Here is a 57,671-nt window from a genome sequence, read left to right on the forward strand (position 1 = left end):
GGTATGCGTCAGTAGGAGATAAAATTGTTGTTTCTGTTAAAGAAGCTACACCTAATGGTAATATCAAAAAGGGTGCTGTTTCTACCGCAGTAGTAGTAAGAACTAAAAAAGAGGTGCGTCGACCAGATGGATCTTATATACGATTTGACGATAATGCTTGTGTGTTATTGAATCCTAACTCGGAAATGAGAGGTACTCGTGTATTTGGGCCGGTTGCGAGAGAATTGCGTGATAAGCAATTTATGAAAATAGTTTCATTAGCTCCAGAAGTATTATAATTTACAATCATGGTAAAGGTAAAAATTAAAACAGGAGATAAAGTACGTGTACTTGCTGGAGAACATAAAGGTTCTGAAGGTGTTATTACTCGTATTTTTAAAGACAAAAATAAAGCCATCGTGGAAGGTGTGAATATGGTCTCAAAGCATGAGAAGCCAAGCGCTACCAATCCACAGGGTGGGATTAAAGAAATTGAAGCTCCAATGCAGATTTCTAATTTGTCATTGATTGACAATAATGGTAAGACAACTCGTGTTGGTTATCGTATGGAAGGTGATAAGAAGGTTCGATTTGCTAAAACAACAAACGATTTAATTTAGTCATGGCATATATTCCTAGACTCAAGACAGAATATAAGGAGCGTGTTGCTGCTTCTTTAAAAGAGGAATTCGGTTACAATAATGTAATGGAGATTCCTAAGTTGCAAAAGATAGTATTAAGCCGTGGTGTTGGTGCTGCAGTTGCCGATAAAAAATTGATTGATTATGCTCTTGATGAGTTGACAACAATTACTGGTCAAAAAGCTGTTGCTACGCTTTCTAAGAAAGATGTTGCTTCCTTTAAGTTACGTAAAGGTATGCCTATAGGTGTTAAGGTGACGTTGAGGGGTGAGCGTATGTACGAATTTCTAGATCGTTTAGTTACGGTTGCATTACCGCGTGTTAGAGATTTTCAAGGTATCAAAGCTAGTGGTTTTGATGGTAGAGGAAATTATAATTTAGGAATTACTGAGCAAATCATCTTTCCAGAAATAAATATAGATAAGGTTAATAAAATCTCTGGTATGGATATTACATTCGTTACTAGTGCGCAAACTGATAAAGAGGCAAAGTCTCTTCTTGGTGAGCTTGGTTTACCTTTCAAAAAGGATTAATACAATGGCAAAAGAATCAATGAAAGCGCGTGAGCGCAAACGTGAGGCACTAATTGCAAAGTACGCTGACAAGCGCAAAGCTTTAAAGGAGGCTGGAGATTATGAAGCTCTTCAGAAGTTACCTAAAAATGCTTCTCCTGTAAGACAACACAATAGATGTAAGCTTACTGGTAGGCCAAAAGGTTATATGAGACAGTTCGGTATTTCCCGTGTTCTTTTTAGAGAGATGGCAAATCAAGGTTTAATCCCAGGAGTTAAAAAAGCTAGTTGGTAATTAGCTTAAATATAGCATTATGAATACAGATCCAATCGCAGATTATTTAACTAGAATCAGAAACGCAGTACGTGCTAATCACCGTGTTGTTGATGTTCCTGCTTCTAAGTTAAAAAAGGAAATTACTAAGATTTTATTTGATCAAGGTTATATTCTAAGTTATAAGTTTGAAGAGCATTCAGCTCAGGATAACATTAAGATAGCTTTGAAATATGATAGAGAAACTAAGGAGTCAGTTATAAAGGATATCCAAAGGTTAAGTAAGCCTGGTTTACGTAAATATGCTGGTGCAGGTGAGTTACCTAGAATTCTTAATGGCTTAGGTGTTGCCATTGTTTCAACTAGTAAAGGTGTAATGACAGATAAACAAGCCCGTACAGAGAATGTAGGTGGTGAGGTTCTTTGTTACGTATATTAAAAAATTAGATATGTCTAGAATAGGAAATAATCCCGTAGCAATTCCAGCTGGTGTTACCGTAAAGGTTGACAACGGAGTTATAAATGTAGAAGGTAAGTTAGGTAAGCTTACTCAGGTTTACTCGGATGTTGCCATTAAGGTAGAAGGAGATGAAGTTTTAGTAACTCGTCCTTCTGATTCCAAAGATCATAAGGCTAAGCATGGATTATATAGGTCTTTAGTTTTTAATATGATTGCTGGTGTTTCTGAAGGTTGGTCTAAAGAGCTTGAACTCGTCGGTGTTGGTTATAGAGCATCTAATCAAGGACAGGTCTTGGATCTAGCTTTAGGTTATTCACACAATATTGTGTTGGATATAGCTAAGGAAGTAACGGTAGAAACAATTTCTGAGAAAGGTAAGAACCCGAAGATTAAATTATCTTCTTTTGACAAGCAGTTAGTTGGTCAAGTAGCGGCAAAAATAAGATCTTTCAGAAAACCTGAGCCTTATAAAGGAAAAGGTGTTAAATTTGTGGGGGAACAATTAAGAAGAAAAGCTGGTAAATCAGCATAATAGATAAGTATATTATGGCATTTTCAAAGTCTGAAAGAAGAAATAAAATCCGCAGAAGAATTCGTAAGAATATTTCGGGAACAGCTGAACGTCCTCGTTTATCGGTGTACCGTAGTAATAAAGAGATTTACGCTCAAGTTATCAATGACGTAGATGGAGTAACTATAGCGTCAGCTTCATCAAGAGATTTAAAGTCTAATGGCGAAAAAATTTCTATAGCAAATGAGGTTGGAAAGGCTGTAGCTGAGAAGGCTAAAGCTGCTGGTGTTGAAACGGTATCGTTTGATCGTGGAGGTTATCTTTATCACGGTCGCGTATTGTCTTTGGCTAATGGGGCTAGAGAAGCTGGTCTTAAATTTTAATTACAAACATTACAGTAATGTACCAAAAATATAAAAACGTAGAATTAGTAAAACCTAGTGGGCTTGATCTTAAAGATCGTTTAGTGGGTGTTCAACGTGTTACTAAGGTAACAAAAGGTGGACGTGCTTTTGGATTTTCAGCGATTGTCGTTGTTGGTGATGAAAGTGGAGTAGTAGGTCATGGTTTAGGTAAGTCTAAAGAGGTTTCTGAGGCTATTTCTAAGGCTGTTGAGGATGCTAAGAAAAACTTGGTTAGAATTCCTCTAGTTAAAGGTTCAATACCACATGAGCAAAAGGGTAAATTTGGTGGAGCAAGAGTTTTATTAATTCCTGCTGCAACAGGTACTGGAGTAATTGCCGGTGGTGCTATTCGTGCAGTTCTTGAGGCTGTGGGTGTACATGATGTTCTTTCTAAGAATCAAGGTTCTTCAAATCCTCACAATGTTGTAAAAGCTACCTTCGATGCTCTGTTGCAATTGCGTAATGCTCATACAGTGGCGAAACAAAGAGGTGTTTCTTTAGATAAAGTATTTAACGGTTAATCATACGATAATGGCAAAGTTAAAAATAAAAAAAGTGCGTAGCGCAATTAAAAGACCGTTAAGACAAAAACGTACTCTGGAAGCGTTGGGTTTACGTAAAATGAATCAGGTTGTAGAGCATGATGATACTCCTGTTATTCAGGGAATGATTGCTAAAGTTGAACATTTAGTCTCTGTTGAGAAGGCTTAAAAAGAAAATAAATGAGTTTAAATAATCTTAAACCTGCTGCAGGTTCAGTTAAAAAATCTGCCAAGATCATTGGTCGTGGTCAGGGTTCTGGTAAAGGTGGTACAGCTACACGTGGTCACAAAGGGGCTAAATCTCGTTCTGGTTATTCTAAGAAAATCGGTTTTGAGGGTGGTCAGATGCCTTTACAAAGACGTGTTCCTAAGTTTGGTTTTACAAATATCAATCGTAAAGAGTATGCAGGTGTCAATATAGATGTTTTGCAAGCTTATGTAGATGAAGGACGTTTGAGTGATGTAATTACTATTGAGAATTTAATAGAGGAGCGTCTTGTCGATAAAAATGATTTAGTTAAGATATTAGGTCGTGGTGAATTGAAAGCTACTATTAACATAAGTGCTCATAAGTTTACTGCAACTGCAAAGGCTGCCATTGAAAAAGCTGGTGGTCAAGCACAAACCTTATAATCTTAATCGATGAAATTTATAGAAACATTAAAAAATATTTGGAAAATTGATGAACTGAAAGATCGTATTATTATGACTTTCAGTTTGCTTCTTGTTTACCGTTTTGGTGCACAAGTAGTTCTTCCAGGAATAGATTCAAGTAAACTAGCTAGTTTCTCTGAAAATTTCGAGGGTGGTGGTATTGGTTTCGTCCTTAACGCTTTTACCGGTGGTGCTTTTTCAAATGCGTCAGTGTTTGCTTTAGGTATAATGCCGTATATATCGGCTAGTATTGTTGTGCAGCTTATGGGGATTGCGATTCCTTATTTACAGAAGCTACAAAAAGAAGGTGCTAGTGGTCAAAAGAAGATTAATCAAATTACTAGATGGTTAACTATTGGTATTTGTTTAATTCAGGCTCCAAGTTATCTTTTAAGTCTTGGTACCTTAGGTGTTCCTAGTGATGCCTATTTGATGCCTGATAATATGAATCTTTTTCTTGTTAGTAGTACTATTATTCTTGTTACTGGTTGTGTTTTTGCGATGTGGTTAGGAGAAAAAATTACTGACAAGGGTATTGGAAATGGTATATCGCTGTTGATTATGGTTGGTATTATAGCTACATTACCTCAGGCGTTCGTACAAGAATTTGCTGCTAGAGTCACGGGTACTGGTGGTGTCATGTTAGTTTTGGTTGAGTTATTAGTTTGGTTTGTTGTAATTTTGCTATGTATTATGCTTGTAATGGCTGTTCGTAAGATTCCTGTACAATACGCAAGACGAGCTGCATCAGGCGGTTATGAAAAAAATGAACAAGGATCTAGGCAGTTTATTCCTTTAAAGTTAAATGCATCTGGTGTAATGCCTATTATATTCGCTCAAGCAATTATGTTTGTTCCAGCAGCTTTAGGTCAGCTAGATACTTCTTGGGCTACAACAGTTCAAACTGCTTTCGGTGATATTTTTGGTTTTTGGTATAATTTAGTTTTTGCATTATTAATTATAATATTTACTTATTTTTACACCGCAATAACTGTCCCTACTAATAAGATGGCCGATGATTTAAAAAGAAACGGTGGTTTTATTGCGGGAATTAGACCTGGAACAGAAACTGCGGATTATTTAGATAAAATTATGTCGCAAATTACTTTGCCTGGATCCATTTTCCTTGCTTTAGTAGCGATATTTCCAGCTTTTGTTTCTCTTATGGGAGTAACACAGCAATGGGCATTGTTTTATGGAGGTACATCATTATTAATTATGGTAGGAGTAGCGATAGATACTATGCAACAAATAAATTCATACTTGTTAAATCGTCATTATGATGGCTTAATTAAAACAGGTAAAAATAGAAAAGCAGTAGCGTAATGGCAAAACAGTCGGCAATAGAACAAGACGGTTCCATTATAGAGGCATTGTCTAACGCAATGTTTAGGGTAGAATTAGAAAACGGGCACGTAGTAACGGCACACATATCTGGAAAGATGCGTATGCATTATATTAAGTTGCTTCCAGGAGATAAAGTAAAATTAGAAATGAGTCCTTACGATTTAACGAAAGCAAGGATCACTTATAGGTACTAATATGAAAGTAAGAGCATCGATTAAAAAGAGAAGTGCTGATTGTAAAATTGTACGCCGTAAAGGTCGTCTTTATGTAATCAACAAAAAGAATCCAAAATTTAAACAAAGACAAGGTTAAGCTATGGCTAGAATTGCAGGGGTAGATATACCTAAAAATAAACGTGGAGAAGTCTCATTGACTTACATATACGGTATCGGACGTAATCGTGCAAAACAAGTTCTTATCGATACGGGTGTTGGCTTAGATAAAAAGGTGACAGATTGGAATGATGATGAAATTGGTAAGATTCGTGCAGCCATAGGTGAATTCACTATAGAAGGTGAATTAAGATCTGAGACACAGCTTAATATTAAGCGTCTAATGGATATTGGTTGCTATCGTGGTATTCGCCACAGATCTGGGCTTCCACTTAGAGGTCAAAGAACTAAGAACAACTCACGTACTCGTAAAGGTAAACGTAAGACTGTTGCTAACAAGAAAAAGGCAACTAAATAATAAGTATTGATATGGCAAAGTCTAAAACAGTATCAAAAAAGCGTAAAGTAATTGTTGAATCAGTTGGTGAAGTTCATATTTCATCTTCTTTCAATAACATATTGGTTTCTTTGACAAATAAAAAAGGAGAAGTTATTTCATGGTCATCTGCAGGTAAGATGGGTTTCCGTGGTTCTAAGAAAAACACTCCTTATGCAGCTCAATTGGCTGCTGAAGATGCATCCAAAGTTGCACATGAAGCTGGTCTTCGTAAGGTAAAGGCTTACGTTAAAGGTCCAGGTAATGGTCGTGAAAGTGCTATTCGTAGTATTCACAATTCAGGTATAGAAGTAACTGAAATTATTGACGTTACTCCATTACCACACAATGGTTGTCGTCCACCTAAACGTCGTAGAGTTTAATTAATTATTAATAACGAGTGGTTATGTGGCTGTCGAAGGATATTGACCTGAATTCACAGTACATCATTCAATAAATTTTGTAAAATGGCAAGATATAGAGGTCCTAAGGCAAAAATTGCACGTCGATTCAGAGAACCAATTTTTGGCCCTAGTAAAGCTTTGGAGAAGAAAAATTATCCTCCAGGTATGCACGGTAACGCAAGACGCCGTGGAAAAGAATCAGAGTATGCGGTTCAGCTTAAAGAAAAACAGAAAGCTAAGTATACTTATGGAGTGCTAGAGAAGCAATTCCGTTTAATGTTTGAAAAGGCTGTTCGTAGTACTGGTATTACTGGTGAGGTATTACTTCAGTTATGTGAGTCACGTTTAGATAATGTGGTTTACAGAATGGGTGTTGCAAAAACTCGTCGTGGAGCACGTCAGTTAGTTTCACACAGACATATTACTGTTAATGGAGAGTTAGTTAATATTCCTTCTTATCAATTGAAGCCTGGTGATATTGTCGCTGTTCGTGAAAAATCAAAATCTTTAAGTGCTATTGATCAGTCCTTATCCAGTAATGAACATGTTTACGATTTTATTACATTCAATAAATCAAGCATGTCTGGAACTTTCGTTAGTGTACCTGAAAGAATGCAAATTCCTGAAAACATTAAAGAACAGTTGATTGTTGAATTGTACTCTAAATAATAATTAATCCACAAAGTAATCTTATGGCAATATTAAATTTCCAAAAGCCGGATAAAGTAATCATGATTGATTCTACTGATTTTGAAGGTAAATTCGAATTCAGACCTTTAGAGCCAGGATATGGTCTTACTGTGGGAAATGCTCTTCGTAGAGTATTACTTTCATCACTTGAAGGGTTTGCTATTACTTCTATACGTATAGAAGGTGTGGATCACGAATTCTCAACAATCGAAGGAGTAGTTGAAGATGTTACTGAAATCATTTTAAATTTCAAGCAGATTAGATTCAGACGTCAGATTGATGAAGTTGATAGTGAGGTTGTAAATGTTTCTTTCTCAGGAAAGGATACTTTTACCGCTGGAGATATGCAGAAGTATATTTCAGGTTTTCAGGTTTTGAATCCTGAAATGGTTATCTGTAATACAGAATCATCTGTTAGTCTTAATTTAGAATTAACTATTGAGAAGGGTAGAGGATATGTTCCAGCTGAAGAGAATAAGAATCCTAACGCAGCTATTGGTACAATAGCTATTGATTCTATCTTTACTCCTATAAAGAATGTAAAATATAGTATTGAAAACTATCGTGTAGAACAAAAAACTGATTATGAAAAACTAGTTTTTGAAATATCTACTGATGGTAGTATACACCCAAAGCAGGCTTTAACTGAGGCTGCTAAAACACTTATCCATCACTTCATGTTGTTCTCTGATGAGAGAATCACTCTTGAAGCTGATGAGATTGCACAAACAGAGACTTATGATGAAGAAAGCCTTCACATGAGACAATTGCTTAAGACTAAACTTGTAGATATGGAACTTTCTGTACGTGCATTAAATTGTCTTAAAGCTGCTGAAGTTGAAACACTAGGTGATTTAGTTTCTTACAATAAGAATGATTTGATGAAATTCAGAAACTTCGGTAAGAAATCTTTAACTGAGCTTGAAGAACTTGTGAACGTTAAAGGACTTAACTTCGGTATGGATTTATCAAAATATAAACTTGACCGTGACTAGTTTAGGCTAGTTAAAGAAACAAAATAAGATGAGACACGGAAAGAAATTTAATCATTTAGGTAGAAAGACAGCACACCGTAAGGCAATGCTGGCAAATATGGCTTGTTCATTAATTGAACACAAGCGTATTAATACTACTGTAGCAAAGGCTAAAGCTGTAAAGCAGTTTGTAGAGCCGTTAATTACTAAATCTAAAGAAGATACAACTCATAATCGTCGTTTAGTATTTGCTAAGCTTAGAAGTAAAGAAGCTGTAACTGAGTTATTCAGAGACGTTTCTTCTAAGGTAGCTGATCGTCCAGGTGGATATACTCGTATTATTAAGTTGGGTAATCGTTTAGGAGATAATGCTGATATGGCAATGATTGAGCTTGTAGATTTTAATGAAATTTACAGCCCTAACGAAGGTAAGAAGAAAAATACTAGACGTAGTCGTCGTAGTAAATCTTCTACTGCTGCTCCAGTTGAAACTTCAACAGACAATACTAATGAAGAAGAGTAATATCTTTGATAATATGTAGATAAAAGGATCAATGCTTTCGCATTGGTCCTTTTTTTTTAAATTATTTTTGAAAAACAATTTTTATTATGAGTTATTTGAATAAAAAAGACGCTGTTATACTTTTAGCAGATGGTACAATATTCCATGGTAAAGCAATTGGTGAAGGTGGTACTGCTACTGGAGAGATTTGTTTTAATACTGGAATGTCAGGCTATCAAGAAGTTTTTACTGATCCATCATATACTGGTCAGATTATGGTGACAACTAATGCGCATATCGGTAACTATGGCGTTACTAATGATGATGCTGAATCTAATTCTGTTAAAATAGCAGGTCTAATATGTAAGAATTTTTCTGAAGAGTTTTCAAGGCCTGCTGCCCAATCAGATTTATTTAAATATTTAGAGGAAAAGAAACTTGTAATATTATCAGATGTTGACACTAGAGCTTTGGTTCGTTATATTAGAGATCATGGTGCACAAAATGCCATTATCTCTACTGATGTGGATGATTTAGAAGCTTTAAAATCTAAACTAAATAATGTTCCTTCCATGAAAGGTTTGGAGTTAGCTTCAAAAGTATCTTGTAAAGAGCCTTACTTTTATGGTGATAAAAATTCAACATTTAAGGTTGCAGCACTCGATCTAGGAATAAAAAGTAATATCCTTCGCAATTTAGCATCAAGAGACGTTTATATAAAAGTGTTTCCATACAATTCTTCTTATGAAGAGATGGCTGCATTTAATCCAGATGGTTATTTTATATCTAATGGTCCTGGTGACCCGGAACCTTTAGTTAAGGCTATAGAAACTGCAAAACAAATTATAGAATCTAATAATCCACTGTTTGGAATTTGTCTGGGTCATCAAGTGATTGCACTCGCGATGGGTGTGTCTACTTATAAAATGCATAACGGTCATAGAGGAATCAATCACCCAATTAAAAATTTAATTACAGGAAAAGGCGAGATCACATCTCAAAATCATGGTTTTGCCATTAATAAGTCTCAAGCAATTTCAAATAGCGACATTGAGATAACACATCTGCATTTAAATGACGATACTGTTGCAGGTATACAAATTAAAAACAAACCTTGTTTCTCCGTTCAATATCATCCAGAAGCTGGTCCAGGCCCTAATGATGCAACGTATTTATTTGACCAATTCATTGATTTAATTAAAACAACTAAAAAACATATAGCATGAGCACAATAATAGACGTACACGCAAGACAAATTTTTGATTCAAGAGGAAACCCAACGGTAGAGGTTGATGTAATTACTTCTAACGGTATTATGGGAAGAGCTGCGGTACCTTCAGGTGCTTCTACAGGTGAGCATGAGGCTGTAGAATTAAGAGATGGCGGTAAATCTTATATGGGTAAAGGTGTTGGTAATGCTGTAAATAACGTAAACACAGTAATTTCCCTTGAATTAATGGGTACTTCTGTTTTTGATCAACAGCATATTGATCAATTAATGATTGACCTTGATGGTACGCCTAACAAAGCAAAACTTGGTGCAAATGCCATATTAGGAGTATCTCTAGCATGTGCTAAAGCTGCTGCAGCTGAATTAAATCAGCCTTTATATAAATATATAGGTGGTATGAGTGCATGTACATTGCCTGTACCTATGATGAATATTATCAATGGTGGTTCTCATAGTGATGCACCGATAGCTTTTCAAGAATTTATGGTAATGCCAGTAGAGGCTGAGAGTTTTAGCCATGCTCTGCAAATGGGAACTGAGATATTTCACCACTTGAAAAAAGTTTTACATGAAAGAGGTCTAAGTACAGCGGTAGGTGATGAAGGTGGATTTGCTCCAACTTTAGATGGAACTGAAGATGCTTTAGATACTATTATTAAAGCTATTGATAATGCCGGTTACACTGCAGGTAAAGATGTTATGATTGCATTAGATTGTGCTGCTGCAGAATTTTTTGTCGATGGTAAGTATGATTACACAAAATTTGAAGGAGATAAAGGTGTTATAAGGTCTAGTAAAGAGCAGGCAGAATATCTTGCTTCTCTGGCTACAAAATACCCAATTATTTCTATAGAAGATGGAATGGATGAAAACGATTGGGAAGGCTGGAAAATCCTAACAGATCTTGCAGGCGATAAAGTTCAATTAGTTGGTGACGATTTATTTGTTACTAATGTAGAGCGACTTTCTAGAGGAATTAAAGAAGGTATTGCTAATTCTATTCTTATTAAAGTGAATCAAATAGGAACACTTACTGAAACTATCGCTGCAGTGACAATGGCTCATAAAGCTGGCTACACATCGGTAATGTCTCACCGTAGTGGAGAAACTGAAGATAATACTATTGCTGATTTAGCAGTAGCCTTGTCCACTGGTCAGATTAAAACAGGTAGCGCATCTCGTTCTGATCGCATGGCAAAATACAATCAGTTATTGCGTATAGAGGAAGAACTACAAGAAAGTGCATATTATCCTGCACGTAACGCTTTTTAGTTATCGACTGAATACTAGTACGCTTTCGCGAAAGCAAATATTTTAAAGCCACTTGTTATAAGTGGCTTTTTTTGTATCGATGAAATGCAATAAAAACACTTTAAAATTCATTTTTATCGTCTAAATGTTGTTTTTATCGTTTTAGTGTCGCATACTTGTGCTTCCCAAAAACGATTAAACATGAAAAAAATAGTACTTATTCTTGTATTTCTTTCTGTATCATTGTCTTATAGTCAAGGCGTGATATGGGAAAACTTTTCTAAAGACGGATTACCGTCTTTAACAGATGCTCAAAGACCGATAAAACCTGCTAGTTATGATTTATACCATATCAATCCAGATGTGTTAGTTCAAAAATTGGAAGGCGCTGTAGATCGATTTTCAGGTGGCGCTTCAATCGCGGTAGATTTTCCGATAGGTAATGACCAATTCGAAACATTTAATGTATATGATGCTGGAGCGATGGAATCACAGTTAATGACTGATTTTCCTGATATCCATTCTTACTACGGTTACTCTAGTACATCATTAAATAAAATATATTTTACGATAACGCCTCAAGGATTTAGAGGTGTAATTACAGGAGAAAGTATTCTATATATGGATCCTTTTTCTAAAGTGACGCCTGATGATATCATGGTGTACAACCGTCGTGACTTAGTGCGAACGGATTTAAGTTTTGAATGTCATACTGATGAATTAGTTAATAATGCTAATATGCCAGAAATAAGTGAATTTCAAACTAAAGCATTTAGAGATAGAGCCTTTAGGACGTATGAAATCGCTATTGCAGCAACATCAGAATATACGTCTTATCATGATGATGGTAATGCGGCTAATGGAGATGCTAGGGCAGATGCTCTTGCGGCTATTATAGTAACTCTAGCACGTGTCAACAGTGTTTATGAGCAAGAAATGTCGATTAGATTTACACTAGTTGCAAATAATGATAGGTTGATTTATTTCAATGATCAAAATAATCAAGGTTTTGCAGATCCTTATGATAATTATAGTGGTTCTCAGATGTTAGGGACAAACACTAGTAACATCAATAATAGGATCGGGACTGCTAGTTATGACATAGGTCATGTTTTTTCTACTGGTGGTGGTGGAATTGCTGGCCAAAGTCCTTGTGCAAGTACTAAAGGTAGAGGAGTTACAGGAATTGTAACACCAGAATTTGATCCATTTGATATCGATTATGTATGTCATGAAATAGGCCATCAATTTAGTGCTGAACATACTTTCTATAATGGTTGTTTTGGTGGTTCACCATCATCATCACCATATGAAACAGGTAGTGCTAGCACAATCATGGGGTATGCTGGGATTTGCGCTCCTAATGTTCAAGAGAACAGTGACGCATACTTCCATGCTATTAGTTTGCAGCAAATGCATAATAATATCGCAAGTGACACTTGTGATGATCAAATTAATTTAGGATCAAATAATCCTACAGCACCAAACGCAGTAACGCTCGCAGATAAATTTTTACCTGTTTCAACTCCATTTAAATTAACTGCTGTTTCTTCTCAAGCACCAGATAATGGTGAGATTTACACTTATAATTGGGAACAATTAGATACAGGTGGAGATGCGGCTACAGGTTCTCCGCAGCCGCCATTATCAACAAATACTACTGGTCCTATGTTTAGGTCTAAATTTGGTACTGCAGATCCTACTAGATATTTCCCAAACCTTGAAGAGGTATTAAATGGTGTAGATGATCAATGGGAAACTATCTCTTCTGTAGGTAGGGATATGACGTTTATAGTGACAATTAGAGATAATAATCCTTTTGGTGGTCAGACAAGTCAAAGTACTGTAGCTGTGAAGCCTCGTGATATTCAAGGAATAGGAGCATTTGTGGTAAATACTCCAGTCCTTACCGATATATGGTATGAGGGAGAAAATCAAACTGTTACTTGGGACGTTTCAGGTACTAATAGAGTAGAGCTAGCGACTGAGGTTAATATCCTATTATCACTTGACGGAGGATACACTTATCCATTTACACTTGCTTCAGCTGTTCCTAATGTTGGGTCTAGTACAGTAAATATCCCAGTTGGCGCAAAAACAGAGAATGCTAGAATAATGGTAGAAGCTGTAGATAATTATTTTTATAATGTTAATAATGGAAACTTCCAGATTAAAGAAGGTACATTTGAATTATCAGCTCCATCGGTTGATATCTCTACATGTCAGCCTTCTGACGCAAGTTTTAGTTTTAACTATAATGCAGCACCTGGATTTAATGAAGTAGTGACATTTAGTGCTTTACAATTACCATCTGGACTTACAGCGACTTTTAATCCTTCTTCTGCATCAAGCTCTACAGCGGTAAATGTAGTAGTAACAGGAACAGATCAAGTAGACGCAGATTTATACAACTTTAGAGTAGTTGCGACTGCAAACTCTGCTACCATTGATGAAGAGTTTAACTTAAAAGTATTTGATAATGGTGTAGGCGAGGTTGTAATCCTATCTCCATTAAATGGTGCTGGTAATCAGGTCGCAAATCCTATATTAGAATGGCAAGACTTACCTAGTGCTTCAAGCTATTTAGTAGAGGTTTCATCAACGTCTGATTTCTCTTCAATTATAGAAAGTTCAACAGTTATTAATGAGACATCATTACAGACTACATCACTTAATCCTTCTCAAATATATTATTGGAGGATAACACCTTCAAATGGTTGTGCTACCGGATCAATAGCATCAATAGCTGCATTCCAGACAGCTCAAGATGTCTGTAATGTCTATGATAATGAATACTTTGAAAACAATGATAATATCTGGGAGACAGATGTTAACGCAGTAAGTGCACGTGTAAATGTTCCCGACGATATTGAGATTACTAATTTAAGCTTTTACATGCGTGCAGATCATAATGATACTGGACATATCAAAATGCAGTTAAGCTCACCGTCAGGCCGTTTTTCAGAGGTATATAATAGAGAATGTGCTGCCGGTAGAGATTTTGATTTGATTGTTAGTGATCAAGGAACTGCAGCTTTTGCTTGTAATCCTGGTTATACAGGTGCTTTAACCGGGAATTTAAGACCTGGACAGGCTTTTTCAAGATTTAACGGGCTAAGTGCTCAAGGAGAATGGGTTTTGTTGGCAACAGATAGAACTTCTGGTACAGGTGGTACTTTTAATGAATTCAGTGTTACTGTTTGTGGAAGACTACAATATGTAAATGATATCGATAATAATAGAAACAATCTATTAACTACGGCATATGGAGCAACTTCAATAATCGATCAGACTCTACTTAGAACTCAACAAACAGGTACGACTAACGCAAATATGGTTTACGTTGTTACGCGATTACCTAAACAAGGTGGTCTAGAATTAAGTAGTGTTGCTCTTAATTTAGGAGATACTTTTACACAATCAGATCTTAATAATGATAGAATTGTCTATAATCACGATTCAACTGAAATGATGCTTACAGATAGCTTTGACTTTACTGTGTTAGGTAATGCTAATACATTAATGAATGCTCAAACGTTTAATATAGCTATTGAAGAGCCTACTTTAATTTATGATAATGGATGGACACCTTTTGCTCCTAACGCAGATACCGGTTCTCTAAACGCACAAGTAATAAATGGATTAGCTATTATTGGTACGGATTCTCAAATTAATAATTTTCAAGTTATAGGGAATGCAAATAGTTTATTCCTTAATAATAGCCTCACTGTCTTAGGTGATTTTTCAACTGATGGATATATAGGTGCAACTGATGGGCAGCTTATTTTTTCAGGTTCTGGTGCACAGTCTATATCAGGTGATGGAATTATCGACATAGGTCAAGTAACGATGACAGGTTCAAATACAATATCAATAACTGCAGTAATGAATATACATGATGTATTTACGCCTGCTAGTACTACTATAAATACTAACGGAAACATAGTTTTCCGTAGTGATGTCAATAGAACTGCTCAATTAGATGATGCCAGTAGTGCTACTATTAATGGAGTTGTACAGGTAGAGCGATATATTCCTGCAAAAAGAGCATTTAGGTTAGTAGCTTCTTCAGTGAATTCAACTAATTCAATTTATGAAAACTGGCAAGAAAATGGATCAGCGATAGCTGGATTAGGTACACATATAACAGGATCACTTACTGGTGCAAACGGATTTGATCTAACAGCATCAGGTAATCCATCTATGTTTACTTATGATGCCGTAAATTCTGTTTGGGCATCTCAACCCAACACAGATGTAGATAAGTTACAAGTAGGTACTGCATATCGTTTAATGGTAAGAGGAGATAGGACGGTTGATATTACTCAAAATGCTCCTGCAGCTACCAATACAACACTAAGAGCAAAAGGTAATTTGCATTTAGGTGACTTTAATAGTTCACTAGCTACCAGTAATGGAGATTTTATAATGATAGCAAATCCATACCAAGCAAATGTTGACTTTAAAACTGTTCTTAATGATGTATCAACTTCTGGTGTTAATGTGAATTTTGCATACTATTGGGATCCTAATTTAAACACAAGAGGAGCATACGCTACTATTGACATGAGTACTCTTAACGGTGATCCTATACCTTTTGCTAGTAATGCAAATAAGTATTTACAACCTGGACAGTCTATTTTTATTCAAGCGACTGGTGCAGCAAATATTACTTTTAAAGAATCTCATAAAAAAGTGAGTGAAGATTTAAATAATATTTTCAATCAGCCACAAAACAATTCAAGTGTTCTTATAAGTCTGGTGAATCGCAGTACCCAAACTATTGTTGACCAAACTGTAAGAAGAATAAATAGTGCAAATAATCCTCAAATAGATCAAAGCGATGCTGTAAAGTTTTATAATCAAGATGAAACTCTTGCGATAGTCAACAATGGAAATCTATTGAGTATTGATAAAAATATAATGCCAGTTGTAGGAGATCATATGACCTTACTAACTGATCGATTTAGGGCAACTCAGTACACCATGCAAGTGTTAATCGACGGATTAGTAGGAGTAAAACCAGTACTAATAGATCACTACACCACAAACCGTAAAGATCTTGTAGAAGGTGCTAACTCTATTGATTTTGATGTTTTGCCAGGTGATGCAGCAAGTAATGATATCAACAGATTTGAAATCGTTTTTGAAAATGTTACATTAAGTAGTAATGATATAAATCTACAGGCTGACCTTAGATTATTTCCTAATCCAGTTAGTAGCGGTCAGTTTACTATTCAAAGCGATTTATTAAATGGTAAAGAAGTTCAGGTAAGTTTATATAATACACTTGGGCAATTGATACACGATCAAGAGGCTACATTTAATAACAGCCTTACCATTAAACCTCAATCAATTTTAAGTAGTGGAATGTATTTAGTTAAAGTCTCAACTTTAGATGAGAGCGCTACTCTGCAAATCATTGTAAAATAATGTTTGAATAAGTTTTTGGGAACTATCAGACAGTTGAAACGGCGATCATTATTGGTCGTCGTTTTGTTTTGTGATTGTAATTACGCTTTCGCGAAAGCGTATTGAAATCATCCCACTAACAAATAAATATCTGCCGAATCATAGTTAATTGTCGAAATCGATATAGAAAAGTAAAATATTTTCTTAAATCTGTTAAATATCTAGTCTCGATTAACGACAACTTAACGGTCTATGTATTATTTTTGAAGGAGTTAAATCCAAAATATAATAATGTCAGAAAAAGCTATCTTAGAAATTGATGGGAATAAATATGAATTCCCAATAATCACTGGAACAGAAAATGAAAAAGCCATAGATATTAAGGCTTTAAGAGGTGCAACAGGTGGTATTACCACAATAGATCCGGGATATAAGAATACAGGAAGTTGTGAGAGTGCTATTACTTTTCTTAATGGAGAAGAAGGTATTCTTAGATACCGTGGGTATTCCATTGAAGAACTAGCTGATAAAGCAGATTTCTTAGAAGTAGCATATCTATTGATTTTTGGACAATTGCCTACACAAGAGCAATTAGATAAATTTCATACAGACATAAAGGCAAATTCTCATGTTGATGAGGACGTAAAGAAAATTCTAGATGGTTTTCCTAAGTCTGCTCATCCTATGGGTGTGCTTTCTTCACTTACAAGTGCGTTAATAGCATTTAACCCTACATCTGTGAATGTAGATAGTGAAGAAGATATGTATAATGCGATTGTTAAGATTATGGGTAAATTCCCTGTTCTTGTGGCATGGGCATTAAGAAAACGTACTGGACAACCGCTTGATTATGGCGATGATAGTTTGGGTTATGTAGATAACATTCTTAAAATGATGTTTAAGAAACCTAATTCTGAGTATGTTGTTGATCCTATCGTTTCTCAAGCGTTAGATAAATTATTAATCCTTCATGCAGACCATGAGCAAAACTGTTCTACAAGTACAGTGCGTATCGTTGGTTCTTCACATGCAGGACTTTTTGCAAGTTTAAGTGCTGGAATTAACGCCTTATGGGGTCCACTTCATGGAGGAGCAAATCAGGCAGTCCTTGAGATGCTAGAAGGAATTAAAGAAGATGGTGGTGATACTAAAAAGTACATGGCCAAAGCAAAAGATAAAAATGATCCATTCCGTTTAATGGGATTCGGACACAGAGTATATAAGAATTTTGATCCGCGAGCAAAAATTATAAAAGTTGCTGCAGATGAGGTTCTTAATTCATTAGGTGTAGATGACCCTATATTAGATATCGCAAAAGGTCTAGAAAAAGAAGCTCTAGAGGATCCTTACTTTGTAGATCGTAAGCTGTACCCTAACGTTGACTTCTATTCTGGGATTATCTATCGTGCTATGGGTATTCCTGTAGAAATGTTTACAGTGATGTTTGCATTAGGTCGCTTACCAGGTTGGATTGCGCAATGGAAAGAAATGCGTGAAAATAAAGAGCCTATCGGTCGTCCACGTCAGGTGTATACGGGTGAGAACTCTAGATCATTTAAAGAAGTATCTGAAAGATAATATCTTAAATCATAATATTTATAAACTCTCTAGCGCGTTGTGTTAGGGAGTTTTTTATTGGATAATAAAGTTGATAAACTCATTGTCGATCTTGTAAAAAAGTGGTTGTTATATTATTAAATTCGCAATATGAATAAATTAAATCTTAATGTAATTGATGAGACGTCACGATTGCGTGCCGTTATACTAGGAACAGCTGCAAGCAACGGTCCTGTGCCTGCATTAGAGGATGCTTATGACCCTAAATCACGCGAGCACATCCTAGCAGGAACCTATCCTACAAATGAAGACATGGTGATCGAGATGGAAGCGGTAAATGCCGTTTTTCAAAAGTATGATGTTAAAGTCTATAGACCAACACACATTGAGGATTGTAACCAGATATTTACAAGAGATATAGGCTTTGTAATAAATGATGTTTTTGTTAAGGCAAATATATTACCAGACCGTGAGGAAGAAATAGAAGCAATACAGTATATCATTGATCAAATAAATCCTGATAAGGTTATTAGACCACCAGAAGAAGTACATATTGAAGGTGGTGATGTCATGCTGCATGGTGAATATATCTTTGTAGGGACTTATCGTGGTGAGGACTATGCAGATTATATCATTGCGCGCACCAACGTTGAAGCTATAGACTGGTTGAAAAAAACCTTTCCTAATAAAAAAGTCGTTTCCTTCAATTTGAGAAAAGACAACCTAGACCCTTATAACAACGCATTACATTTGGATTGCTGTTTCCAGCCGGTAGGTAACGGAAAATGCATTATTCATAAGAATGGTTTTTTACAAGAAGAAGAATATCAATATTTAGTCGATTTTTTTGGTAAAGAAAACTGTTTTGAGATTACACAAGAAGAAATGTATTACATGAATTCTAATATTTTTTCTATAGCACCAGATGTCGTTATTTCTGAAAAGAATTTTACACGATTAAACACATGGTTGCGCAGTCATGGAATAACTGTAGAAGAAGTTCCATATGCCGAAATTTCTAAACAAGAAGGCTTGTTAAGATGTTCTACTTTACCACTAATAAGAGATTAATGAAACAAATTACAGATACGGTTTTTATGGTAAGACCGGTACAGTTCCGTTTAAATGAGCAAACAGCTGTAAATAATTATTACCAAGATCAAGAGGCGCACCAAAGTATTAAAAATGATATTGCAAATAACCAGGCTCAAGGAGAGTTTGATGCTTTTACAACTGCGTTAAGAAACAAAGGGATCCATGTGATCATTATTTCAGACGATGAAAAGAATGATACGCCAGATTCAATTTTTCCTAATAATTGGATTTCTACACATCAAAATGGTGATGTAGCCCTTTATCCCATGTTTGCAGAAAACCGACGTCTGGAACGCAGACCAGAAGTTTTAGACACGCTAGAGAAAGAAGGATTTAGTATTACAAACATCATAGACTATACTAGTGCTGAGGATGAAGGCTTTTTTCTAGAAGGAACAGGTAGTTTATTACTGGATCGAGTAAATAAAAAGGCTTATTGTAGTATATCTCCACGTGCAGACGAGGAGTTATTTATAGAGTTTTGTGAAGATTTTGAATATACACCTGTAGTCTTTACAGCTTACCAAACAGTTGCAGATAAACGACTACCCATCTATCATACTAATGTGATGATGGCGCTAGGAGAGAATTATGCGGTCATTTGTTTAGACAGTATAGATGATAAATCTGAGCGTAAGAATGTATTAAAACATCTTAAAGAAGATGGAAAAGAAGTCATAGCGATAACTGAAAATCAAGTAAACGCATTTGCTGGTAATATGATGCAAGTCCATAACGAGGCAGGTGATAGGTTACTAATTATGAGTGATCAAGCTTACCAATCGCTAACTGCAGACCAGATCAAAAAACTAGAAAAATATAATGAGATATTGCATCCATCTATTGAAACTATTGAAACCTTAGGTGGTGGATCCGTGAGATGTATGATGGCTGAGGTATTTTTACCAAAATCGTAATTAAGACTCAATCGGTATAGAAAAAGGGTAGAAGTGAATGCTGCCCTTTTTATTTATCCTTTTGCAATACGCCTGATCATTCCTGCAAAAATAAAGTAGTGAAACGGTAGCATAGAATACCAGTATAATCTTCCCCAAATACCTCGCGGTCTGAATGTTGCAGTTTGATGTATTATATCATCTTCATCTATTTCAAACTCAAGCCAGGCTTCTCCAGGAACGCGCATTTCTGCAAATAGAAGTAATCTTTTCTCTTTCTTATCTGCTACTAGGACTCTCCAAAAGTCTAAAGAATCTCCTGCATAGATGGTATTTGCATTTGTACGACCACGACGTAAACCTACACCACCCATAAGTTTATCTACATAACCTCTTGTTTTCCATAAAAAAGTAGCATAGTAATATCCGTTCTTACCACCTATAGACCATATGCGTTCTAGCGCAGCATCTGGATCATCAGTTTTTAACTGTTGAGCGTCTTTTAAACAACCATAGCTAGGGACTTGTTTGTATTTATTGAGGTTAAGTTTAAATCGACCACTTACCATGGAGTCTTTCCAACTACTAGCTACTTGATTTTGCTCGATTTTAGCAAATGCCATATCTAGTGCTTCCTCATAACTGTAAAGTTGAATGCCTAGTTTTTCTCTCAAATCATTAGGTTGCGCAACTACCTCAATCGCCATGCTGTTAACTAGGTTTTGTGCTAGTTTATAAGAAGTGCTGGTAACAAAATATAACCAGTAAGAACTAAGCTTAGGAGTCATGATGGGAACGGTGATGATGTATAGTTTAATTTTACGCATCTTGGCATAACGAGTCATCATTTCCTTGTATGTCAGGACATCTTTACCACCTATGTCATAACTGTTATTATAGCAGTCTTTACGTCCTAAAACGCCTGTTAAATAGCTCATCACATTACGTATGGCAATAGGGTGCGTTTTAGTGTTGACCCATTTAGGTGTTATCATTAAAGGCAGTTTTTCGCATAAGTCACGCACGATCTCAAAAGACGAACTTCCACTACCTACTATAATTCCTGCTCTTAGTACTGTCACTGCAGCTGTTGCTGTGTAGAGAAGATCTTCAACACGCTTTCGCGAAAGCAAGTGTTTACTAAGTTTATCTTCATTAACTATACCTGATAAATAAATAATTTGCTTACAGCTGGTACTATTAATAAGTTGCACAAAATTCATCGCGCTTTCTGCTTCCATCGTGTCAAAACTTTCTGTACTACTGCTCATTGAATGAATAAGATAGTAAGCAACATCAATATTTTGCGGAAGCTCTTGATGAGGTTTTAAGTTTAAAAAATCAATTTCTATTATTTTAATTTGATCTTTAATCTCTTGTGGAACCGATAGTCGTGCTGCACTGCGCACTGCACAGATTACTTCATGATCTTGTTTGAGTAATTCATATAGTAATCTTATACCTATGTAACCATTTGCACCTGTGAGTAGAACTTTCATTTCTTAAAGATAAGGAGCAATTGTATGGTAATTCTATATGGATTTGTTAAAAGCGTTTGGCACAAAAAAACTTACCATCTTAAAATTGCTGCAACACAATTCTAAAATGGTAAGTGGTAACCTACTCTAATCAATAAAAACTTTATTCTTTTGCAGTAGTGCTAGATTTTTTTTCTGATAGTTTTGACCTGTTGTCGTCGCTATTTCTATCAATCAGCTTATTATAAGGATCGATACCAGCTTCCACAGGTTTAGCATCAACGATGATGTCAAAATTGTTGGAGATCTCAGTCACTTTTAACTTTTTCAAGTAAAGAACTTTTTCTACTCCAGTGTCCTCGTCTACTTCACCAAAAACTCCTACCTCAATATAGTCTGCAAGTGGTAATGACTGTAGTGCTTTGGTTTTACCTTCAGGTGTAAAAGTTAGGCTGTCACCAGAGATATTTTTATAAACAGATTTACCTTTCTCATTAGAACGATATTTGATTACTTGAGCATCTAGTGTTACAAGATATTTACCATCTGGTAACTCTTGATAGGTAGCGCCTTTTACCTTGTTGTTATACAAGGTAATGGTTTCAAACATATCAGTTACTAGATATTGTAATGAGTCTGGCGTTACTGCTTTAATATCATTCACAAACTCTGTTGCAACTGGATAAGGAGCTCCTTTAAATTGATGCTTTTCTGCAAATCTTTTTATGACCGCATTAAATTTCTCATCACCTAGATAGTCACTCATGGCATATAATACAAGTGATCCTTTTTGATAATGGATATACTGCTGATTTTCATTATACATCAATGGATTCTCTTTAATTTGCTCTACAGTTCTACCTAGTAGGTAACCATCCATCGCATCTTTAAGGAATTTGCGCATTTGCTCTTTACCGTTTGCTTTTTCAAGGACTTTAAGAGAGCTATACTCAGATAAACTTTCAGAGAGTAACGTTGCTCCTTTTGCATTTGCACCTATCACTTGATGTGCCCACCACTGGTGTGCGAGCTCGTGAGCAGTTATACTAAATGGGTAATCAACGGCGTCATTATCCTCATCATCAACATCTGCTATAAAACCTATCGCCTCACTAAAAGGAATCGTATTTGGGAATGCTTGTGCAAAACCACCACCAGTTCTTGGGAACTCGATAATACGAGCCTGTCTGTGCTGATATGGTGTATAATTATCGTTATAATAATCTAGTCCTTCTTTTAAACCACTCATCATGCGGTCGACATTATAGTCATGATCTGGATGGTAATATATTTCTAATTTCACACCATCATGCTCGTCTCTCTTAACATCATAACGGCCGCTTAAGAAAGCATAGAAATTGAGGATTTTAGAATCCATTTTATAGTTATAATATTTACGTCCATCTTCTTCCCATTCTTTAATGAGATATCCTGGTGCAATGGCGATTTGATCACTTGAAGTACTAACCGTTGCTTCAAAATCTATCCAGTCACTATTACCACCTATGTAATTATTATCTCTTGCACCTGGAGTATCTGGTGCTGGAAGACGATCTTTAGGTTCTAGATTATACTTTTTACGTACTTGAGTATTGCGTATTTCAAATTGATCACTATATCCAATGGATGGGAAAATACTGTTATTAATAAAAGTACCATTATCCACCACAGGTGAGTTGTTGTCAAAGAAAGTATTCGGCTTATTCTCAGTCTCAAACTTCATGATTAAAGTATCACCTGGTTGTAGCGCCTTTTTAAATTCATACATGCGGTAATTGTAATCCTCAAAATCTTTGACGATATCACTTTCTAGATCTAGAGTAATTTCTGTAGGTCTATCTGGATAATTAACATGTAAGGTGTCAATAGCAACATCAGTTTGGTTAACTAGTGTGTAAGTAGCTCCAGCTTTAAAATCACGAGTGTCTGGAAAGATATCCATAAAGGTATTTACTGCAATTAATCGAGGTTGAGGTGCTTTACCGTACTTACTCAAGTCCTTTTCATAATTTACTTGTAGTTCCTCTTGCTCTTTACCAGAGATTTGTTCATTGTCTAAATTATTAACTTTCCATATATAACCACCTATTGCAAAGAATCCTAGTAAGGAAACGGCCATTACAGCGATGATTGATTTTGACAATCGTGCTTTTGCAAATGCAATACGTTCTTTCATAGAAGTTCCCATACCACGACGGTAGAATAATACCGCAAGAGCAAATAATGCAATACCTAATAGCATCCAATAAACTCTATAAGTAAAGTATTTCCCTAATCCACTTCCATATCCGTTCATGTCACTAGGACTAGGTGAACCAGCACCTTGATTAAATATAAACTGTCCTTGTTCTACACCTATAGCTCCTAATAGTGGAGGAATACCTATGGCAAGAACTAATAATACTATTAAACCAACCCATTTATTTTTAATCAGTGTGTGAATTAATAAAGACATCATAATCCAAGGAATGAAATCCCAGATATTAATTACATAAAGGTCAAAAAGGTATAATGGTAACTCAAACTCAAAGAAACCGTTATAAGCCTGAATGATAATACCACTCAAGATCACGATCAATAAAATGGTTGCTACCATGACTACCATAGCTATAAACTTCGATAATAACATGGTCCAATTTCTGGTAGGTGTAGCATCTACTAATTGATTAATATGAGCTGCTTTTGCGCGATCCATTATTAGTCCAGTATATAAGTATATCAATAGGTAAGCAAACGTACTGAAGATACCACCTGCAAATTGAAGCATTACCCAAGTTTTAGGCAAAATATCAGTTCCGTACTGCTGTCCGGTAATTAACATAGTCAATAATGAGAACGCAAATGCAACTGAAGCTATAATTATAAAAGGCCATCCTTTAACAATGTATGCGATATCAGATTTTGCAATAATCCATGCCGTTTTAAGCTGTCCAAAGAAAGATAAATCTTGAGTAGCTGGTGGCATAACAACTTTAGTTATTGTTCCAAAGTTCTTTTTAGTGACGCGCTGTGCTTTGGTTTTTGCCAGTGATAGACTCGTCGGGTTTTGTGAAAAGTTAAACGCAAATAAAACACCGATAAAAACGAGTAACGATATGCCTAACCAGATTAACCTGTTGTAAAGTAAGGTTCCGGTAATAGGTATTAATTGAGTGCTTTGTTCTTCTGGAGTCCAGTATTTAATCTGACTATAAGTGGCACTATCACCAGTAGGCTCTAGTAATTCTACCCAGTAAGAGTCATCCATAGTAGGGACACTAGATCCTGCAGCAAATTGCAATATGATCATTACCAATACAAACATAAAGCCTATATTGACATTTCTTAAAAATGCAGTAATGGCAAATACAATAGCACCATAAAAGAACACATTAGGAATAATATAAACTAAAAACGGCTGTAGATAGTTCATGATTTTAAAAGGACCAACTAACTCTTCATTGGCACCTGGTAAATAAAAACCTAAGGTGATTCCTATTAAACTAGCAATGATGATTAATAAGGTCATCGTCATACCAGCACTAAACTTTGCTAGTAAATAATTCCATTTAGTTAATGGGTAAGAATAAAGCACATTGTGCATGTTGTTCTTAAAGTCACGCTGTATTGTTCCTCCTATAATTGAAGGGATTAATAGATATGTAAGTATAGCAAAAAAGCCTAAAAGACTATAGATACCTACCGCTCCATTTAATTTAATGGCACTTGTTACAGTCACATTATCGCTATCAAAGACACCTACTGCAAGTGCAGATATTAATAATGATAATAGAAATAGAACGCCTGCGTATATGTAAAAAAGAGGTTTCTTAAACCAGGTTTTTACTTCGTGTGTATATATCGTTGAGAACATGATTAAGCGATTTCAGTTGCAGCAATAAACTTGTCATTACTCAAAGTTGTAAAGTATACGTCTTCTAGTGTAGGGTCAGCTTTCGCGAAAGCGTCACCAGGAGAAACCTCTCCGTAAACACGTACATTAAGTTTATTATCTTCATTATAGTTAGAAGAAATCACATTAAAATCTTGTTGCATTTGTTCAATTCCATCTCGTTCTACAGTAGTGGTCCATATTTTACCAGCAAGTGCAGCAGTCATTTGTTTAGGTGTTGCTTGTGCTAGTATTTTACCGCCATTGAGAATTGCCATATCAGTACAAAGTTCTTTTACATCATCAACAATGTGTGTAGAAAATATAACAATGTGATTAGTTCCTATTTCTCTTAAGACATTAAGAAAACGATGTCTTTCTGCTGGGTCAAGACCTGCGGTAGGCTCATCAACAATAATTAATTTAGGATCGTTTAATAGTAATTGTGCGATACCGAAACGTTGTTTCATCCCACCAGAATAACCTGCTACATGTTTATTGCGTACGTCACTTAAATTAGTTACTTCAAGTGCTTTGTCAACGATAGCATTACGTTCAGCCTTGCTAGTGATACCTTTAAGACTTGCAAAATAATGAAGTAAATCATGAGCGCTCATTTTAGGGTATACACCAAATTCTTGAGGTAAATATCCCAGTGTCTTCCTGAATTCAATTTTATTATTTAAAATATCTAATCCGTCTAGGTGTATGCTTCCAGAATCTGGTGATTGCAATGTAGCAATGGTACGCATCATAGAGGATTTACCAGCACCATTAGGACCTAGTAGGCCGAACATTCCTGCGTTAATATTAATAGTTACATTATCTAACGCTTTAACGCCATTAGGGTAAGTTTTAGAAACATTTTTAAGGCTTAGTATCATAATAAACAGTTCTTGAATAATTGGTTTTAAGTGTTAGTACTTTGAAAAAGAGATTTGTTACAGTTGTATGAAACTTTTCTCTTTCTGATTTCTTTAATAAGGTTTAGTTTAGAAGATTAATAAATTGATCCAACAGTGATAATAATACTTCTATATTTTTTTCTTTTGATAATAATTTTATTTCCTCTTGGAATAGGGACTAGTAAACTATTGTCAATAAAGGTTAAGTTACCTTTAGATATAGTTCTATTAGGATTGGTTACAATCACGATTTTTTCTAGCCTCTGGATGTTTTTTCTACCATTAGCTGGTTTATGGTCATTTTCATTGATTTTTTTATCAACTGTTGTGTTTTTTTATAATAGAGCTGAAGTTTATGAGCAATTGAAAATATCTAAAAATAATATTCTCAAGCTTTCTTTTCTCAATAAGTTAACCTTGCTTTTTACACTATTGGCAATTGTTTATTGCACATCGTTGCCAGCTTACGTAATTGACAATGAAAGTTATTATATTCAAACGATAAAGTGGTTAGATAAATATGGTCTTGTAAAGGGGCTAGCTAATTTACATGTCTACCTAGCCCAACAAAGTGGTTTCCACATATTAGAAGCGGCTCTTAATTTTGATAGTGTATATGATAGATTTAATGATTTAAGTGCTTTCTATTTATTGATAGGTGTAGTTTGGAGTTTGGAGAGTGACATTAATGATAACTATATTTTGAAATACTATCGTAAGGGATTGGTTGTTTTATCCTTGATTTGCTTTACGTTTATAAGTACTCCTAGTCCAGATACAGCTGTTTATGTTTTAACTTATATACTCATTTATAAATTCTTGAAATTATGGCATCATTGGGATGAAAAAGAATTTATCATTTTGACGTTCTTTTGTTGTCAGATTATTTATTTTAAAGTCATCATGGTGTTGCTATCTATTTTAGTAATTATGATATGGTTAAAATATTATCAGGTTAAAAAGAACGTAAGCTGGATGCTTGTTGGACTACTTTTTCTAAGTTTATTTATAGGGAAAAATTTAGTTGTCACCGGTCTTCCGTTATTTCCCTTAGATTATGGGATTGTTACAGAGACAGTATGGGAGTTGCCTCTAAGCGTAAGTAATTTTTACAATGGTATAACTAAAGCACAAGCTTTTGGTGTCTCTCCAAAAGTGATTACTGAAATGAACGCTTTTGAACTTAGCCAATCTTGGTTTTTTCATTCAGGATTGGAAGGTTTGCTCAATAAAATTTTACTATTGAGTATATTAATTTCATTTATATTTCTTATCACTAAAAAAGTAAAGCCGGCTATTAAATCCGTTATTATAGTTTTTCTATTTCACGTAGTTGTATTGTTTGTCACTTCTCCACAATTTAGGTTTTTTATTCCTTTACTGGTTCCTTCCGCGGTTCTATCGGGATTATTAATGTTTAAACTGAGTCACAAAACAGTTAATTTCTTAATCTTAACCTTTTTGTTTGTCGGGTTAATAATCGCAACTTTTACGGGACTGCAAAATAGACTTACAGATAACGATTTAATGATAAGAAATTATAATTTACATGCATTGAATTTATTGATTCAGCCAGCGCCTAAGTCTATTTATCCTAATGATTTTAAAAAAGTTACAAAAAATGAGTTGCAATATCACTCACCCTTAAATAATAGTTTCTTATACGGAACCTATGACTTACCACTTCCGGCGGTAAATGAAAGATATGTAGAGTTTATGGAGAATAAGTATCAAATTTCTATTCAGAAATTAGGAGATTCAATAAGTGAAGGGTTTAAATATGTAAAAATTAAAAATTAATCTAATTCATAAATTTCTAAAGCCGTATTAGCTTCATAATTAAAGTTGAATAAAGCAAGATTTTCCCAACTACTACCGCTTGTCTGAGAAGAACTGCCAGTATGATGTGCTACCCAATCTGGTGCCCAGTAGCAGTAACCTAAACCCTTATCGTTAGGTAAATTTTTCATCATATTATGAATACGTAACATAAAGGTTCTTTGCCCAACTGGTGTTGCAGGATATGAAGCGATGAGTTGATCTTGTAACCCTACAATATTATTAGTATTGTCATCCCAGTTCAGAGTAAATGGATAGGCTGTTTCAACAATCATAATCTTTTGAGAAATACCGATAGCAAATGATTGTAGTTGATTCTCAATAAAATCGATATCATTATTATGCCACCAGGGATAATAACTTAAACCAGCAATGTCAAAATTTACATTATGAAATACTAATTGCTCGTAAAAAAAATCAGCGCCTTCTATACCTGCATGATGAATCATGATTTGAGATTCTGGAGAAGCTAGTAATACTCCTTCAATAGCAGCTTTAGTGAGTTGAATATAGTTATCCCAATTTTCACCACCAGAAGAATATATTTGGCCCAATGGCCATAACATCCCATTATTAGTTTCATTACCTATTTGTACTATCGCTGGTGAAGTGTCTTGAAGAACTAGCTCTTGTAAAACATTTTGCGAATAATTTTTAATGCTTTCGGTCATTGAGGTAATGTTCTGTGTTGCCCATACCATAGGTATATCTTGTGATCCTGGATCTGCCCAATTATCTGAGTAATGAAAGTCTAGTAAAAAATCCATGCCTTGCGCTTTAGCCTTCAACGCTTGATCTTTTACAAAATTGAGGTTGTAAAGACCGCTTGTATTATTAATCCATAAACGTATACGTACTAAATTAACACCGCGACTTTTTAGGTAAGCATAATTATCAACGATATCTTGACTATTCTCATCTTTAAAAACTACTCCATCTGACTCTATTTCAGGTAAAAATGAAAGGTCCATTCCTTTATAGAATTCAATAGATTCTGGTTCTGGTTGCCTGTCATTATCATTAGTAGTACAAGAGATCAATAATAGAAAAACCAGAAATGGATAAAAGCATTTTTTCATAAGTGAAATATAGGGTTTACAAATCATCTACATATTCAAATCCAGTATCACCTTTTTGCTGACTTACTTTTTTGAAAAAATCATGAATAGGTTTGCGGTTTGCTTTTACCTTAACAAAATAATTATCTCTGTAAATACTGTATTCTTCGGCACGACCTTTATAAACGTTAAGCTTATAATAGGGAATAGGTAGGGCATAGGTCTGCAGTCTAGAACGAAATCTGACTATGATTCCTTTTTCTCTTAATTCGATATTGCACACGTTAAGACTGTTATCAACGACTAGCAAGTTATGAATCTGTATGCTAGAAGATGTAATATGTAATTTAGGAGAACCACTGCCGTTGAGTTTCCACCTTTGGCGCAAGCTTAAAACTTTGCCTACGTCATTTTCAATAAGACGTCTCGTTTCTGGGTCGTTATAGGATACATTATACAGCATATTCTAATAGTCTCAAAAGTTCCTTAAGCCTTTCATAATCCTTATCTTTGCAAGCTTAAATTTGTAACCATGACGCTTAACAATCAACTGGAAACTGCTGTAAAAAACACTGTTGAACAATTATTTTCTGTAAGATTAGAAAATGTGGAGATCACGCTTACGCGAAAAGATCAAAACGGAGACCTTACGGTAATGGTATTTCCTATGTTAAGACATATCAAAGGTAATCCTGCTGTCATAGGTGAACAAATAGGCGCAGAGCTAGCAAAAACAGACTTGATTACATCTTACGAAGTGATTAAAGGGTTTTTAAATATCACCGTAGCTCATGAAGTATATCTTAAAGACTTTAATGATATCTTATCTCAATCTGATTATGGTAAATCACCAGTAGATAAAACAAAGTCAGGTGTGATGGTAGAGTACAGTTCACCTAATACTAATAAGCCACTGCATTTAGGACACGTGCGTAATAATTTATTAGGTTACTCTGTAGCTCAAATAGTAGAGGCTACAGGACTTAAAGTGAATAAAACCCAAATTATCAATGATCGTGGTATCCACATTTGTAAATCTATGCTGGCTTGGGAACAATATGGTAATGGAGAAACTCCAGAATCTACAGGATTGAAAGGAGATAAACTGGTTGGGAATTACTATGTGAAATTTGACCAAGAGTATAAAAAAGAAATCGCAGCTTTGATAGACGCTGGTAAAACCGAAGAAGAGGCGAAAAAAGAAGCGCCATCACTTATTGCTGCTCAAGAAATGCTCCGCAAATGGGAGCAAGGTGATGAAGCTGTAGTTGCTTTATGGAAAAAAATGAACGGTTGGGTATATGATGGTTTTGAAACTACTTATAAAAACCTAGGTGTTGATTTTGATAGTTTATACTATGAAAGTAATACCTATTTACTTGGTAAAGATGTAGTTCAAATAGGTCTAGATAAAGGCGTGTTTGAAAAAGATCCAGATGGTTCTGTATGGATTGATTTGACTGATGAAGGACTGGATCGTAAAATTGTATTACGTTCTGATGGAACAGCGGTTTATATGACCCAAGATATAGGAACAGCTATACAACGTGTAAAAGATCACGATATCAACTCTATGGTGTATACTGTAGGTAATGAGCAAGATTATCATTTTAAGGTGCTTTTCTTAATTCTTAAGAAACTAGGATATGATTGGGCAGATAACCTTTATCATTTAAGTTACGGAATGGTAGAGTTGCCGTCTGGTAAAATGAAATCTCGTGAAGGAACTGTGGTAGATGCAGACGAGCTCATGGAAGAAATGACAGATACTGCTCGTGAGATTGCACAAGAACAAGGCAAGCTAGAAGGAATGAGCGATGCCGATAAGGAAGATCTTTATAAAATGATTGGACTAGGAGCATTAAAGTATTTCATGCTTAAAGTTGACCCTAAGAAAAGCATGATGTTTGATCCTAAAGAATCGGTAGATTTTCAAGGAAACACCGGACCTTTTATTCAATACACACATGCACGTATTAAGTCTATCTTAAAGAAATCTGGATTTGAACAAGGCGATTTAAAAGTAGCAACAGACTTAGCATTAACAGATAAAGATGCTGCTGTCATTAAATTATTACAACAATATCCAGAAACTATTGAAGCTGCAGCCAGAAATTATAGTCCTGCGCTAGTAGCAAATTATGTATACGAATTGGTTAAAGAATTTAATTCATTCTATCAGAACGTTCCTAAAATCGTAGAGGAATCAAATGTAGATATGAAGCAATTCCGTTTACTATTATGTTTTAAAACGGCAGCGGTAATAAAATCTGCTTGTGGATTGTTAGGAATAGAAGTTCCTGAACAGATGTAGAGATGTAGTCTTTGAATTCGTAAGCCGTGAGTTTTTAAATTTCAGAACTCAATTTGAAAATAAAATTATAAGTATTTAATCTATCATTCCGAACTCGTTTCAGAATCTGCCCATGATAGAAACGAAAGACTGTAGATGCTATTACCCAACGGCTTCGTTAAACCAGACGCTGAAAAAATTTAGTATGACGGATTTCAAAAAGAGACTTCCTGATGAGGACTACAAAACTCAGGACTTACTTCAAAGCATCCATTTTTTTGCCAATTTCTTCAGCTTTGGCAAAAGCAGCATCTGCAGCAGATCGATCTGAAGTTGATAGTCTGTGAAAATCTCCCATGAGTTTTTTATACTCATCCTGTAATTTCTCTAACTCACTTTTCTTTTTAAATAATCCAAACATAATAGTCTTTTTAGTAAAGTCGGAAAAGTTTTATTTCATTACTCTTTGAAAGCTCCTATATGCCACAATATATTACTAGGGTCATGAAGAAAGAACTCTTGTCCCCAATCATACTCCACCATTCCTTTAAGTTTAATGGTAGGGAATTGTTTCTTTAAATCTAGAGATTTCAAGTAACTTAAAAAGCCTGCTGGATCATTAACCTCAAGAAATAACATCGTGTTGTCTATCCAATCTTTAACCTGAGAATCTTGAAGATAGAAACTACAATTTCCTAGTTGACAAACACTCATGTTAGTCGCTATGGAAGTCACTTGAAATCCTATGGCTTTATAAAAAGCAATAGATTCTGCATAATCATTGCAGCCTATAAAAGGTCGTATGTACTTAGCTAGTAGATTTTGTTGCATAGAATATTTGAAAATATATGTTTTACCTGAACAAAAATGATAATTATCATTACTTGTGATTCTAAATTTAAATAATTTAGCGGCTCATCTATTAAATATAATATAAGTGACTTATAATCAGGTTTATAAAAATTGGAAGCGTCTTTCTAAAGAAACTATTGATCAGCACATTTTAGAGGCATTATCTCAAAATATTAATTATTATGATAGTTTAAAAATGGGTGTGCCAGCATCGCATCTAGATAAGCAAGAATTTGCACCAGATTCTCAAGTGCTCGATGGCTCTACATTTCTTAAAACACTTATTAATAATCCCAATCATATAGGTGTACATACGGATACAGATTTATCAGAGCCTTATTTTTCTGGGACGCAGCGATTAGAAGCTGAGGTTATTAAAATTATTGCCGAAGATATTCTCAAAGCACAGTCAGATACTATTGATGGCTATGTCTCCTCAGGTGGTACAGAAGGTAATATTCAAGCCATATGGGTATATCGCAACTTATTTAATGAGACTTATGCATTAGAAAAAGACTATAGTTCTATAGCTATTTTATGTAGTGAAGATGCTCATTATAGTATGGATAAAGCAAGCAATCTGTTAAATATTAAACTTGCTAAAGTTAAGGTTGATTCAGAAACTAGAGCCATCGATTCAACAGATCTTAAAAATCGATTAGAGGTATTACAATCACAAGGTGTTGATAAGCTGATACTGGTTTGTAACATGATGACGACTATGTTCGGTTCTGTAGATTCATTGGATGACTATATGGCTGTTATCGCACAGTATCCTTCCATGACGGTTAAAGTTCATGTAGACGGAGCATATGGTGGCTTTTTCTTGCCATTTACAAATCCAGATCAACCATTGACCTTTAATGATGATCGTATAGATTCATTTACGCTAGATGCACATAAGATGTTACAGGCGCCTTATGGTACTGGAATTTTTGTAATCAGAAAAGGATTACTCAAATATAGTCTTACCGATAGTGCACAGTATGTAGCAGGTATGGATTGTACACTTGTAGGTAGTCGTAGTGGCGCAAATGCCATAAGTATTTATAAAATTTTAATGAATTATGGACCGTATGATTGGGCAGAGCGCATGCTGGCGCTAGCTGCTCGCACGACGCGATTAAAAAATCATTTGTTAGAGCTTGATGTAAAACTCATTCATTTTGAGGATAGCAATATTATTACCATCCATCGTGATTTTGTTACACCTATGATTGCTGTTAAATACGGACTTGTACCAGATAATCATAACCATCCAGAGTGGTTTAAAATTGTTGTAATGGATCATGTAAAGGGTGATAAAATCACACAGTTTCTTATTGATTTTAAAGAAAGTATTACGGTAAATGATGTGTAGCGACGATTAGTTTTAGAATTACGCTTTCGCGAAAGCGTCATCTTATCAACCTAACAAATTGTAAATAAATGGAGGAATATCATAAATCATCAGGTCTAGATGGAAAATTTAACCCTTTAAATGAATTACAAATAGACGTTAAAGACTTTGTGATTCGTGCGGTTAAAAATCAGGCGATTATCATAGATACTCGTCGTGCAGATCATTATGCAGACGCAGCCATACCTGGTAGTATAAATATAGGGTTGAATGGTACTTTCACTAGTTGCTTAACTGCTGTAATCCCTAATTTGAATCAACCTATTTTATTAGTTTGTGATGATGGCACGGCGATAGATGTTTTAATGAAATTATCTCGAGCAGGATTCAATAATTGTATAGGTGTTCTTCTCGGAGGTTTCAACACATGGTTAGATTCTGGAAGGCCTATAACTAAAACTTCGCGCATTGTTAATGACGAGTTTTTGAAAATGATTAAAGAACAAGACACTGTTTTAATAGATGTACGTCATAAGAGAGATTATCAATTAAATCATATAAAAGGAGCTAAACATTTATCCTTACATGAATTAAATACTGAAGCCAAAGCCATGGATAAGGAGGCAAGATATATTTTATATTGTGTAAATGGATATCGCAGTATGATTGCGGCTAGTATTTTAAAAGGTCACAATGTTATTGATGTACGTGATTTAATAGGTGGAATAAATGCGCTTAAAGATCCTAAAGCAGCTTAAATATTGATTTTATAAACCTTAAAACCATTAGTGACATGAATAATGAAAACAAGACTTCAAAATGTTTAAGCTGTGTATGTACCGGCTGTGATAACTTTAAAAATAATACCGAAAAAGAAGCTCAATTAAAACAAGAAGAATCTACTTCTCAAACTTCCAAGCAATAAAGCGACTCTTTTTATTCCCGCTATTCATAGGCACTATCTTATAGGTAGCCTTTAATTTGGTAAGTTGTTTTTCAAGTTTAGGTAAGTTTTCTTTACGAGATATTAAACTGGTAAACCAGCCCACTTGTGCTTTGAAAGCAACACTTTCTTTGATCAGTCTTTTTACAAATAATGCCTCGCCACCATTACACCATAATTCGTGAGATTTACCGGCAAAATTGCGATCACTCACGTCGTTACCTAGGTTTTTATTTTTGCGCTGGTTGGCCTTAATAGCTTCATCTTCGCTACCGTAAAAAGGTGGATTACACATAGTAAAGTCATAAAGCTCTTGAGGCTTAATGATATTCTTTAATATAGAACCACGGTCTTCTTGAAATCTCAATTTGATGTTAGAAATTTTACGTGATTTAGGCATGGTAATTTTCTCTTGCAAGGATGTTGCAAAATCATAGCTTTCTGGATCAACTTCACTACCTACCATTTTCCAATTGAAAATAGCAGTTCCTAGAATAGGGTAAATCATATTAGCTCCAGTACCTATGTCTAAACCTGTGATGTTTTTTTCTCCTACTAAATCTGCTAGATGCAGTATGTAATCTACACGGCTAGGTATCGGCGGACTTAAATAATCGACTGGTAATTCCCAGTGATTAACACCATAATGCTCCTTGAGTAATGCGCTGTTTAAAGCAAGTACAGAGGCTGGATTAGTGAAGTCTATACTTATATAGCCATCTTCTTTTGTAATGAAATGAGACTTCAGATCTGGATATGATTCTGACAGCAAGTCGAGATCATATCCATGTTTATGTAAATTATTATCATGCATGACTGCAAAGATAAGATAGTAGATGCTCTTAAATATTAAAGAGCTGTGTTTCTGGTAGATTAGTTTGATTAATGACTGGGTAAATAAGTAAGTTTAAGATTGTTGCTAGCCCTGAAAAACCAATTGTTTAACAGCACGTTACCTGAGTCATTTCCATTACCTTTGCAAAAATCATTTTCATGAAGAATTTTGAGGAACTAAATCTGGGAACACCATTGCGCAATGGTATTAACGATTTAGGTTTTACAACAATGACACCTATTCAAGAGCAGGCTTTTCCGGTTATTTTATCGGGTAGAGATATGATAGGTATTGCACAAACTGGTACTGGTAAAACACTGGGCTATATGTTGCCATTGCTTCATGAATTAAAATATGCAGACACTTTAGATCCTAGAATGCTTATTCTAGTTCCTACTAGAGAACTAGTTGTTCAAGTTGTTGAGCAAATTGAAGCTTATGCTGCTTATATCAATGTAAGAGTATTAGGTGTTTATGGTGGTACTAACATCAATACACAAAAGAAAGCGGTAACAGATGGAGTGGATATTATTGTAGCAACTCCTGGACGTTTATATGATTTAATTGTTGCACAAACGGTGCGATTAAAGAATTGTAAGAAGGTAGTTATTGATGAGGTGGATGTGATGCTAGATCTAGGTTTTAGATTTCAGTTAACTAATATCTTTGATCATTTACCTGTAAAGCGTCAGAACATTATGTTCAGTGCTACTATGACGGATCAAATAGAGGATTTTATAAAATCTTATTTCTTTAATCCAGAAAAAGTATCTGTAGCAGTAAGTGGTACGAGATTAGAGAATATAGAGCAAACTTGTTATCCAGTAGAGAACTTTTATACTAAAGCTAATCTTTTGATGGACCTTCTTACAGATGAGGAGGAATTTAGAAAAGTACTGGTTTTTGCTGGTAATAAAAAAAGTGCAGATCGTTTACAAGAGTACATGCTAGAACGATATGGTGATGAAATTGCAGTTATACATTCTAATAAAACGCAGAATTACAGATTGCGCTCTATTGAACTTTTTGATACTGGAGAACGTCGTATATTGATAGCGACAGACGTTATGGCGCGTGGATTAGATTTAGATAAAATATCACACGTAATCAATATAGATGTTCCTTCATTTCCAGAAAATTATATGCACCGTATAGGTCGTAGTGGACGTGCAGAGGAAAAAGGTAAAACTATCTTGTTCTACACAGAGAAAGAAAGAGAAGATAAAGAAGCTATCGAGGCATTAATGGATTATAAAATTCCAGAAATTCCTTTCCCAGAAGAAGTTGAAATTTCAACTCAAAAAACACCTGAAGAGAAACCAGTCGTGCGTGAGATTTTCAATCCTCATAAAATCATTGAAGAAGAACGTGGAGCATCTTTTCATGAGAAAAGCGAGAAGAATAAAAAAGTGAATTTAGGTGGTAGCTATCGTAGGGAAATTGCAAAAAAATATAAGAAACCCAAAACACGTGGTGATAAAATCGCAAATCGCCGTAGAAAAAAATAAATCATAAAAATGCCCCTTAAGAAAATATGCTTAAGGGGCATTTTTTATTAGAGATATTACGATTATTCAATAATTGTAATTGTTTGTGTTTTCATAGTCATTTTCATTTCTTGTGGCATCGTATCCGATTTCTTAATAACAATGTTACCATCTAATTCTTGTTTTATAGATGCATTAGTAATCCAACCTGTTTCTTTGTCTATCGTGTAAGTTCCAGAACTAGGACCAGAAAGACTGTAGTTAGCTTCCATACCATTAAGATTAGTACTTGAATTATCTGGAGTTTTTAAAATAGCCGTAGAGCTTATCATATAAGAATCCTCGGATACGCTTTCTAATTGAAAGCTGCTACTAGCCTCAAAAGAAGCTATAGAGTTCACCGTTATGGTTTGAAACCAAGAATCACCTACAGCGACTTTTTCTTTAGGTAAAATAGCGGTTAATTGCTGGTAGTTAGAGCTCTGTTTTTCTGCATCCATTTCTTTTTTTAAAGCTGCTTCTACTTGTAATAATTGCATTTGAGGCATTTCTACATCATCAGTTAAACCTTCCATTTGACTACTATTATCAAAGCTCAAAATCTCACCATGCTTATTCATGGTTATTTTGATAGGTTGTTTAATCATATTTTTAAAAATAGTATTCATCGAGTTAGACGCAGGACCATCAGATGATATTAATTCAGTCCCCATAGGTGATTTGGTTTCGCTTGACATTTTTTTAATTACAATATCTATATAATAAATACCGTCCTTGATATCTGTTACCATATAGTCAGTTTCTGTTGTGATAATGGTTGTGATTTCTTGAGGCATTCCATTAACAACTTGCTGTTGCTCACTAGTCACCATTTGATTTTGTGGATATGACTTTCCTTTTTCAAGGTTGTATACAATTTCATGCTGAGCGGTAGCTACAATACTAAAAAGGATAGCAATAAAAAATAGATATTTTTTCATGTTGAATTATTTTGTTCGGCAATATAATATAGGGAAGGTAGAATATTGGTTTTTTAACGATTACATAACGATAATCTAAAGATAAGTCAGTTCTTGGTCAATAATTATTATATTTTTGCGGCAAAATTATATTTTCTTGAAAAAGCAACTGATTTTAAGCTTGTTATGTTTGTTTATTTTCGCTTTCGCGAAAGCGCAATCAGTAAATACTTCTTATTTATGTCTAGCAAATGGTGACATCGTACTGGCAGATTTAGGTAATTGTAGTTCCACAGTAGTGGCTAGTTATTCTTCTTCTTTCTTTGATATAGCACAAGGTGATACTGATGATACTTTGTACGGTATACGTAATGACGAATTATTTTTAATCAATGTATCCAATGGGGCAGTGACTTCATTAGGGATTTTAAACGTTGTAGGTTTTACGGGTAACTTCAGAGTTGATTCTCTAGTTAAGGAAGGACCAGGTACTTTATTAGGTGTCCATACTAATTCGCCTGGTGGACTTTTTAGGTTTGATATTGCAAGTATGACAGCTACATATATAGGTGATACGGGTTTTCCTAGTGCTGGAGATTTGACTTATTTCAATGGTAATCTTTATCTAAGTGCAGACGGTAATGATCTCGCTCTTATAGATGTCGTAAATCCGAGTAATTCTAGTCTGGTAGGGACAATTCCTGGTGTATCTGGATTTAATAATGTTTTTGGGGTAGTAACTATAATTACCGCAAATCCTTGTGCGATAAATCCAACTTTTGAATTAGTAGCGACAGGTGGAAATGATACGCGTTTTATTGATATTAATACAGCTCAAACTACCGCAAACTGCCCTAACTTAGTAAGTTCAGATATATTTGGCGCTGCTGAGGTCGCGTCTGATGTTATTTGTTCGATTAGTTTAGATATAGAAGATTCAAACGGGAATACTGATCCAGAATATTGTCAAAATGCCAATACAATTCTTAACACTACTGCAAACCCTTTAACTCCATTAGGCGTGTACTCTTATGAATGGCGTATACAAGGTCAGGCAGGTGTAGTAGGTACTAGTGCTATTTTACCTATTAATATCTCGGCCACTACCACTTACGAATGTACTATTACAGACTCGGGACGTGTGGCGCCAGATAATATAGCGACCTCTAGTATTACAGTTACTGTAAACCCAATACCATCGTGGAATCCTATTGCAAATGTTATCGCGCATGATAATTATACATTACCATCAATAACAGGAACTAATATTCCTGCAAATGCTGCATTTTATGATAATCCAGCACATACGGGCACGCCTTGGAATGCCGGTGATGTAGTTGATCCATCTTTATTTACAACTAATCCAGCAACAATATTTGTATATGGAATTGATGCAAATGGTTGTGAGCTCATTGAGCAGTTTGATATAGAATTTGTTGATGCTCAAGTTACCATTACTCCTGGAGGAATTCAAGATGTATGCGACGGTGATATGGTCACATTAACTGCTACAACGGTTCCTGCAACTCCTTATGGTAATTATAGCTTTAACTGGTCAGATACACAGGGAACAAGTTATCCTAACACGTCATCTATTACCGTAACTGTTAATGTTGCGACTACAGTTTCTGTAACTGTAAATGACTCTGGTGTAGAGAACGGAACGGATATGGGGTTTGATATGACAGATTTTAATGTACTACCAGTTATTGATATAGATGATCTAGTAGATCAAAACGTGACAGGTAGTTTTACATTTCCGGCCATAACAGGAACAGGTTTAACAGGAGCTGAGGCATATTATACACAACCCAATGGAAATGGAATCATGTATAACCCAGGTGATGTAGTAACCGCAGCAGATTTTGCAGTATTGCCTATTGCTCTATACATTTATGATGATAACGGTAGTTGTAGTGATGAAGAGAGTTTTATTCTAGGTATAATGGATCCGCCTATGCTTAGTTTAACAATTAGTGCTACAGGAAATGATTTTTGCGCTGGTGAGTCTACTACATTAACTGCAACGGTGAGTCCTGCGACTGCCCAAGGTTCTTATAATTATGAATGGCGAGAACAAGGAGCGACCACTGTGCTGTCTACTGCGATGTCTTTAACAGTAATGCCAGCTGTTACTACAGTTTATGAATGTACGGTTACAGATACTGGACTAACCACAAATAATTCCACCACAGAAACATTAACTATAAATGTCATACCAGTACCAGAATTAAATCCTATAGGTTCTCAAATTGCCACAGGATCTTATACTTTTCCTAGTATCGGCGGGAATAATTTAAGTGGTAATCAGTTGTTCTATACGCAACCTAATGGATTAGGTAGTTCGTATGCTACTGGTGATGTTATCGACATTACAGATTTTATAACTTATCCAGTAACTCTATATGCTTATGATATTAATGCGTCTGGTTGTGACGATGAGATAAGTTTTGAATTGACCATCAATCTGGTAGTGGTCATCCCAGAACCTGAAGAGCCTTTATTTGTGATACCAGATTATATGACACCTAATAATGACGGTTATCACGATTTCTGGAGAATAGATATCAATAGTGCTGATGTCACAGTCACGGGTATTTATATTTTTGATAGGTATGGTAAATTGTTAAAGCAACTAGCGCCAGATGGAATAGGATGGGACGCCACTTATAATGGTAACCCATTGCCGTCTAGCACTTACTGGTATCAGTTAAAATATGAAGTTAACGGTGTTCCTACAGAGACGACAGGTTTTTTTGCAGTGAAAAGGTAACCTTGACTAACTTTGGCTTAGTTATTGGAATTTGAAAATTATATAAACAATAGGGAACATTTTAATTATCTTGTGCCCGTTAAAATACAATCATGAAAAAATTATTATTACTAGTAGCTTTTGTAGCTTCATCTTTCTCATTTGCACAAACAGGTTATGTTGATGCAGAGTTTTTATTGTCTAAAATGCCAGAGGTAAGCGCTGCAGAAACACAATTAAAAAATTACACCAGTAACCTTCAGGCAGATATTACAAAAGCCGAAACCAATGCTAATGCAAGATTTCAAGCTTTACAACAAGAAGCACAATCAGAAGGAGTGACTGAAGAAAGAAGACAAGAAATCATTAAAATGGCGCAACAGCTAGAAGGTTCTTTAAATACAGAAAAGCAAGGTGCCGAATTAAAATTAGCAACTAGACGAAATGAATTGATGCAACCTATATATGATAAACTGAATGCAGCTATAGAAAAGGTAGCAAAGGCAAAAGGATTTAAAATTATCGTATCTGTTAGTTCTGTATTATTTGCTGAAGATTCTGCAAATATTACTGAAGCTGTTAAAACAGAAATGGGATTATAGTCTCTATATTTTATAATTTAAAAGCCGCTCTAAAAGAGCGGCTTTTTTTGTGACTGGTTGTGAGTGAATCACCATAAAAAACTTGTCATAATACATTAGTTATATTCAAATCTGTATATTTACCTAGTCTTCTTAAATGGCAACTTTTTAAGTTCTAAATCTTAGATACAATGATCGATTATTCATATAAAATAGCTTCTCATGTAAGGGCAATGTGGTAATAATATAAGTTCTCTATACCTTAATTATTATAACATTATTTACAATTAAAAATTATTATGTCTAAAGAAATAAAAAACTTAACTAACCTAGCAAATACAGAATATTCACTTAAAAAACTTTTCAGTGAAGCCGAAGATTTTCTTCCATTACTAGGTACAGATTACGTAGAATTATATGTAGGAAATGCAAAGCAAGCAGCACATTATTATAAAAGTGCGTTTGGATTCCAATCATTTGCTTATGCTGGCCTAGAAACTGGTCTTAAGGATCGCGTATCCTACGTATTAACACAAGGCAAAATTAAACTTGTCCTTACCACTCCATTACAAAAAGGTGGAGAGCTCAATGAGCATATCAATGTTCATGGAGATGGCGTTAAAGTAGTTGCTTTATGGGTAGATGATGCTAGAAGCGCGTTTGAAGAAACAACTAAACGTGGTGCAAAACCTTACTTAGAGCCTACTGTTGAAAAAGATGAATTTGGTGAAGTAGTGCGCTCGGGTATTTATACCTACGGAGAAACTGTTCACATATTTGTAGAACGCAAAAATTATAATGGAGTCTTCTTACCAGGATATGAAAAATGGGAATCTCATTACAATCCTGAGCCTGTAGGTTTAAAATTTATCGACCATATGGTTGGTAATGTAGGATGGGATGAGATGAATAAATGGTGTAAGTTCTATGGTGAAGTTATGGGATTTGCTCAAATCATTTCTTTTGCAGATGATGATATCGCTACAGAGTATACTGCTCTTATGAGTAAGGTAATGAGTAACGGTAATGGTCGTGTTAAATTCCCTATCAATGAACCTGCCGAAGGAAAGAAAAAATCTCAGATAGAAGAATATTTAGATTTCTACAATGGTCCTGGAGTTCAACATATTGCAGTGGCCACAGATGATATAGTTGCGACAGTAAGCGCAATGAGAGAACGTGGTGTTGAGTTTCTTTATGTTCCAGATACTTATTATGACGATATTTTAGAACGAGTAGGTGAGATCGATGAGGATATAGAATTACTTAAAAAACATGGTATTCTTATCGATAGAGATGATGAAGGTTACCTGTTACAGTTATTTACTAATAACGTATTAGATAGACCTACCATGTTTATTGAAGTAATCCAACGTAAAGGTGCCCAATCCTTTGGAGTAGGTAATTTTAAAGCTTTATTTGAGGCTATAGAAAGACAACAAGCGAGAAGAGGTACTTTGTAAATATTATTTAAATCAAATAAAAAAGCCCGAAATCATTATTGATTTCGGGCTTTTTAAATTAGAATGATATTAGCTTATCAGCATTATTGTAGCCATAATAATCATTATTGCATTTTCAATAAACGTAGCCTCAGTCATCGGTAATTTTAAAACCGTTCCCAAACATGCACATTGAATGGACTTCTTATCTAGTAAGGTTTTAGTTACGCCACCAGTTGTAATACTTAAGACTACTAAGGTGATAAGTAACGCAAGGTCAACTTGAAATCTTATTAGAAACATTAAACCTAGCGCTGTTTCTATAAATGGGTATGCCCAAGCATATCCAGGAATTAATTTGGCTAGTGGATCGTACATTTTAAAACTGACTGGAAAACCTTTTAAGTCCAGTATTTTAAAAAAACTAAAGACAATAAAGAATAATCCCATAAAATCGAGCATCGCTTCATTCCAGTTCTCTCTGCTATAGTTCAATAAAAGTGTAGCAATTGTGATATACCCTAGAATTAAAAATAGAGGCTTCAGTTGCTGTAACTTTGATTGTTTTGGTTCCGCTTTCGCGAAAGCGGAATTCTCAAATATATTTTTTTCCTCTATCAGACTTATATGATACTTAGGACTAAGTGCATGCTGGAATGTGTCTAAACTTATATGAGAGGCCATGTTTATCACAGCCTGCTCATTTTCTAGTGTAACAGTTGCGTGATCCACATCATCAATGTTATTTAATTTATTCTCAACATCAGCACGACAACCATTGCACGTCATGCCTTCTATGTGGTAAATAAGTTTCATCATTTTTTAGGTAAATAAAGAGATAAATTAGAACCTTTTAATCCATCTATGTGACCAGCAATAACGGTTGGACTTATAGTTCTAAAGTGCATGTGTAAAAAAGTTGTGTGATGAGTAAATACAGCTTTGTGCTTTTTTGAATAAAAACCTATAATTTCTACTTCTTGGTTTTCAATCGTACCATAAGCACCTGATTCTTTATGTTTTTTATGATTGTGTACTAGGTCGCCATCTATCCAATTAATCACATGCCAGTTTAATAGGTCAACAGTACCTTTTAAAAGAAAAGGAAATGGTTTTTCTGTATCTATGGCATTCTTTATAGCGTGTATTTCTAATTGCTGCTCTAATTGATTGTTATCAAAGAATCCATCAAGATTGATTGCTGTAGTCCAGTTTTCAACTTGCGCATAAACTAATAAGGCTGCCTGATGATTAAAATGAGATTCTATAGTGACACGATTATCATCAGATTCTTTACTGACATAAGATTCACTATCGAAAATTTGAACTTCACCTTTCAAATTTTCTAAAGCACCTAGAGCATAGAGATGAGGTAATTCGTGAATGGAGTCTAGTGACGCAGTCGCCACTAGATTCCCAGACATGATGTTCATTAAAGCACCAGTATTCTTTACTGTATAATCTGTTTGCTTCTTCTTTTCACAGCTACATAGTATTAAAAAACATATTATAGATAAGAAAAAGAGCTTATTCATGGGTTATATCTTTAAGTATATATTTGATCAATTGACCTTTACGGTAATTAGTAATATACATCAAACCGTCTTGAACAAAGATATCTGTAGGTTTATCGATGTTAGTTTCTATGATTTGTTTTAATTGATGTTTCATATCAAAAATGAGAACACGTCCATTTTCAAAATCTGTAAGCAATACTTCATTATCAGTTACATAAATTCCTGTTGCGGCATTTATTTTTTGATCAGCTCCTATTATGGCTATTGCTTTTCCTGTTTTGTCAAATACTTGTGCTCTATGATTATAAGCATCTGCTATGTAGATGTAGTTTTCTGTGATCTGCACATCTGTAGGGTAGTAGAGCTGTCCTAGCTCTTTGCCTTCTGTACCTATACTTATCCATTCTTTACCATCATAATAAAGTACCCGATTAGGATAGAAATCTGCAATAGCGATTTCATCTTCAAAAACGCTTATCGCTGCTGGTGCGTCTAATGAATCTTGTAGTACTAAGTAATCCATTTTGTTATCTCGCATTACTGCGATGGAGTCACGTCCATATTCTGGTATGAAAAGAGCTCTTTCCTTAAGTAATGAAGTAGTCACTTTATCTGTGATTTCAAAGTCTGATTCTCCAAAATCTATATGCATCGGTCTTTCAAAGCCTTCCATCTCAAATAAAACACTTCCATCTTCATCTACCTTAACCACACGATTATGGTCTCCATCACTTAGAAAGATATCATTACCATCCATAGCAATACCTATAGGGTTGATACCGTCCAGTTCGATTACTTTTTCAAATTGCCAGTCTTGTGGAACAGCAGCTTTATCTGTACATGAGATTATCGTGGTCGCAGCCACGATAATATATATTAATGTTCTCATTAGTTTGCTCTTTCGTATTTGCAACATGGGTGCAAGTTATCATAACTAGCATCTGTAGCTCTAGTCCCATTAGTGTCATGACCTACACCAGCCGCAGCGCTCTCAATATTTTTTTCACTAGTCTGATTCTGGTCATAGCTAACAGTTAGTATTTTTGTGTCTACGTTCCATATAGCTGTAGCAACACCATCAACAGCAGTTGTTGCTTTTTCTATACGTGCCTTGCACATACCGCACATACCATTGACGTAAATTTTAGATGTAGTTACCTCATTGACTGTTTCTTTTTCAGCTTCTTTGTTAGTTTCAACTGTACCACTTGCGCGTGTGATTTTTGCGTCGTTAGGTGTGTATCCCGCTTTTACTACTTGAGCTACAACAGCTTCCATAGTTAACTCTTTTGCTGCTGGATAAGTGAATGAGAAATCTCCTGTTTCTATATCAATTGCAATGTCTTTAATCCCTTTAAATTCTTTAAACTTTTTCTCTAGGCCATAAGCACAGAATGGACAGCCTAAACCGTCTACCTGTACCTCAAATTGATCTCTATCTTTATTAGATTGTGCATCTACTGGGGTTAAAGCAAGTAGGCTTATCATTATGCTTAATATAATTGTTATTTGTTTCATCTTGTTTTAATGTTATTCATTAGGAGACCGTTATAGCAGTATCCATGTTGATGTTTGTTGTGTTTATTTGTGATTAAAAAGTATATCGCGTTCCCACAAAAACAGAATAGTTCAGTGCGCGATCATCTGCTATATCTTGAATAAGAGGTAATTGAACCGCTAAGTCAAAGGTGATATTCTTACGAGCATATTGTATCCCTTGAGCATATAATAACTGGTACCAATCGCGCTCATGTAGCCATACACTGTTGTATTCAAAATATAGATTAAGTTGCTTATTAGGATACTGAGGTTTTAATAATGGAAGGCCAAAACCTAGTTTAGTTCTGAATTCATCTAAGCTGCCGTCTGGCATCCAGTTGTAACCTATCTCTGTAGAAATACCGTATTTCAAAGTTTCTAAACCTGATACAATACCGTAATATCCAGAGTACTTTCCTGTAGAAATATCCATCACATCGATTTCCTGACCGGTAGGTAAAGTTTGTAAGGTCTTTGCAACCATACGGAATGTTCTTCCAGTACCATCTTTACGGTAAAATTGATATTTCCCCATAATTTTCATGTCCGCTAGTCCACTGCCACTAGTGTCACTCAAGTCATAGTTGACATAAGGTACGTGCAAAGCGATTAGTGAATTTGCAGTAGGTAAATAATGCAGCATTACGGGAACATAAACGGCTGTTCCACGCTCGGTGTTTCTGATTTCAGTTAGGGTTTTCATGGTGAAGCTATTGCCTCCTAGCATGATAGGTTTATCTGCTGTAATGGGTGGACCTTGAGCATACGCTTTCGCGAAAGCGAAAACCATCAAAGCCACCATAATAATATGTTTCATAGTGTTATAAAATAAAGTTAGTAATCTTAATTAATGCCTAATGGCAATTGAGAGAACAACTTTACTTAGATAAGAAAAGACTGGTGCAACACTGGTATGTCCCTTATGACCAGAGGCGGCGAGTAAGATGTAAAAGGTGTGTCCACAAGATCATCGCCAGTGATCGAATAGATAAAGGAATGAGTGAATAATATTATAAACTGTTGCTGGTCTAAATTAAAATGATCCCATGATAATTTTAAATCATCTTGCCCTTTTACTAATTCCACAACATCATTACAACAACTTTTTTCTAGTACCACGGCACAAGATTCTGTTGTTTTGTTGGTCTCCATTCCACAACCATGGGATGGTACGATCATCGAAATATCTTTTAAAAATGGACCACAAAAATGTTTATGTACACTGAATGAAAGGGTAGAGCATAATACTACTACCGCCATCATAAGCACAGATATATTTTTAAGCATTTTTAAAAGCATATTACAAAGATACAATAGTTGTTCCTAAAATGTTGTTAAGTGGATTTTATAGTATTTTTGCAAAATGAAAAAATTGATGTTTTGCTTGTGTTTTCTATGTGTTTGGGTCTCTCAAGGTCAATCTAATGGTAATAGTTTTAACACTGAAAATCAGTCCTTATGGAGAGATTTTACCTATGATATGGGTAATGTTTTTCAAGGTGTAGGATATGCGTACTCTAGACCTATCTACTGGCAACAAGATGATTTTTACAAACTAGGTGCGACAACAGCTGTGACGTTGGGACTTTATTCAATTGATGATCAATCAAGGCGTTATTTTGTAGAACATAAAGAAAATGTGCCTAATTTGATATTGGATTATGGATGGTATGCTGGTAGTCCACAAAATAACTATGGTGCTACAGGTGCAGTTTACCTAACTGGTTTGTTTACACGCAATGAGAAATTAAGAAGAACTGGAGTTTTACTATTATCATCAGCGACTGCTACAGGGTTTTTACAACAATTAACTAAGTCGGTAACAGGAAGAGCCAGACCACAGACTAATCTAGGTAAAAATCACTTTAAACCATTTGGTGGATCTGCTGGTTATCGATCTTTTCCGTCTGGACATGCAGTACTCACTTTTACAAATGCACACGTTATTGCAAAGCAATTTGATAGTTGGTGGATTAAAGGACCTATATATGCCATCGGTGTGACTCCTGGATTAACACGTATCTATGAAGAACAGCACTGGGCAAGTGATGTTTTTTTAAGTTGGGTTTTAAGCTACTTTGTAGTAGAGAGTATCGATAAATACTTAGATAAAAAGTATGATCAAAAATATAATTCTGACTCTAAGGATAATCTAACTTCTCTAAATTTCACCTTTTCTGGTAATAGGTTAGGTGTCGTTTATTCTTTTTAGTAATTCTTAAGAATATAGTATTAAAAAAACACCTATCATGATGCCTGCTAGTGGTATGAGTTTTTGACGTTTATTTTGTTCCTTAAAAATTAAACCGCCTATTACTACCGCAATGATGATTTGACTGCGTTTTATTGCGGACAGTAGCATAATCATGGCGTCGGGATCTTGCAGTGCTTTGAAATAAAAATAGTCTGCAGTTTGTAATAATATACCAACTGCAGGGATAGACCACCTAAATTTAAAATCTTTGCGTTTTTGTGGATATGGAAACCATGTAATGGATAAGATAATCAGTAAGATTATAATAGTGTAAAAGCAGAACCAAAATTGTAGCGTTTGCGGATTGAGCATTAAACTTTGTATTAAGAACTTATCGTATAATCCACTTGACGCTCCTAAAAATGTGGCGCCTATAATCGCAAAAACCCATTTATTGCTTTTAAAATGGATGCCTTCTTTTTTACCTATTCTAGAATATAATAATACCGATAATATGATTAAGAAGAAGCCTATCCATTGATAATTATTTGGGGCTTCTTTATATATAAAAATAGCACCTATAAATGTGAAAAATGGACCTGCAGACCTTATTGGTGTCACAATGGTGAGTGGTAAATGTTTAAGTGCTTGATAGGCCAGTATCCAGGAAGCAGCCATTATCATAGATTTAATGATAATGTAACCATGCGTCGTCCATGGTATAGATTCTACATAAAAACCTATTTCTTTAGTTGCTTCAGGCGCATAGATAGAACCGATGTAAAAAGGTAAGATTAATAAAAAACCTGCGATCAATGTGCCTAATAAAACAGGGAACACCTCATTACCACGCACAGCATGCTTTTTACATAGATTGTGTAATCCTAAAAATAAAGCGGCAAGTAAGCCTAAATACATCCACATGCCGCGAAGATAGTTTTTTGAAGAAATTGAGTGGCATTATTTCAAATAAGTCTACGTTTTGAGATGTAAAAAGATGCAATCTATTTTCAAATGAGAATTTATTATTAAATCCTTGTTCAATTGAGATTAAAACAAGGAATTGTCAATCAAATTGCCAATATGCTAAATTTTAGAAGTTTGTGTAGGTTATTGATGCCTGTTTCAAATAAATACTTACATTTACCGCATGAATTTATCTAGAAATAAAAATATATCCTTACCGGTGCGCTTTACGTTGCGACGCCGCTGTGCTTAATCTCACTTAGCATTTAGATATAATTTTTATTTTTTTACATTGAATTCACTTCCATTATTATTTACTACTTTTTTAACTGCTCCTTCTAGGAATGGTTTTTCTGTGCGTCCTACTTTACGACGCCCACGCCCGTAAGGGTTCTTTCTTTTTGGGAATTTAGGTGCGTCCAGTTCTTCTTTTCACAACTACACTTTACACTTTTTAATTTATAAAATCAATCTCAATGGAAATTGTTATTGCTCATAAATCGCATTCAAAATATGCGCAAATCATTTGTGATACCATAGCCGACGCTGCCAAAGTGCGCGGTACAGGAATCGCAAAACGTACACCAGAATATGTCACTACCAAAATGGAAAATGGCAACGCGGTTATCGCACTGGATAACGGAAAATTTGCAGGTTTTTGTTACATAGAGAAATGGGGACACGGCAAGTTTGTCGCAAACTCAGGCCTTATTGTACATCCAGATTATAGAAATCTAGGACTGGCCAAACAAATTAAAGAACGCATCTTTTTACTATCTAAAGAAAAGTTTCCTGATGCAAAGATATTTAGCATCACCACTGGACTAGCTGTTATGAAAATGAATAGCGACCTAGGTTATAAGCCTGTTACTTTTTCTGAATTAACAGACGACCAGCAATTCTGGAACGGTTGCCAGACCTGTAAGAACTACGACATCTTACAACGTACAGAACAAAAAATGTGTTTGTGTACAGGAATGATCTATGACCCTTCTAAGAAAACAACCGAAGAAAAGAAACCTATTAAAAAGTCTGTTTTCAACAGATTAAAACAAATTAAGCAAACGCTTATTCTCAAAAAAGATCAAAATGAACAATAATAAAAAATTAGTAATAGCCTATAGTGGCGGACTGGATACCTCATATTGTGCCGTATATCTTTCACAAGATCTAGGTTATGAAGTGCATGCCGTGTGTGTGAATACAGGTGGTTTTACTCAAGAAGACCTTAAAACTATAGAATCTAACGCTTATAAAATGGGCGTGAGCACTTTTAAAGCAATAGATGCTGTCAGCACTTTTTATGATAAAGTCGTTAAGTATTTGATTTATGGAAACGTGTTGAAGAACAATACATATCCGCTATCGGTAAGTGCAGAGCGTATTGTGCAAGCCATTGAGATTATAGAATATGCAAAAACCATAGACGCACAATTTATCGCTCATGGAAGTACTGGCGCCGGAAATGATCAAGTACGTTTTGATATGATTTTTCAAACTCTAGCACCACATATAGAAATTATTACACCTATAAGAGATGGTAAACTATCACGTAAACAAGAGATAGATTATCTCATAGAAAACGGAATAGCCATGTCTTGGGAAAAGTCTCAATATTCTGTCAATAAAGGACTGTGGGGAACTAGTGTCGGTGGAGCAGAAACTCTGACCTCGCTCAAAGCATTACCAGAAGAAGCCTATCCATCACAACTTCAAAAAGAAGGAAAGGAACAAGTGAAACTCACCTTTAAAAAAGGAGAGTTAATCGCTGTAAATGGGAAAGAGCAATCTTCAGAACTGGCTATACAACAACTCAATGATCTTGCTTCTTCATATGCTATAGGTAGAGATATCCATGTAGGCGATACCATAGTAGGTATGAAAGGTAGAGTAGGTTTTGAAGCCGCAGCAGCGTTGATTACTATCAAAGCACATCATTTATTAGAAAAGCATACACTTACTAAATGGCAGTTACAGCACAAAGATTATCTGTGTAGTTTTTACGGTATGCACCTGCATGAAGGTCAGTACCTCGATCCTGTAATGCGCGACATGGAGGCTTTCTTAGAAAGTAGTCAGGTTAAAGTTACTGGAGATGTTTATGTCACTTTACAACCTTATCACTTTACTCTGGACGGTATAGAATCGGCAAACGATTTAATGAATGCAAAATTCGGTACTTATGGAGAAGAGAATAAAGCATGGACAGCAAGTGAGGCCAAAGGTTTTATCAAGATCATAGGTAACAGCAATAAGATTTATAACCAGATACATCAAGAATCATGATTAAAGCAGGAATAATAGGTGGTGCAGGTTACACAGCAGGAGAATTAATAAGACTTTTAATTCACCATGATGAGGTAGCCATAGATTTTATATACTCGACTTCAAACGCTGGCAATGCGGTGAGTGATGTGCATCAAGACCTTTTAGGTACTACAGATTTGGTGTTTACAAGCCAGTTAAATAACAATGTAGATGTTTTGTTTTTATGTCTAGGCCATGGCAATTCAAAATCTTTTTTAGAGAAGCATCAATTTTCAACGAGTACAAAAATTATCGATTTAAGTAATGATTTTAGATTGATGGAATATGCACGCTTTCGCGAAAGCGAGTTCACATATGGACTGTGCGAGTATCAAAAAGAAGAGATTAAAAAAGCTACTCATGTGGCAAATCCAGGATGTTTTGCAACAGCCATACAACTTGCTATTTTACCACTAGCTGTACAGCAATTGATAAAAGAAGATGTGCATGTAAATGCGGTTACTGGTGCAACTGGTGCAGGTACAAGTCTGTCACCTACAACACATTTCACATGGAGAGATAATAATTTCTCACACTATAAAGCTTTTACGCATCAGCATCTAGGAGAAATAAATCAGACTTTAAAACAGTCGCAACAAGATTTTAATTCTAATGTGTTATTTGTGCCTAATCGTGGTGATTTCAGTAGAGGGATTTTTGCGACAGCTTATACTAAAATAGACCTATCACTAGAAGAAATAAAAGACTTTTATAAGGACTACTATAAAGACTCACCATTTGTATTTGTGTCTGATAAAGAAGTGCATTTAAAGCAAGTAGTTAATACTAATAAGTGTCTTATTCATCTACATAAGCATAATAACATTTTATTGATAACGAGTGTCATCGATAACTTATTAAAAGGTGCGTCTGGACAGGCAGTACAAAATATGAACTTGATGTATGATTTTCCAGAGGATCAAGGTTTACAACTTAAAGCCAACTTTTTTTAAACTCAAAATCATGAAAATAGCCATAATAGGAACTGGTAATTTAGGCCGCTCCATCGCAAAGGGATTGATTCATAATAATGCAATAACGACATTGTATTTAACTAAAAGGAATCTAGAAGATCTAGAGTTTTTTCAAGATTATTCTGGCGTGTTTTTGACTGCAGATAATGAAGAAGCAATCAAGAAATCTGACATTATCATATTTGCGGTGCAGCCAGCACATTTTACTGATATTCTAGAAACAACTAAAGATTTATTTAATGAGAACCATGTGTTGATATCGACGATAACTGGTTTTACGGTAGATAAAATAGAGGCAATTGTAGGTTCACATCAGCATGTGATTAGGGCAATGCCTAATACAGCGATCGCGGTTGGTAAATCGATGACCTGTCTGTGTCATAATGAAAAAGGGACTCTTAGAATAAAAGTAGCTCAGGCTATTTTTAATCGTTTGGGAACCACCCTAGTTATTCCAGAAACACAAATGCAAGCTGCAACCGTGGTATGTGCTAGTGGAATAGCTTTCTGGATGCGATTAATAAGAGCGAGTACACAAGCCGCTATTCAGTTAGGTTTTGACGCTAGCGAGGCACAATTATTAGCAATGCATACTGCCGAAGGTGCTGCAAGTTTATTAATAACAACAGGCAACCACCCAGAACAAGAGATCGATAAAGTTACCACGCCCAAAGGTTGCACCATAGAAGGTTTAAACGAGATGGAACATAAAGGATTGAGCAGTTCGCTTATTCAAGGAATGATAGCTTCTTTTCAAAAAATTAATACGATTAAAGAAAAACAGATATGAGTTTATTTGATGTTTATCCACTTTTTGATGTGACGCCCGTGCGTGCACAAGATGTTTATGTTTATGATCATAATGATGTCGAGTATCTAGATTTATATGGTGGTCATGCTGTTATTTCTATAGGTCATTCTCATCCAGAATACGTAAATAATATAAGTGAGCAAGTTTCTAAGATAGGCTTTTACAGTAATGCGGTTCAAAACCCATTGCAAGAAGCGCTTGCTCATCAATTAGTTGACTTTTCTGGTTGTAAAGATTACCAACTATTCATGTGCAATTCTGGTGCAGAGGCAAATGAAAACGCATTAAAACTAGCCTCTTTTTATAATGGAAAGCATAAAGTAATCGCTTTTAAAAATGGTTTTCATGGTCGTACATCTGCAGCGGTGGCGGCTACAGATAATGCAAAAATTATCGCACCATTAAATGCACAACAAGAAGTAGAAATTATTGAATTAGGAGATCTGGAAGCTGTAGAAAAAGCACTAGATAAGAATAACGTTTGTGCGGTGATTGTAGAATGTATTCAAGGAGTAGGTGGTCTAGATGAAGATACTACTGTATTTTATCAAGGTTTGCAAGCTTTATGTCGTCAGTACAATACTTCTTTTATTGCAGATGAGGTGCAATCTGGTTTTGGTAGAACTGGTGATTTTTTTGCATTTCAAAAACATGGACTAGAACCAGATATTATTTCAATGGCAAAAGGTATGGGAAATGGGTTTCCTGTAGGTGGTATTTTGATCCATCCACAAATTAAGGCTTCTTATGGATTGCTGGGTACTACTTTTGGCGGTAATCATCTAGCATGCACCGCAGTTTCTACGGTGCTAGATGTTATAGAAAAGGAGCAATTAATGGATAATGCAAAAGCAGTATCTGCTCACTTTTTAAAAAGAGCTCAAGAATTACCACAGGTTAAAAATGTAAAAGGACGCGGATTAATGTTAGGACTAGAATTTGATTTTCCTATTACGACAATAAGAAAGAACATTCTGTTTAATCATCACATTTTTACTGGTAGTGCAAAGAATCCTAACGTGATAAGAATTTTGCCGCCATTAACGATTAAAGAATCTCATATCGATTTATTCTTTGACGCTTTAAAAGCCGAATTATGAAAAAATACACTGAACTTAAAGATATAAAAGACCTCTCTCAAATAGTTGAAGAGGCAATTGCACTCAAGCAAGCACCATTTGAATTTAAACATCTAGGTAAGAACAAAACTCTAGTAATGTTGTTTTTTAATGCGAGTTTAAGAACACGATTAAGCACAGAAAAAGCAGCAAAGAATCTAGGGTTAGAAGTGCAAATATTAAATGTGAATGATTCTTGGAAACTAGAATTTGATGATGGAACGGTGATGAATGCAGACACTTCTGAACATGTAAAAGAAGCTGCTCAGGTCATCTCTCAATATGCAGATGTGATTGCGGTAAGAGCTTTTCCTTCTTTAGTTGATAAAGAAAAGGATGCTCAAGAAATAGTCCTAAATAGTTTTATAAAATATGCGTCTGTACCTATTGTAAATATGGAAAGTGCAACAGCTCATCCTTTACAAGCTCTTGCAGATGTTATTACTCTGGAAGAATTGAAAACCAAGAAAAAGCCCAAAGTCGTTATTTCTTGGGCGCCACATCCCAAAGCCTTGCCGCAAGCAGTGGCAAACTCATTTATTGAAGTGATGCAAATGGCAAACGTAGATTTTACGATTACGCATCCGCAGGGATATGAATTATCTGATGCGATTGTAAAAGATACACCGGTGATTTATGATCAGGAAAAAGCTTTGAAAGAAGCCGACTTTGTCTATGTGAAAAACTGGAGCAGTTATACTGATTATGGTAAGGTTTTAAGTCAAGACGCTAGCTGGATGATGACTCAGGAAAAATTAGGTAATGCAAAATTTATGCACTGTCTTCCTGTAAGAAGAAATGTTGTGGTAGAAGATGCTGTGCTAGTTAGTGAGAACTCTATCGTCATCCACCAGGCTAATAATAGAACCTATGCAGCTCAAGTAGTTTTAAAAAATATTTTAGAAAACATAGAATAATGGAACAGCTTAAAGTTATAAAAATAGGTGGACACATTATCAATGACCAGCAAGCACTAGATGATTTTTTAACCACATTTACTGCGATAAAAGGGCTGAAAGTTCTTATTCATGGAGGTGGAAAAGTAGCTACAGAATTAGCTCAAAAAATGAATCTTGAAGTAACAATGATCGATGGCCGTCGCATCACTGATTCAGAAACACTAGACATTGCTACTATGGTTTATGCTGGTAAAGTAAATAAAACCATTGTAGCAAAGTTACAAGCTAAGAAGTGTAATGCTATAGGATTTACAGGAGCTGATGGGAATACTATTTTGTCTAAAAAACGAGATGTAGAAGAGGTAGATTTTGGTTATGTTGGAGATGTTGTAAAGGTAGATACAGAGATTGTTGAGGTGTTGCTTTCGCGAAAGCGTACTCCAGTATTTTGCGCCATAACGCACGACGGACATGGTCAATTATTAAATACAAATGCAGATACTCTTGCGGCTGAACTCGCTATAGCACTAGCCAAAAACTATGAAACAGAACTGTATTACTGTTTTGAGAAAAAAGGAGTTTTGCAGAATATCACAGATGAAGATTCTGTAATTAAGAATATCAATTTAGAAAATTATCAAGATTTAAAATCTCAAGGGATTATTGCCGACGGAATGCTGCCTAAAATGCAAAATTGTTTTCATGCTATTCAAAATGGCGTGCAAAAAGTATGTGTAGGATTGCCAGATATGCTTCAAAATTCAAACAGTTTATTCACAACAATATCGAACTAATGAAACATCAAGATTTAAAAAAAGAGGCTCTAGAATTGTTGAAAAAAATGATTGAAACACAATCGTTTTCTAGTGAAGAAGAAGGAACTGCTCTACTGATAGAATCATGGTTTAATAATCATGAAATTCCATTTAAAAGAGACCATCATAATATATGGGCGACTAATAAATATTTTGAAAAAGGGAAACCTACGTTATTATTAAACTCACATCACGATACGGTACAACCTAATAAAGCCTACACAAAAGATCCATTTAGAGCAATAGTTGAAGATGGTAAGTTATACGGTCTAGGCAGTAATGATGCTGGTGGTTGTCTGGTTTCCTTAATAGCTACGTTTACTCATTTTTATAAGCAAAAAGATCTAAAATATAACCTTGTCATAGTCGCTAGCGCCGAAGAGGAAAGTAGCGGCCCAAATGGTTTAAATAGTATGCTAGATATCATACCACATATAGATGTTGCTATTGTAGGCGAGCCTACTTTAATGAATCTAGCAGTCGCTGAAAAAGGATTGGTCGTTTTTGATGCTAAAATAAAAGGGACGCCAGGACACGCGGCTCACCCCAATGATAATAATTCGATTTACAATTCTATAGAAGTTTTAAAATGGTTTCAAGATTTTAAGTTTGACAAATCATCTGAGGCATTAGGTGATGTAAAAATGACGGTAACGCAAATTAAAGCTGGCGTGCAACATAATGCTGTGCCGTCAGAGGTAGAACTGGTCATTGATGTAAGAGTCAATGATAAATACAGCAATCAAGAGATCGCAGAAATGCTGAAAGAACAGTCGCCTTGTGATGAAATTATTGCACGAGGTTTGCGATTAAATTCTTCTTCTATTCCTGTAGAACATGAGTTGGTGCAAGCAGGAATAGCGATGGGAAGAACCACTTATGGATCACCTACTTTATCAGATCAGGCGTGTTTAAGTTGTCCTTCTTTAAAATTAGGTCCTGGCGATAGCACACGATCTCACAGCGCTGATGAGTTTATTTATCTAGAAGAGATTGAAGAAGGCATCGATATATACATCAATTTATTAACGAGTATTTTTTAAAGATAGAATTATGAAACTTTGGGATAAAGGAATTGCGATAGATAAAAAAATGGAACAGTTTACAGTAGGTAATGATCGCGAGATTGATCTACATATTGCTCCTTATGATGTAATAGCATCTCGTGCACATGCTAGAATGCTAGCAAAGATTAATATCATTTCTAGCGAAGAGTTAAAACAATTAGAATCTGGACTGGATGCGATTGCATTACAAATAGAAGAAGGCACTTTTATTATTGATGATCAGTTTGAAGATGTACATTCTAAAATTGAGCACGAACTGACTTTACAACTGGGCGAAGTAGGGAAGAAGATTCACTCGGCTAGATCTAGAAATGATCAAGTTCTAGTGGCGTTACAATTGTATTACAAAGAGGCACTGGGACAAACGAGAACTAGTATAAAGACATTGTTTGATACATTATTAGATTTAGCCGAGTTACATAAGGATCAATTGTTACCAGGTTACACTCATTTACAGGTGGCGATGCCATCATCATTTGGTTTGTGGTTCTCGTCTTATGCAGAGTTGCTGGTGGATGATGTATATGTTCTAGACGCTACGATGCGTATTGTAGATCAAAATCCGTTAGGAAGTGCTGCAGGTTATGGAAGTTCTTTTCCTATCGATAGAGAATTCACTACTCAAGAAATGGGTTTTGCAGCGTTAAAGTATAATGTAGTTGCTGCACAACTCACTAGAGGTAAAAATGAACGAAGTATAGCTGCTTCTTTATCAAACGTGGCAAATACACTTTCTAGATTTGCGATGGACATCTGTTTGTATATGAGTCAGAATTTTGGGTTTAT

58 protein-coding genes (2 of these 58 running past the window's edge) are annotated in these 57,671 nt (G+C 35.3%); 42 read left to right on the forward strand and 16 right to left on the reverse strand.

Going from position 1 to position 57,671, the window contains the following annotated elements; translation table 11 throughout:
* The 24 genes from rplN to ctlX form a co-directional block, all read left to right on the forward strand.
* A protein-coding gene (rplN, locus tag IL45_RS03395) for a 50S ribosomal protein L14 (protein ID WP_006795805.1) crosses the window boundary here: on the forward strand, window positions 1–278 show its 3' portion. Its footprint begins 91 nt before the window's first position; 278 of the gene's 369 nt are visible here — the last part of the coding sequence; its start codon lies beyond the left edge, outside the window; the stop codon is at window positions 276–278.
* Between the two features lie 9 nt (window positions 279–287).
* Entirely contained in the window at window positions 288–599 is a 312-nt protein-coding gene (gene rplX / locus IL45_RS03400) for a 50S ribosomal protein L24 (protein WP_036580331.1), read from the forward strand.
* Window positions 600–601: 2 nt separating this feature from the next.
* A complete protein-coding gene (gene rplE, locus IL45_RS03405; protein WP_006795803.1) occupies window positions 602–1,153 on the forward strand; it encodes a 50S ribosomal protein L5 in 552 nt (183 codons plus the stop codon).
* Window positions 1,154–1,157: 4 nt separating this feature from the next.
* Window positions 1,158–1,427: a 30S ribosomal protein S14 gene (gene rpsN / locus IL45_RS03410; protein WP_036580333.1), complete on the forward strand. Its 270-nt coding sequence runs from the start codon at window positions 1,158–1,160 to the stop codon at window positions 1,425–1,427.
* A 19-nt stretch (window positions 1,428–1,446) separates the two neighbouring features.
* On the forward strand, window positions 1,447–1,845 hold the full coding sequence (gene rpsH, locus IL45_RS03415; RefSeq protein WP_036580336.1) for a 30S ribosomal protein S8: 399 nt from the start codon (window positions 1,447–1,449) through the stop codon (window positions 1,843–1,845).
* A gap of 10 nt (window positions 1,846–1,855) precedes the next feature.
* On the forward strand, window positions 1,856–2,398 hold the full coding sequence (rplF, locus tag IL45_RS03420; RefSeq protein WP_036580339.1) for a 50S ribosomal protein L6: 543 nt from the start codon (window positions 1,856–1,858) through the stop codon (window positions 2,396–2,398).
* Between the two features lie 14 nt (window positions 2,399–2,412).
* Window positions 2,413–2,760, forward strand: a complete 348-nt coding sequence (gene rplR, locus IL45_RS03425; RefSeq protein ID WP_036580341.1) for a 50S ribosomal protein L18 — start codon at window positions 2,413–2,415, stop codon at window positions 2,758–2,760.
* A 17-nt stretch (window positions 2,761–2,777) separates the two neighbouring features.
* Window positions 2,778–3,302, forward strand: a complete 525-nt coding sequence (gene rpsE / locus IL45_RS03430) for a 30S ribosomal protein S5 (RefSeq protein WP_006795799.1) — start codon at window positions 2,778–2,780, stop codon at window positions 3,300–3,302.
* A gap of 10 nt (window positions 3,303–3,312) precedes the next feature.
* The gene (rpmD, locus tag IL45_RS03435) at window positions 3,313–3,492 is read left to right on the forward strand and encodes a 50S ribosomal protein L30 (protein ID WP_036580343.1); all 180 of its coding nucleotides are present in this window, start codon (window positions 3,313–3,315) and stop codon (window positions 3,490–3,492) included.
* Window positions 3,493–3,503: 11 nt separating this feature from the next.
* The gene (rplO, locus tag IL45_RS03440; protein WP_036580347.1) at window positions 3,504–3,956 is read left to right on the forward strand and encodes a 50S ribosomal protein L15; all 453 of its coding nucleotides are present in this window, start codon (window positions 3,504–3,506) and stop codon (window positions 3,954–3,956) included.
* Window positions 3,957–3,965: 9 nt separating this feature from the next.
* Window positions 3,966–5,303, forward strand: a complete 1,338-nt coding sequence (secY, locus tag IL45_RS03445) for a preprotein translocase subunit SecY (RefSeq protein ID WP_036580349.1) — start codon at window positions 3,966–3,968, stop codon at window positions 5,301–5,303.
* Window positions 5,303–5,518 carry a translation initiation factor IF-1 gene (gene infA / locus IL45_RS03450; RefSeq protein WP_015361146.1) on the forward strand — a complete coding sequence of 72 codons (216 nt, stop codon included), beginning with the start codon at window positions 5,303–5,305 and terminating at the stop codon, window positions 5,516–5,518. The genes secY and infA overlap by 1 nt, the downstream gene beginning before the upstream one ends.
* Before the next feature lies 1 nt (window position 5,519).
* Complete coding sequence (ykgO, locus tag IL45_RS03455) at window positions 5,520–5,636, forward strand: type B 50S ribosomal protein L36 (protein ID WP_015361145.1); 117 nt, start codon at window positions 5,520–5,522, stop codon at window positions 5,634–5,636.
* Between the two features lie 3 nt (window positions 5,637–5,639).
* The gene (gene rpsM / locus IL45_RS03460; protein ID WP_036580355.1) at window positions 5,640–6,014 is read left to right on the forward strand and encodes a 30S ribosomal protein S13; all 375 of its coding nucleotides are present in this window, start codon (window positions 5,640–5,642) and stop codon (window positions 6,012–6,014) included.
* 11 nt (window positions 6,015–6,025) lie between these two features.
* On the forward strand, window positions 6,026–6,415 hold the full coding sequence (rpsK, locus tag IL45_RS03465; RefSeq protein WP_036580357.1) for a 30S ribosomal protein S11: 390 nt from the start codon (window positions 6,026–6,028) through the stop codon (window positions 6,413–6,415).
* Between the two features lie 84 nt (window positions 6,416–6,499).
* Complete coding sequence (rpsD, locus tag IL45_RS03470; RefSeq protein ID WP_036580360.1) at window positions 6,500–7,105, forward strand: 30S ribosomal protein S4; 606 nt, start codon at window positions 6,500–6,502, stop codon at window positions 7,103–7,105.
* Between the two features lie 23 nt (window positions 7,106–7,128).
* Window positions 7,129–8,121 carry a DNA-directed RNA polymerase subunit alpha gene (locus IL45_RS03475; protein ID WP_006795793.1) on the forward strand — a complete coding sequence of 331 codons (993 nt, stop codon included), beginning with the start codon at window positions 7,129–7,131 and terminating at the stop codon, window positions 8,119–8,121.
* A gap of 28 nt (window positions 8,122–8,149) precedes the next feature.
* Window positions 8,150–8,623 carry a 50S ribosomal protein L17 gene (gene rplQ / locus IL45_RS03480; protein WP_036580362.1) on the forward strand — a complete coding sequence of 158 codons (474 nt, stop codon included), beginning with the start codon at window positions 8,150–8,152 and terminating at the stop codon, window positions 8,621–8,623.
* Between the two features lie 86 nt (window positions 8,624–8,709).
* Window positions 8,710–9,828, forward strand: coding sequence for a glutamine-hydrolyzing carbamoyl-phosphate synthase small subunit (carA, locus tag IL45_RS03485; RefSeq protein WP_036580364.1), 1,119 nt, complete (start codon window positions 8,710–8,712; stop codon window positions 9,826–9,828).
* Window positions 9,825–11,105, forward strand: coding sequence for a phosphopyruvate hydratase (gene eno / locus IL45_RS03490; protein ID WP_036580366.1), 1,281 nt, complete (start codon window positions 9,825–9,827; stop codon window positions 11,103–11,105). Before carA ends, eno begins: the two co-directional genes overlap by 4 nt.
* A gap of 180 nt (window positions 11,106–11,285) precedes the next feature.
* A complete protein-coding gene (locus tag IL45_RS03495) occupies window positions 11,286–16,517 on the forward strand; it encodes a reprolysin-like metallopeptidase (RefSeq protein WP_051788625.1) in 5,232 nt (1,743 codons plus the stop codon).
* A 270-nt stretch (window positions 16,518–16,787) separates the two neighbouring features.
* Window positions 16,788–18,074 carry a citrate synthase gene (locus IL45_RS03500; protein WP_036580371.1) on the forward strand — a complete coding sequence of 429 codons (1,287 nt, stop codon included), beginning with the start codon at window positions 16,788–16,790 and terminating at the stop codon, window positions 18,072–18,074.
* Between the two features lie 129 nt (window positions 18,075–18,203).
* Entirely contained in the window at window positions 18,204–19,124 is a 921-nt protein-coding gene (locus IL45_RS03505) for a dimethylarginine dimethylaminohydrolase family protein (RefSeq protein ID WP_036580372.1), read from the forward strand.
* The gene (gene ctlX, locus IL45_RS03510; RefSeq protein ID WP_036580376.1) at window positions 19,124–20,065 is read left to right on the forward strand and encodes a citrulline utilization hydrolase CtlX; all 942 of its coding nucleotides are present in this window, start codon (window positions 19,124–19,126) and stop codon (window positions 20,063–20,065) included. Before IL45_RS03505 ends, ctlX begins: the two co-directional genes overlap by 1 nt.
* A 53-nt stretch (window positions 20,066–20,118) precedes the next feature.
* Here the strand turns inward: ctlX and IL45_RS03515 are convergent, their stop codons facing one another.
* The 3 genes from IL45_RS03515 to IL45_RS03525 form a co-directional block, all read right to left on the reverse strand.
* Window positions 20,119–21,543 carry an SDR family oxidoreductase gene (locus IL45_RS03515; RefSeq protein ID WP_036580378.1) on the reverse strand — a complete coding sequence of 475 codons (1,425 nt, stop codon included), beginning with the start codon at window positions 21,541–21,543 and terminating at the stop codon, window positions 20,119–20,121.
* 142 nt (window positions 21,544–21,685) lie between these two features.
* Window positions 21,686–25,375 (reverse strand): ABC transporter permease/M1 family aminopeptidase, encoded by a 3,690-nt coding sequence (locus tag IL45_RS03520; protein ID WP_036580380.1) that lies wholly within the window; start codon window positions 25,373–25,375, stop codon window positions 21,686–21,688.
* Between the two features lie 2 nt (window positions 25,376–25,377).
* A complete protein-coding gene (locus IL45_RS03525) occupies window positions 25,378–26,277 on the reverse strand; it encodes an ABC transporter ATP-binding protein (protein ID WP_036580384.1) in 900 nt (299 codons plus the stop codon).
* 135 nt (window positions 26,278–26,412) lie between these two features.
* On the opposite strand from IL45_RS03525, the gene IL45_RS03530 reads away from it, so the two are divergent.
* Window positions 26,413–28,098 carry an LIC_10190 family membrane protein gene (locus tag IL45_RS03530; protein WP_409365910.1) on the forward strand — a complete coding sequence of 562 codons (1,686 nt, stop codon included), beginning with the start codon at window positions 26,413–26,415 and terminating at the stop codon, window positions 28,096–28,098.
* Here the strand turns inward: IL45_RS03530 and IL45_RS03535 are convergent.
* Together IL45_RS03535 and IL45_RS03540 are read right to left on the reverse strand one after the other, a co-directional pair.
* Window positions 28,095–29,216 carry a glycoside hydrolase family 53 protein gene (locus IL45_RS03535; RefSeq protein WP_036580388.1) on the reverse strand — a complete coding sequence of 374 codons (1,122 nt, stop codon included), beginning with the start codon at window positions 29,214–29,216 and terminating at the stop codon, window positions 28,095–28,097. The two genes, IL45_RS03530 and IL45_RS03535, sit on opposite strands and share 4 nt — an antisense overlap.
* Before the next feature lie 16 nt (window positions 29,217–29,232).
* Window positions 29,233–29,658 carry a hypothetical protein gene (locus IL45_RS03540; protein WP_036580390.1) on the reverse strand — a complete coding sequence of 142 codons (426 nt, stop codon included), beginning with the start codon at window positions 29,656–29,658 and terminating at the stop codon, window positions 29,233–29,235.
* Between the two features lie 69 nt (window positions 29,659–29,727).
* Here IL45_RS03540 and argS point away from each other — a divergent pair, with 69 nt between their 5' ends.
* Window positions 29,728–31,509, forward strand: a complete 1,782-nt coding sequence (gene argS, locus IL45_RS03545) for an arginine--tRNA ligase (RefSeq protein ID WP_036580393.1) — start codon at window positions 29,728–29,730, stop codon at window positions 31,507–31,509.
* A gap of 235 nt (window positions 31,510–31,744) precedes the next feature.
* On the opposite strand, the gene IL45_RS14980 is transcribed toward argS, so the two are convergent.
* Together IL45_RS14980 and IL45_RS03555 are read right to left on the reverse strand one after the other, a co-directional pair.
* A complete protein-coding gene (locus IL45_RS14980; RefSeq protein ID WP_036580395.1) occupies window positions 31,745–31,909 on the reverse strand; it encodes a Lacal_2735 family protein in 165 nt (54 codons plus the stop codon).
* 38 nt (window positions 31,910–31,947) lie between these two features.
* Window positions 31,948–32,319, reverse strand: a complete 372-nt coding sequence (locus IL45_RS03555) for a VOC family protein (protein WP_036580397.1) — start codon at window positions 32,317–32,319, stop codon at window positions 31,948–31,950.
* A gap of 106 nt (window positions 32,320–32,425) precedes the next feature.
* Here IL45_RS03555 and IL45_RS03560 point away from each other — a divergent pair, with 106 nt between their 5' ends.
* Both IL45_RS03560 and IL45_RS03565 read left to right on the forward strand, forming a co-directional pair.
* A complete protein-coding gene (locus tag IL45_RS03560) occupies window positions 32,426–33,700 on the forward strand; it encodes a pyridoxal phosphate-dependent decarboxylase family protein (RefSeq protein WP_036580400.1) in 1,275 nt (424 codons plus the stop codon).
* A gap of 68 nt (window positions 33,701–33,768) precedes the next feature.
* Window positions 33,769–34,437, forward strand: coding sequence for a rhodanese-like domain-containing protein (locus IL45_RS03565; RefSeq protein WP_051788626.1), 669 nt, complete (start codon window positions 33,769–33,771; stop codon window positions 34,435–34,437).
* 141 nt (window positions 34,438–34,578) lie between these two features.
* Here IL45_RS03565 and rlmF read toward each other — a convergent pair whose 3' ends face one another.
* Entirely contained in the window at window positions 34,579–35,436 is an 858-nt protein-coding gene (rlmF, locus tag IL45_RS03570) for a 23S rRNA (adenine(1618)-N(6))-methyltransferase RlmF (RefSeq protein ID WP_036580401.1), read from the reverse strand.
* Window positions 35,437–35,615: 179 nt separating this feature from the next.
* Here rlmF and IL45_RS03575 point away from each other — a divergent pair, with 179 nt between their 5' ends.
* Window positions 35,616–36,965 (forward strand): DEAD/DEAH box helicase, encoded by a 1,350-nt coding sequence (locus IL45_RS03575; protein ID WP_036580403.1) that lies wholly within the window; start codon window positions 35,616–35,618, stop codon window positions 36,963–36,965.
* A 62-nt stretch (window positions 36,966–37,027) separates the two neighbouring features.
* On the opposite strand, the gene IL45_RS03580 is transcribed toward IL45_RS03575, so the two are convergent.
* Window positions 37,028–37,924, reverse strand: a complete 897-nt coding sequence (locus IL45_RS03580; RefSeq protein ID WP_036580404.1) for a DUF6263 family protein — start codon at window positions 37,922–37,924, stop codon at window positions 37,028–37,030.
* 136 nt (window positions 37,925–38,060) lie between these two features.
* On the opposite strand from IL45_RS03580, the gene IL45_RS03585 reads away from it, so the two are divergent.
* The 3 genes from IL45_RS03585 to hppD all read left to right on the forward strand — a co-directional run bounded on the left by IL45_RS03585 (window position 38,061) and on the right by hppD (window position 42,699).
* A complete protein-coding gene (locus IL45_RS03585) occupies window positions 38,061–40,676 on the forward strand; it encodes a T9SS type B sorting domain-containing protein (protein WP_036580405.1) in 2,616 nt (871 codons plus the stop codon).
* 92 nt (window positions 40,677–40,768) lie between these two features.
* A complete protein-coding gene (locus IL45_RS03590) occupies window positions 40,769–41,257 on the forward strand; it encodes an OmpH/Skp family outer membrane protein (RefSeq protein WP_036580407.1) in 489 nt (162 codons plus the stop codon).
* 278 nt (window positions 41,258–41,535) lie between these two features.
* Window positions 41,536–42,699 (forward strand): 4-hydroxyphenylpyruvate dioxygenase, encoded by a 1,164-nt coding sequence (gene hppD, locus IL45_RS03595; protein ID WP_036580409.1) that lies wholly within the window; start codon window positions 41,536–41,538, stop codon window positions 42,697–42,699.
* Between the two features lie 69 nt (window positions 42,700–42,768).
* Here the strand turns inward: hppD and IL45_RS03600 are convergent, their stop codons facing one another.
* The 6 genes from IL45_RS03600 to IL45_RS03625 all read right to left on the reverse strand — a co-directional run bounded on the left by IL45_RS03600 (window position 42,769) and on the right by IL45_RS03625 (window position 47,033).
* Window positions 42,769–43,494 carry a heavy-metal-associated domain-containing protein gene (locus tag IL45_RS03600; protein WP_036580519.1) on the reverse strand — a complete coding sequence of 242 codons (726 nt, stop codon included), beginning with the start codon at window positions 43,492–43,494 and terminating at the stop codon, window positions 42,769–42,771.
* Complete coding sequence (locus IL45_RS03605; RefSeq protein ID WP_036580411.1) at window positions 43,494–44,213, reverse strand: hypothetical protein; 720 nt, start codon at window positions 44,211–44,213, stop codon at window positions 43,494–43,496. Before IL45_RS03605 ends, IL45_RS03600 begins: the two co-directional genes overlap by 1 nt.
* Entirely contained in the window at window positions 44,206–45,084 is an 879-nt protein-coding gene (locus IL45_RS03610) for an NHL repeat-containing protein (protein ID WP_036580414.1), read from the reverse strand. Before IL45_RS03610 ends, IL45_RS03605 begins: the two co-directional genes overlap by 8 nt.
* On the reverse strand, window positions 45,084–45,713 hold the full coding sequence (locus tag IL45_RS03615) for a heavy-metal-associated domain-containing protein (RefSeq protein WP_036580417.1): 630 nt from the start codon (window positions 45,711–45,713) through the stop codon (window positions 45,084–45,086). Before IL45_RS03615 ends, IL45_RS03610 begins: the two co-directional genes overlap by 1 nt.
* 73 nt (window positions 45,714–45,786) lie before the next feature.
* Complete coding sequence (locus tag IL45_RS03620; protein ID WP_036580419.1) at window positions 45,787–46,551, reverse strand: hypothetical protein; 765 nt, start codon at window positions 46,549–46,551, stop codon at window positions 45,787–45,789.
* A gap of 65 nt (window positions 46,552–46,616) precedes the next feature.
* Complete coding sequence (locus tag IL45_RS03625; RefSeq protein WP_200875674.1) at window positions 46,617–47,033, reverse strand: HYC_CC_PP family protein; 417 nt, start codon at window positions 47,031–47,033, stop codon at window positions 46,617–46,619.
* Window positions 47,034–47,097: 64 nt separating this feature from the next.
* Here IL45_RS03625 and IL45_RS03630 point away from each other — a divergent pair, with 64 nt between their 5' ends.
* The gene (locus IL45_RS03630; protein WP_036580422.1) at window positions 47,098–47,946 is read left to right on the forward strand and encodes a phosphatase PAP2 family protein; all 849 of its coding nucleotides are present in this window, start codon (window positions 47,098–47,100) and stop codon (window positions 47,944–47,946) included.
* Between the two features lie 6 nt (window positions 47,947–47,952).
* Here IL45_RS03630 and IL45_RS03635 read toward each other — a convergent pair whose 3' ends face one another.
* The gene (locus IL45_RS03635; protein ID WP_036580424.1) at window positions 47,953–48,852 is read right to left on the reverse strand and encodes a DMT family transporter; all 900 of its coding nucleotides are present in this window, start codon (window positions 48,850–48,852) and stop codon (window positions 47,953–47,955) included.
* Window positions 48,853–49,370: 518 nt separating this feature from the next.
* On the opposite strand from IL45_RS03635, the gene IL45_RS03640 reads away from it, so the two are divergent.
* The 9 genes in view from IL45_RS03640 to argH are tightly spaced (at most 10 nt apart) and all read left to right on the forward strand, a layout consistent with a single transcriptional unit that may run on beyond the window.
* Window positions 49,371–49,994, forward strand: coding sequence for a GNAT family N-acetyltransferase (locus tag IL45_RS03640; protein WP_036580426.1), 624 nt, complete (start codon window positions 49,371–49,373; stop codon window positions 49,992–49,994).
* On the forward strand, window positions 49,984–51,180 hold the full coding sequence (locus IL45_RS03645) for an argininosuccinate synthase (protein ID WP_036580429.1): 1,197 nt from the start codon (window positions 49,984–49,986) through the stop codon (window positions 51,178–51,180). The genes IL45_RS03640 and IL45_RS03645 overlap by 11 nt, the downstream gene beginning before the upstream one ends.
* A complete protein-coding gene (gene argC / locus IL45_RS03650) occupies window positions 51,177–52,154 on the forward strand; it encodes an N-acetyl-gamma-glutamyl-phosphate reductase (protein ID WP_036580430.1) in 978 nt (325 codons plus the stop codon). Before IL45_RS03645 ends, argC begins: the two co-directional genes overlap by 4 nt.
* Before the next feature lie 10 nt (window positions 52,155–52,164).
* Window positions 52,165–52,965, forward strand: coding sequence for a pyrroline-5-carboxylate reductase (gene proC, locus IL45_RS03655; RefSeq protein WP_036580433.1), 801 nt, complete (start codon window positions 52,165–52,167; stop codon window positions 52,963–52,965).
* Entirely contained in the window at window positions 52,962–54,086 is a 1,125-nt protein-coding gene (locus IL45_RS03660) for an aspartate aminotransferase family protein (protein ID WP_036580435.1), read from the forward strand. The genes proC and IL45_RS03660 overlap by 4 nt, the downstream gene beginning before the upstream one ends.
* On the forward strand, window positions 54,083–55,021 hold the full coding sequence (locus tag IL45_RS03665) for a Rossmann-fold NAD(P)-binding domain-containing protein (RefSeq protein WP_036580438.1): 939 nt from the start codon (window positions 54,083–54,085) through the stop codon (window positions 55,019–55,021). The genes IL45_RS03660 and IL45_RS03665 overlap by 4 nt, the downstream gene beginning before the upstream one ends.
* A complete protein-coding gene (gene argB / locus IL45_RS03670; protein WP_036580440.1) occupies window positions 55,021–55,797 on the forward strand; it encodes an acetylglutamate kinase in 777 nt (258 codons plus the stop codon). The genes IL45_RS03665 and argB overlap by 1 nt, the downstream gene beginning before the upstream one ends.
* Complete coding sequence (locus tag IL45_RS03675) at window positions 55,797–56,861, forward strand: M20 family metallo-hydrolase (protein WP_036580443.1); 1,065 nt, start codon at window positions 55,797–55,799, stop codon at window positions 56,859–56,861. Before argB ends, IL45_RS03675 begins: the two co-directional genes overlap by 1 nt.
* 10 nt (window positions 56,862–56,871) lie before the next feature.
* On the forward strand, window positions 56,872–57,671 hold the 5' portion of the coding sequence (gene argH, locus IL45_RS03680) for an argininosuccinate lyase (protein ID WP_036580445.1). Its footprint extends 478 nt past the window's final position; only the first 800 of its 1,278 coding nucleotides appear in the window; the start codon lies at window positions 56,872–56,874; its stop codon lies beyond the right edge, outside the window.

This window comes from Nonlabens ulvanivorans, from assembly GCF_000732625.1.
GTDB classification, from domain to species: Bacteria; Bacteroidota; Bacteroidia; order Flavobacteriales; family Flavobacteriaceae; genus Nonlabens; species Nonlabens ulvanivorans.

Excerpts from the sequence above, each read along its gene's own strand:
- rplX (WP_036580331.1), top strand. The coding sequence starts at position 288 with ATGGTAAAGGTAAAAATTAAAACAGGAGATAAAGTACGTGTACTTGCT.
- rplE (WP_006795803.1), top strand. The coding sequence starts at position 602 with ATGGCATATATTCCTAGACTCAAGACAGAATATAAGGAGCGTGTTGCT.
- rpsN (WP_036580333.1), top strand. The coding sequence starts at position 1,158 with ATGGCAAAAGAATCAATGAAAGCGCGTGAGCGCAAACGTGAGGCACTA.
- rpsH (WP_036580336.1), top strand. The coding sequence starts at position 1,447 with ATGAATACAGATCCAATCGCAGATTATTTAACTAGAATCAGAAACGCA.
- rplF (WP_036580339.1), top strand. The coding sequence starts at position 1,856 with ATGTCTAGAATAGGAAATAATCCCGTAGCAATTCCAGCTGGTGTTACC.
- rplR (WP_036580341.1), top strand. The coding sequence starts at position 2,413 with ATGGCATTTTCAAAGTCTGAAAGAAGAAATAAAATCCGCAGAAGAATT.
- rpsE (WP_006795799.1), top strand. The coding sequence starts at position 2,778 with ATGTACCAAAAATATAAAAACGTAGAATTAGTAAAACCTAGTGGGCTT.
- rpmD (WP_036580343.1), top strand. The coding sequence starts at position 3,313 with ATGGCAAAGTTAAAAATAAAAAAAGTGCGTAGCGCAATTAAAAGACCG.
- rplO (WP_036580347.1), top strand. The coding sequence starts at position 3,504 with ATGAGTTTAAATAATCTTAAACCTGCTGCAGGTTCAGTTAAAAAATCT.
- secY (WP_036580349.1), top strand. The coding sequence starts at position 3,966 with ATGAAATTTATAGAAACATTAAAAAATATTTGGAAAATTGATGAACTG.
- infA (WP_015361146.1), top strand. The coding sequence starts at position 5,303 with ATGGCAAAACAGTCGGCAATAGAACAAGACGGTTCCATTATAGAGGCA.
- ykgO (WP_015361145.1), top strand. The coding sequence starts at position 5,520 with ATGAAAGTAAGAGCATCGATTAAAAAGAGAAGTGCTGATTGTAAAATT.
- rpsM (WP_036580355.1), top strand. The coding sequence starts at position 5,640 with ATGGCTAGAATTGCAGGGGTAGATATACCTAAAAATAAACGTGGAGAA.
- rpsK (WP_036580357.1), top strand. The coding sequence starts at position 6,026 with ATGGCAAAGTCTAAAACAGTATCAAAAAAGCGTAAAGTAATTGTTGAA.
- rpsD (WP_036580360.1), top strand. The coding sequence starts at position 6,500 with ATGGCAAGATATAGAGGTCCTAAGGCAAAAATTGCACGTCGATTCAGA.
- IL45_RS03475 (WP_006795793.1), top strand. The coding sequence starts at position 7,129 with ATGGCAATATTAAATTTCCAAAAGCCGGATAAAGTAATCATGATTGAT.
- rplQ (WP_036580362.1), top strand. The coding sequence starts at position 8,150 with ATGAGACACGGAAAGAAATTTAATCATTTAGGTAGAAAGACAGCACAC.
- carA (WP_036580364.1), top strand. The coding sequence starts at position 8,710 with ATGAGTTATTTGAATAAAAAAGACGCTGTTATACTTTTAGCAGATGGT.
- eno (WP_036580366.1), top strand. The coding sequence starts at position 9,825 with ATGAGCACAATAATAGACGTACACGCAAGACAAATTTTTGATTCAAGA.
- IL45_RS03495 (WP_051788625.1), top strand. The coding sequence starts at position 11,286 with ATGAAAAAAATAGTACTTATTCTTGTATTTCTTTCTGTATCATTGTCT.
- IL45_RS03500 (WP_036580371.1), top strand. The coding sequence starts at position 16,788 with ATGTCAGAAAAAGCTATCTTAGAAATTGATGGGAATAAATATGAATTC.
- IL45_RS03505 (WP_036580372.1), top strand. The coding sequence starts at position 18,204 with ATGAATAAATTAAATCTTAATGTAATTGATGAGACGTCACGATTGCGT.
- ctlX (WP_036580376.1), top strand. The coding sequence starts at position 19,124 with ATGAAACAAATTACAGATACGGTTTTTATGGTAAGACCGGTACAGTTC.
- IL45_RS03515 (WP_036580378.1), bottom strand. The coding sequence starts at position 21,543 with ATGAAAGTTCTACTCACAGGTGCAAATGGTTACATAGGTATAAGATTA.
- IL45_RS03520 (WP_036580380.1), bottom strand. The coding sequence starts at position 25,375 with ATGTTCTCAACGATATATACACACGAAGTAAAAACCTGGTTTAAGAAA.
- IL45_RS03525 (WP_036580384.1), bottom strand. The coding sequence starts at position 26,277 with ATGATACTAAGCCTTAAAAATGTTTCTAAAACTTACCCTAATGGCGTT.
- IL45_RS03535 (WP_036580388.1), bottom strand. The coding sequence starts at position 29,216 with ATGAAAAAATGCTTTTATCCATTTCTGGTTTTTCTATTATTGATCTCT.
- IL45_RS03540 (WP_036580390.1), bottom strand. The coding sequence starts at position 29,658 with ATGCTGTATAATGTATCCTATAACGACCCAGAAACGAGACGTCTTATT.
- argS (WP_036580393.1), top strand. The coding sequence starts at position 29,728 with ATGACGCTTAACAATCAACTGGAAACTGCTGTAAAAAACACTGTTGAA.
- IL45_RS14980 (WP_036580395.1), bottom strand. The coding sequence starts at position 31,909 with ATGTTTGGATTATTTAAAAAGAAAAGTGAGTTAGAGAAATTACAGGAT.
- IL45_RS03555 (WP_036580397.1), bottom strand. The coding sequence starts at position 32,319 with ATGCAACAAAATCTACTAGCTAAGTACATACGACCTTTTATAGGCTGC.
- IL45_RS03565 (WP_051788626.1), top strand. The coding sequence starts at position 33,769 with ATGGAGGAATATCATAAATCATCAGGTCTAGATGGAAAATTTAACCCT.
- rlmF (WP_036580401.1), bottom strand. The coding sequence starts at position 35,436 with ATGCATGATAATAATTTACATAAACATGGATATGATCTCGACTTGCTG.
- IL45_RS03575 (WP_036580403.1), top strand. The coding sequence starts at position 35,616 with ATGAAGAATTTTGAGGAACTAAATCTGGGAACACCATTGCGCAATGGT.
- IL45_RS03580 (WP_036580404.1), bottom strand. The coding sequence starts at position 37,924 with ATGAAAAAATATCTATTTTTTATTGCTATCCTTTTTAGTATTGTAGCT.
- IL45_RS03590 (WP_036580407.1), top strand. The coding sequence starts at position 40,769 with ATGAAAAAATTATTATTACTAGTAGCTTTTGTAGCTTCATCTTTCTCA.
- hppD (WP_036580409.1), top strand. The coding sequence starts at position 41,536 with ATGTCTAAAGAAATAAAAAACTTAACTAACCTAGCAAATACAGAATAT.
- IL45_RS03600 (WP_036580519.1), bottom strand. The coding sequence starts at position 43,494 with ATGAAACTTATTTACCACATAGAAGGCATGACGTGCAATGGTTGTCGT.
- IL45_RS03605 (WP_036580411.1), bottom strand. The coding sequence starts at position 44,213 with ATGAATAAGCTCTTTTTCTTATCTATAATATGTTTTTTAATACTATGT.
- IL45_RS03610 (WP_036580414.1), bottom strand. The coding sequence starts at position 45,084 with ATGAGAACATTAATATATATTATCGTGGCTGCGACCACGATAATCTCA.
- IL45_RS03615 (WP_036580417.1), bottom strand. The coding sequence starts at position 45,713 with ATGAAACAAATAACAATTATATTAAGCATAATGATAAGCCTACTTGCT.
- IL45_RS03620 (WP_036580419.1), bottom strand. The coding sequence starts at position 46,551 with ATGAAACATATTATTATGGTGGCTTTGATGGTTTTCGCTTTCGCGAAA.
- IL45_RS03625 (WP_200875674.1), bottom strand. The coding sequence starts at position 47,033 with ATGCTTTTAAAAATGCTTAAAAATATATCTGTGCTTATGATGGCGGTA.
- IL45_RS03630 (WP_036580422.1), top strand. The coding sequence starts at position 47,098 with ATGAAAAAATTGATGTTTTGCTTGTGTTTTCTATGTGTTTGGGTCTCT.
- IL45_RS03635 (WP_036580424.1), bottom strand. The coding sequence starts at position 48,852 with ATGTGGATGTATTTAGGCTTACTTGCCGCTTTATTTTTAGGATTACAC.
- IL45_RS03640 (WP_036580426.1), top strand. The coding sequence starts at position 49,371 with ATGGAAATTGTTATTGCTCATAAATCGCATTCAAAATATGCGCAAATC.
- IL45_RS03645 (WP_036580429.1), top strand. The coding sequence starts at position 49,984 with ATGAACAATAATAAAAAATTAGTAATAGCCTATAGTGGCGGACTGGAT.
- argC (WP_036580430.1), top strand. The coding sequence starts at position 51,177 with ATGATTAAAGCAGGAATAATAGGTGGTGCAGGTTACACAGCAGGAGAA.
- proC (WP_036580433.1), top strand. The coding sequence starts at position 52,165 with ATGAAAATAGCCATAATAGGAACTGGTAATTTAGGCCGCTCCATCGCA.
- IL45_RS03660 (WP_036580435.1), top strand. The coding sequence starts at position 52,962 with ATGAGTTTATTTGATGTTTATCCACTTTTTGATGTGACGCCCGTGCGT.
- IL45_RS03665 (WP_036580438.1), top strand. The coding sequence starts at position 54,083 with ATGAAAAAATACACTGAACTTAAAGATATAAAAGACCTCTCTCAAATA.
- argB (WP_036580440.1), top strand. The coding sequence starts at position 55,021 with ATGGAACAGCTTAAAGTTATAAAAATAGGTGGACACATTATCAATGAC.
- IL45_RS03675 (WP_036580443.1), top strand. The coding sequence starts at position 55,797 with ATGAAACATCAAGATTTAAAAAAAGAGGCTCTAGAATTGTTGAAAAAA.